This is a genomic window from Haloferax gibbonsii ATCC 33959 (assembly GCF_000336775.1).
Lineage (GTDB): Archaea > Halobacteriota > Halobacteria > Halobacteriales > Haloferacaceae > Haloferax > Haloferax gibbonsii.
The window spans coordinates 168,511-224,206 of record NZ_AOLJ01000022.1; the positions used below are offsets into that span (position 1 = coordinate 168,511).

Here is a 55,696-nt window from a genome sequence, read left to right on the forward strand (position 1 = left end):
CGGGCCGGTCGGCACCTCGAAGACGGGGACGCCGAGGCGGTCCGAAAGCTCCGCGCGGACCTCCTCGTCGTGGTCGTCGCCGAGCATCGCCGGGAAGCCGACGCGCGACTCGCCGTCCAGTTCCTCGGCGACCGTGTCGGCGAGGGCCGAGCGAACCGTGCCGCCGTCGACGTCCTCGTCGCGGTCGAGCGCCTTGGCGAACCGCGTCACCTTCGCGTCGGCGCGGAACCGCTTGGGGAACTCGACGGTGACGCCGCGGGGCGAAAACGGCACGCCGGCGGCCGTCAGGTGGTCGGCCGCGACGGGCGCGTCGAAGTCCGTGAGGCCCGCGAAGCCGACCAGAAGCATGTCGCCGGAGGTGCTGGCGAGACCGGGCGCGACCGACTCGGGGTAGCGCGCGGTCGGCTTCACCGCGCCGCCGTGAGTCATCACGAGCGCGTTCGAGTCGGTGTGGCCGCCGCGGTAGGCGTCGCCGACCGCCTCGTCGAAGATGCGGAGGCCGGCGCGGACGCCGTCCTCGCCGACGACGTGGTAGGGGTGTCCCTCCGGGAGCGCGTCGAGACCGGCGTAGGGGTCCGAGAGGGGACCGTCGCCGCCGGCGTAGCCGAGCACGTCGACGAGGCCGCTGGCCTGCCGGAGCGTGCTCTTCTTGTGGGCGAGCAGGCGCACGCGAGCGCCCGTCTCCGCGGCCGAGAGCGCGGCCGTGCAGGCGGCGATGCCGCCGCCGATGACGAGCACGTCGTCAGTTATCGCCATCGGCACCTCCGAGCGCGTCGTCGTCCGCGCGGTCGGTTCGCTCGCGGCCGCCGTCCGCGACCGCCCCGCCGGACGCGACGCCCGAGGCGTCGCCCTCCGAGGCACCGCCGTCGTCGAAGGCGGCGAAGTCGATGTCGGCGTCGGCCGCCGCGGGGTCCTCGTCGCGGTTCATCGTCGCCGCGTGGAGCATGTGCTTCAGCGCGGTCTGTGAGAGCTGCGTGCCCCACATGGCGTGGCGCTCGCCCTTCCAGCGCTCCTGGTAGAGGTCGTCGAGGGACGCGCGAATGGTCTCCTCGTCGTACTCGGGGGCGAGTTCGTTCGCCATCCGGTGACAGCAAATCGCGCCCTGACAGTTGCCCATCGAGGCGCGCGTCTGGATGCGCACGGAGTTGAGTTCCGTACCCGCGGTGTCGAGAGAGTCCTGAATCTCGGCGCGGGTGACGGCCTCGCACTCGCAGACGACCGGGTTGGGGTCGACGCTGTTGAGCACCTCGTCGGCGCGCGAGCCGAGTCGCTGGGCCGACCGGCGGCCGATGGGCGACCGCAGGCCGAAGTCGTCCATGTAGTCGCGGAGGACGGTGAAGTCCTCGCTGCCCGGTAGCGGCACGTCGGCGGTGCGGCACTCGGCCTCCACGTCGAGCTTCTCGCAGACGTGGTCCGAAATCTGCTCGGCCATCATCCGGTAGGTCGTGAGTTTGCCGCCGACGATGCTCGTCATGCCCGGCAGGTCGTCGCGGTCGTCGTGGTCGAGCAGGAAGAACTCGCGGGTGATGTCCGTCGGGTCCTCCGTGCCGGTGCCCGGCGGTTCGTACAGCGGACGGACGCCCCAGAAGGAGCGTATCGTCCGCGCCTCGGCCAGCATGGGCACGAGCTCCGACAGCGTCTCTATCATCAGGTCGACCTCCCAGCCCTCCTCGGGGTAGTCCTCCGGGTCCTCGACCTCCTCGTCGGTCGTCCCGAGGATGCACGTCGTCTCGTGCGGGACGATGATGTCGGCGTCGCCCTTCGGCCGACAGCGGTTGACGACCGTGTCGACCTGCCGGGTGTTCATGATGGTCATGACGCCCTTCGACGGACGGACTTCCACGTCGACGCCGGCGAGGTCACCGATTTGGCCGGCCCACGCGCCCGTCGCGTTGACGACGTAGTCGGCGCGGATTTCCTCGACTTCTCCGGGTTCGCCGTGGACGTAGGGCCCGGTGCCGGTCTGGTGGGTGACCTCGACGCCGACGACCTCGCCGTCCTCGACGAGCACGTCCGTGACCTCCGAGTGCGTCTCGATGCGCGCGCCGTGTTCGACGGCGCTCGCGGCGTTCGCCACGCAGAGACGGAACGGGTCGACCGCGCCGTCCGGCACCTTGATGGCGCGCTTGATGTCCTTCGCGAGGTACGGCTCTATCTCGCGCGCCTCCTCGGCTGACAGCACCTCGGCGGGGATGCCGCACTCGCGACAGCCCTCTAACTTCTTCTCGAAGTACTCGTCGGAGTCCTCGGGGCGCTGGACGAACAGCCCTCCCGTCATCTCGACGCAGTGGCCGGCGATTCGCCGCAGGACCCGGTTTTCCTCGATACACTCCTTGGCGGACGGCTGGTCCGACACCGCGTACCGGCCCCCGCTGTGGAGGAGTCCGTGCATCCGCCCCGTCGTCCCGTGTGTGAGATTCCCCTTCTCGACGAGGGTCACGTCCAGCCCGCGCATCGCGAGGTCGCGCGCGATGCCCGTGCCGGTCGACCCCCCGCCAATGACGAGGACGCTCGGCGATTTTTTCATCTGTCTTTCGTGAGATAGGACCGACGGCACTTTATTTTACCTTCACTCGTCTCGCGTCCCGTTCGTCTCACGGAACGGACCACTTCGGCGGCCGGATTGCCATCGTACTGGCCGTAGAATACCGTAGCTCGGCGTTTCTACGCCTATTCGAAACGACGGCAATAATTCAAAATTATTGTTCTTATTAGTTACGTCCGGTATGGAATCCCCGCCGGCAACGAACCTCTCAACTGGCTTTGAAGCGCCCCGGACGGCCGATTTCCGTGTTTCATGTTCTCACTTCTCAGGGATGATGTCGGTAGTGGTCGATTTTTACGCGTGCGCCGGATACCGTCTGCCACGGACTTTCCACGCCATGCGCCTCGAAGACAGAATCACCAGGCGACGCCGCCGCGGCGGGACGAGACGTCGGCTCGTCCGGGACCTGAACGCGCTCGACCCGACGGCCCACCCCGAGGAGCCGACCGGCCGCGGGCCGACGCTCGAACGCATCCTCGACCACCTCGACCCGGTGTTCGACGGCGACCTGCCGTCCGACGCCCACGTCCACGGGCCGAAGGGAGCCGGGAAGTCGGCGGTCGTCGCGACGCTCTTCGAGCACCTCTCCAGCGCGCTCCCCTCCCAGCGGTCGGTCATCCACACCGCCACGCGCACCGCCGCCACGCCGACGACCTCCTTCGCCTACGTCGACTCCCGCGACGCCTCGACCGAGTTCGCGCTCCTCCACGCGGCGCTCGACGCGCTCTGCGAGGAGCCGGTGCCGTCGCAGGGCGTCGGCGTCGAGGCGCTCCGCGAGCGACTCACAGACCGTGTCGCCCACGACGAACACGCGGTCGTCGCCGTCGACCACGTCGGCGAGCCTGAGACCTACCCCGCGGCGACGGCGGTGGAGACGCTCTCGTCGGTATCGCCACACGTCTCGGTGCTCACGGTCGGCCGCGACCCTCGAAGCGACGCGAGCGAGCGCGACGACGGGGACGGGGCGACCGACGCCACCGACGCGGCGTCCATCGCGGTGCCGGCCTACGAGCGCCACAGCCTCGTGGACATCCTCGTCGCGCGCGCCTCGGACGGCGTCACCCGCAACGCGCTCCCGCACGAGGCGACGCGCGAGGTGGCCGAGTGGGCCGACGGCGACGCCCACGACGCGCTCTCGGCGCTCTACGGGGCGGCGACGCTCGCCGCCGCCGACGGCGCGGACGCCCTCGACACCGAGTACGTCTGCGCCGGCATCGACGCCGTCCCCGACGACGGCTGTTCGCTCGGCCGCGTGTTCGCGCTCCCCGAGAGCCGCCGGCGCGTCCTCCGGGCGTTCGTCGCGCTCGACGACGAGGCGACGGCCTCCGTCTCGGCGGCGACCGAGAACATCGCCGCGTCCCCGCGGGTGTCGCTGTCGCCCGCGACCATCCGGCGCGTCCTCTACGAGCTTTCGGACCTCGGCATCGTCCGCCGCGTCTCGGACTGCGACTCCACCGACGGGCCGGGTCGGCCGGCGACGCGGCCCATCCCGAACTTCTCGACGCTGGCGTTCCGCGGACTGGACGACGCCGAACGCTGAGCCGCGGGGGGCGACCTGCGAGAACGAGACCTGCGTGACCCGCGAGAGCGACGACCCGCCCGGGCCGTCCTGCGGCGCGCTTCTCCCCGACCGCTGAATCTTTTTCCCCCGTCTCCCAACTCCGGGTATGGTTCCGCCGCTCGTACTCGACATCGACGGGACGCTCACCGACGCGCAGGGCCGCCTCGACTCGCGCGCGTTCGAGGTGCTCCCGACGTGGGACGCGCCCGTCATCCTCGCCACCGGCAAGGCGTTTCCCTACCCGGTCTCGCTGTGTCACTACCTCGGCCTCCCGCAGACCGTCATCGCGGAGAACGGCGGGGTCGTCCTCGCCGACGGCGAGGTGACGTTCACCGGCGACCGCGAGGCCGCGCAGGCCGCCGCCGACGAGTTCGTCGCGCGCGGCGGCGACCTCGGATGGGACGCCGCAGACACCGCGAACCGCTGGCGCGAGACCGAGATAATCGCCCGTCTCGACGCCGACGAGGCGCTCCTCCGGGAGGTCGCCGACGAGTTCGACCTCGAAGTCATCGACACCGGCTACGCGTACCACATCAAGACCCCGGGCGTGGAGAAGGGCGTCGGCCTCGAACGCGTCTGCGAGACGATGGGCTACGACCCGGCGGAGTTCGTCGCCGTCGGCGACAGCGTCAACGACGCCTCGACGTTCCGCGTCGCCGGTCGGTCGTTCGCCGTCGCCAACGCGGACGACGTGGCCAAGGAAGCCGCCGACACGGTGCTCGAACAGTCGTACATGGACGGCACGCTCTCGGTGCTCGAATCGCTCCGGGAAGAAGACGCGGCGTAGCGCGTAGCCGCCGACCGCGCGCAGTTCGTCGGCGTCTCAGGCCGGCTCTTCGAAGGGAGCGAAGCGGCCGTTGATGTCCCACTCGTGGATGCAGTAGGGGCTTCCGACCCGTTTTTCGCCGTCCTCTTCGGCGACGACCCACGTCGCGGCGTCGTCGTCCCAGCGTTCCACCCGACCGCAGCGCTCGCAGACGCGTCGCGTCGGTCGTCGAAGTTGGGGTTCCATACGTGTGAGACTGACTGCCGGGCAAAAAAGCCCATCGCCGTCGGCAGTTTCGCGGTCGCACGGCCGACCGTCCCGACTGTCCGACTCCTCGCCGCCGGAGCGAACCAACCGGGGCGGTTGTGTGCGAGTCGAACACGCGTCTTCCGGAACCGATGGGACTTACGGGTCGGGGCACGGAGTGGTTCGCATGGGCTTTCACACCTTCGACGCCGACAGGGCGGCGAAACTCGACGACCCCGCGCGGTTCCGATTCGTCTCCCGAGAGGAACTGCTCTCGCACCTCGGCGTCGCTCCCGACCGGGTCGTCGCCGACCTCGGCAGCGGCACCGGCTTTTTCACCGACGAGGTCGCGCCTCACGTCGGCACGCTCTACGCCGTGGACGTACAGGAGGTCATGCACGACTACTACCGCGAGAAGGGCGCGCCCGACAACGTCGAGTTCGTCACGGCCGACGTGGCGTCCCTCCCGTTCGACGACGACCACCTCGACGCCGCGTTCTCGACGATGACCTACCACGAGTTCGCCACCGACGACGCGCTCGCCGAACTCGCCCGCGTCGTCCGCCCCGGCGGCACCGTGGTCGTGGTCGATTGGTCCACATCCGGTTCGGGCGAGGACGGGCCGCCGCTCGACGAGCGCTTCGGTCTCGGCGACGCCGTCGACGCGCTCGAATCGGTCGGCTTCACCGTCGCTCACGGAGAAACGAGACGCGAGACCTTCGTCTGCGTCGCCCGGCGCTGACGCGACCGACAGGGCGGAAGCGAAAATCCCTCACAGGAATTGGAATGTGTGAGTCTGTGTGGTTGATGTAGTTTCCACTCGCACACCAATTCGGTGTTGAATATTAACATGCTAGAGTAATTTGGTGAATATCAGGACAACGCTTACCACGAAAACTGTGGTACTGGGTGTCATGGCATTGCATAACTCAGTCATCGACGACTATCACCCGACAGAGGGGTACTACGAGTGTCGTTCCTGTCGCACGCGAACGGTCAGTGCGTCTCACCTGTCGGAATGCCCCGACTGCGGCGGGTCGGTTCGTAACATCGCCGTCGCCCGCGAGTGAGATTCGCCGCCGCCCGCGCGAGTCCGTGAGCGCATCGACTCCGAACAGACAGCCGACTTCCTTCTCACCGGGTCGCCGTGGCCGCCCGCCACGACGGCCCGCTCAGGATTCGATGATGCCCGTGTACCGGTCGACGAGTAGGACGACCGCCGCGCCGACGACCGCGGCCACGGCGAACGCGGCGTAGAGCTCGGTCGACCACGACCGACCCGCGTCGACGAGCGCGTTGGTGCTCTCGACGACGGGAGCGCGGAGCGCCCCGACGATGAGACTCACGAGGAACGCCAGCGTCGCCCGGCGGTGGTGTTCGAGCGCCCAGCGGACGACGTGCGCGATGCTGAACAGGCCGACGACCGCCCCGAGCATGAACGTGATGACGACCGTTCCCGGTTCGACGATGACCGACAGCGACGCGCCGCCGGCGATGTCGATGAGGCGGTCGATGAACGTGTTGAGCGCCGCGTTCATGTACTCGTACTGGCCGAGAATCAACAGGAGAAGCGACCCCGAGACGCCGGGGAGAATCATCGCGCTGACGGCGATGCCGCCGGCGACCGCAATCGCCGGGAGCGAGTGCCCGAACGCGCCGCCGCTCCCGCCGGAGGCGACGAAGGCGAGGACGAACCCGGCGACGGCGGCCGCGATTTGTCGCGGGCCGTCGAGCGAGACCTGCGCGTACAGGACGACCGCCGACGCGGCGATGAGCCCGAAGAAGAAGCCGTAGGTGGGGACCGGTGCGTCGTTGAGCGCGATGTGTAGCACGCGCATCACGGTCACGATGGCGGTGGCGATACCCGCGCCGAGCGCGAGCAGGAAGCCGACATCGACCTCGCGCATCGCCGCGATTGCGTCGGCCCGGCGTCCCGGGACGACGACGCCGAGAGCGCGCTTGATGCGGCCGGGCGTGATGGCCGTCACCGCGCTGATGAGCCGTTCGTAGATGCCCGTGATGAGCGCGATGGTGCCGCCCGAGACGCCCGGAACGGCGTCGGCGGCACCCATACAGACGCCCTTCAGGTAGATGAGAAGCCACGAGAAACGGGATGTCGCCCCGTCTGAGTTCCTCGACATTTCGTTGTCGGATGCTCTCTCGGGAAGGATATCAGTCCACCGCTCTGTCGGTCGGCGGCGAGAAGAGAAACGCGTCGAAACGGCGGTCGGAAACCGGGCGACTGCCCGGCCCGGTTCGAAACCTTACGCGGCGACCGAAACCGCGCTGGCGTCGACTGACGCCGAGGTCGATGCCGACTCGTTCGTCTGCGAGTCGTCTGAATCGGAGTTCTCCGTCAGGTTGAACTCCTGTTCGTTCCGTTCGAGAGTGACCTGCACGGTTCCGTCTTCGGCACCGTTGACGAGGCCTTCCTCGACGGCGACGTTCTGCGCCTGGTAGCTGACGATGGTGTTGTTCCCGGCGAAGGTCGTCGGCCCGGTGAACGTGTAGTCGCCCGTCGCGCGGACGTCGACGTTCGTGTAGCCGTTGTCCGGACCGTACTCGTCGTAGCCGGTCGTGGAGTACGGGAGCGTCATCGTGAACTCACCGTCGGCGTCGGTCTGCGCCTGTTGCGTGTAGGTGAAGTTCGTGCCCGTGGTCTGGTCGCGCATCTGGACGCGGGCGGTCACCGTCGTGTTGGCCGGGGCACCGCTGCCTTCGACCGTCGCGCCGGGGACGCGCTCGAACGTCTTGACCCACGAGGGGTTGTTGGGAACGAGCGCCTGCGCTTGGATGCCGTAGGTGTTGCCCGCCTGGATGAACGAGTTCTGGTAGGACCCCGAACGGAGCGCCGAGTTGTTCGAGGACTTCACGAGGCGGTAGTGTTCGAGGGCGGCGACGCGTTCCTCGGGGAACGTGCCGATGCCGCCGATCTGCGAGGTCGGGTCGTTCGCGACGTACTCCTCGGCGGCGGTCATGTTGTCGAACACTCTGACCGCCTGCCCGTCGGACGGCGTCACCTTGAACGTGGTCTCGCCGTCGGCGGACGTTCGTTCTTCCCAGTCGACGACGATGGGCGACGCCTCACGGGCGCTGCCGTGGTACGCGTAGAGCCGGACCATCAGGCTCTCGTAGTACCGCTGGTCTTTGAGGCTCGACACGGCGGCGACTCTCGTCTGTCCCTCCTGCTCCTGCAGGCGGTACATCGTACTGTAGAAGTCGGACGTGGAGACGTTCGACTCGTCGTAGAAGACGGTCGGCGCACCGAACTTCGAGTCGGTCGAGGCCATCTGCCAGTCGACCATGACGTAGCGGGTCTCGTTACCCTCCTCGCTCATGTCGGCGAGGACGTCGGAGGCCTGCTCCTCGTTCGGCGCGAGGAGGAAGTTCGCGGCCTCGGTCGCGCCCTGCTGGAACGGGTTAGCGTTCGGGATGCGCTCGCCGAGGACCGTTATCCAGTGCCCGTAGTCCCACCACGACATGACGCCGTACGTTCCCTCGGCGTAGTCGAAGTCGTCGGTCCGTTCGTAAGTTCCGTAGTAGTCCATCTCGTTGGATGCGCCGCCGAACTGCCCCTCTTCGGGCGTGCTGTTCTGCATCCACTCGAAGCTGTCCTGCCACTGCGTCACCGTGCCCGGTCCGGTCTGGGACGACTGGAGGGCGTTGCTGCTGGTGCCGGCGTTGCCGAGCTGAATCGGCACGACGAGCACCGGGGTGAGGACGAGAAGCAGGGCGACGGCGACGACCGCGACCGTCCCGTACGACACGTCGTCGAGGCGGTCGGTGCCGGCGAGGTCGATGATACCGAGCGAGAGAATCTCGCGGAGGAGGTACGCGTTCATCACCGCGACCACGACCGCGAGGTAGTAGTTGAAGCGGACCTGCGTGAAGGCGGCCGAGGTGATGATGGCCGCCCAGACGAGGACGAACAGGTGTTCGCTCTCGTAGTCGGCCTGCAGCACCGCGCCGACGATGAGGGCGCTCGCGATGGCGAGGCTGACGAGCGAGGATTCGAGGCCGAGGAGCCCGCCGATGCCGGCCGGGATGGCCGGAATCAGGAAGATAACGCCGAAGGCGGCGAGGCTGCCGGCGACGTAGCCGATCTTCCGAGTGTCGCCGTCGCGGACGAGCGGCTTGCCGACGAGCCAGATGGCACCGACGAGGCCGGTGAAGAACGTGAAGCCGTACTCGGACATGATGCGCTCGGTCGCGGTCATGCCGCTGTTCTGCAGGACGCTCGCGGCGATGAAGGGCTGTGCCTCGCCGATGGTGCGCGTCGCCGCACCGGCGCTGAAGCCGACGGTGCGGAGGAAGTTGACGCTCACCTGGCGGAAGGCGTCGGGGAGGACGACGGCCGTGCCGATGACGGCGACGAGGCCGAGGGCGGCGACCGCGACGGGGTAGCCGCGGTCGTCGACGTCGTTAGACTCCCACCACCGGGCCAGCGCAGCGAGGAACACCGCGCCCGCGCCGATACCGAAGGCGAACACGGGGTGGAGGAGACTGAAGTTCGTCACGCTGAACGAGAAGTCGGTCAGCGGGACGAACATCAGGAGGCCGGTGACGAGCATCGAGACCGCACCGACGAACGCGACGTGTTCCGGGGACTGTCCGCCGACGTAGTCGGCGACCATCTGGAGGACCAGGTACAGGCCGAAGATACCGACCAGAAGGACGCCCGGTGGCCACGCCCACATGTAGAGCGCCATGCCCACGCCGGCGAGCGCGGACCAGATGAGGGTGGAGCGGAGGGCGTCGAAGTCACGGGCGGCGACGAGTTCCCAGACGGGCTTCTCGCGGTTCGCCACGGTGAGGGCGATCATGATGGCGACGACCGCGAAGCCCTGGAAGAACGGCTCGGCGATGTTGTGGTCGGCGAAGCCGACGAGGCCGCGCTGGAGGAACGTCCCGGGGAGCAAAGCGAGGATGACGACCCCGAAGATGCCGCCGAGGCGACCCCCGAGACGACGGCCGATGAGGAACGTCGGAATGGCCACGAGCGCCCCGAAGACGGCCGGCGCGACAAGCAGCGTCTTGGCCACGAGGTCGGCCGACGGACTGCCGAGGCCGACGACGAGGGCGGCCGTCGCGATAATCTGGTCGTAAACCGTCCCGAACTGGCCGACGCTCGTCCCGAACGGGAAGTAGGTCCACGGGTCGAACGGCATCGTCGACGGCCAGTTCTGGACGGAGTACGTCACCTCTCGGAGGTGATACCAGGCGTCGTTTCCGGAGAAGAGGACATCACCGTCCCTGATAAAGTTACTATACGACCGAAGACGGACGGCCAACATGGCGACCAGTATCACGAGGAGGGCGGGGACGTGATACCAGTCTTTGGCGAGGTCGAGGACCGACTTCGAGTCGGGGCCCTCGATGCGCTCTGTGTCTGCGCTCATCGCTTCGATGGACTGGGAAAACCCGCATAAGCCTTATGACTCGGTTTCATCGGCGAGACGGGCTCGCTCCCGTCGAGACCCGATTCAGCGTGGTTTTGCGGCCGTCAGGTCGCAGTTTCGCGGCCGATCGAGCGCCGACCCGCGCGAACGACACTCTTTATACGGGACCTTCTGATAGCACTCAGTATGGCCGACGGGGATACGGAAGACAGGAGCCACGAGGGCGCGTCGTACCGCGACGACACGGCGCGGGCGCTCGACGTGACCGCCACGCTCTCCGACGCGTCGCTCGTCGTCGCGAGCAACCGAGAGCGATGTTACTCCAGTGAGACCGCCCCGGAGTGGCTCGACGTCGTCGTCCGCACCGACAAGGGCCGCAACTACGCGCGAAACAGAGCCATCGAGGAGGCCGAAAACGAGTGGATAATCGTCGCCGACGACGACATCACCTTCCCCACTCGGCTCGCGGCACACCTCGTCGACTCGATGCACGAGTTCCAGGTCGTCGGGCTGGAGGACTTCTGGCCCATGCGGTGGACGCTCACGCGATTCATGATATTTCACCGAAGCCTGTGGGAGCGCGTCGGTGGCTTCGACGAGCACCGCGAACACGGCGGCGACACAGACTTCGCGATTCGCGCCGAGAAGGCCGGCGCGGAGGTTCACCGCCTGCCCCGTCGCATCGTCCCGCACCACGACACCGAGTCCGACTTCGACGTGGGGACCCACCTCGAATGGCTGTTCTACCTGTTCAAGCGCCACCCGAAGCAGGTCGCGGTCCCCGCGCTCAAACTGGCGCTCGCGAAGGTGAACGTCATCTCCCCGTCGAAAATCGAGTACGACGCGTCGTGGGCCGGTGACGTTTTCTCGCTCAGCGACACCGACGACGCACCGCTCGACCACTGAGTTTCAGACCTCCGAATCATGAATATCCTACTCCTCATCATGGACAGCGTCCGTGCGAGCAACACTAGCCTGCACGGCCACGAACACCGGACGACCCCGTTCTTGGAATCGCTCGCCGACGAGGCCACGGTCTACGAGACCGGTATCAGCCCCGGCTCGTGGAGCCTGCCGAGCCACACCAGCATCTTCACCGGCTACCACGTCGCCGAACACGGCGTCACCGGCGCGAAAAACAAGCTCGAACCCGGACACACCATTTTCGAGCGGCTCGCCGACGAGGAGGGCTACTCGACCGGCATCTTCTCCGAGAACACGTGGGTCACCGAGATGGACGTGGGACTGAAAGAGACCTTCCAGACCGTCGAGGGCGCGCGGAACATCCCGTACGTCGAGGGTCTCGACCCGAGCAACTTCGTGCTCACCGAGGGACAGGGCAACTACGCCGGCTACCTCAAGCGGTGTCTGTCCCACGACCACCCGGCGAAGTCGCTCGCAAATGGGGTCGTCACGAAGCTCGCGTGGGACTACCCGCAGTACCTCCCCGACTCGCTGAAGGCGACTACGCCCGCGGACGTGTACGTCGACCTCTTTCTGGACTGGGAGGAGACGCGGAACGACTCGTGGGCCGCCTGCATCAACCTCATGGACGGTCACATGCCGTACGAACCCCGCCCGGAACACGACAACTGGGGCGGGAAACGCCTCCAGAAGCTCCAACAGGACGTCGACGACCAGGTGTGGGAGTACCTCGGTGGCCACCGACCCTGGTGGGAGAAACGCGCCATGGAGGGGCTGTACGACGGAACCATCCGACAGATGGACGCCCAAATCGAACGCCTCGTCTCGACGCTCAAAGAGCGCGGCGAGTACGAGGACACGCTCATCGTCGTCACCGGCGATCACGGCGAGGGCTTCGGCGAGAAGAGTCAGGTCAAGCCCGATGTGCGACTCGCCGGCCACGGCAAGGACGTACACGAGGCGGTCCTCCACGTCCCGCTCGTCGTCAAGTTCCCCGGGCAGTCGGACTCCGAGACGGTCTCCGCGGCGGCCTCGCTCACCGAGTTCCCGCGCGTGGTCGACGCCGTCCTCGACGGCGAGTGGGACCGCGACGCGTTCGTCCCCGACGACGGGGCGGTCGTCGCCTCGACCCACGGCCTCGACGAACCCTCACAGGCGCTCGCCGAGGAGTTCTGTGGGTCCGTCATGCCCTACGGAGGCGTCTCACGGACCGTTTACGAGACGACCGACGAGGGCGTGGTGCAGTATCAGGCCTGGGAGGACGCCGCCAGCACGGTTCGCATCTTCGACGCGAAGACCGCGTGGAAGGCCGCCGATACCGACGACGGCGTCGTCTCGGAGACGTTCGGCGCGTTCGACGACCTCGGCGTCCGCGAGGAGAGCGAGGGCATCGATGCCGCCGAGGGTGCAACGAAAGAGCGCCTGAAGGACTTAGGGTACCTGTAGCGGGGCGTCTACGGTTGCGGGGCCGGTGTGACGGCGGGTCGTCGTCGTGGCCCGCCCCGTTCCGAAGCCATAGAAAGTTTTTCTTTGGTCGGTTGGGTCCGGTCCTCTATGTCGAACGCATTCGACCGGATCAAATACGGCCTCTCGCAGATCGCCGAGAACGGCCGGAGTTTGAACTGGTGGCGGGGGACGCTGATGCGGCGGGGAAACGGGGCGATTCAGACGAAACTGTATCCGGGCAGGCGCGGAATCGACGTGGTCGACGCGGATTGGGACACGCTCGTCGTCCTTGACGCGTGCCGGGCCGACCTCTTCGAGGAGTTCGTCGACCTCGACCAGTTCGACGACTACCGCGCGGAGACCAGTCGAGCGAGTGCGACTCCCGAGTGGCTCCCGGTCTCGTTCCCCGACGAGTACGGCGACATCGTCTACGTCTCGGGCAACCCGCAGGTCTCGAAGAAGGTGCCGGACAAGTGGCACAAGCTCTTCGAAGTGTGGCAGGACGCCTACGACGACGACGTGGAGGCGATTCTCCCCGGACCCATCATCGACGGCGCGATTCGAGCGCGCGAAGAGTACCCGGACAAGCGGCTCATCGTTCACCTGATGCAACCGCACGTCCCGTTCGTCGGCCGCCCGGACCTCCACTTCTGTACCTACCAGTTGTTCGAGGACCTGGACATGGACGGCGACGACCGCGCCGGAAACGTCTTCGAGGCCGCGGCCAAGGGCATCGTCGACGAAGAAGAGATGTGGCAGGCGTACGGCGAGAACCTGACCTACGCGATGGACGAGGTCCAACGGCTCATCGACGCGTTCGACGAGCGCATTGTCCTCACGTCCGACCACGGCAACGTGGTCGAAGCGAAGTCGTGGCCGCTGCCGTTCACCTACCACCAACACCTGCCGTACCACCGCCACCCCGGCCTCGTGACGGTCCCGTGGGCGGTCCTCGACGGCGAGCGGCCGACTATCACCGACGACGGCGTCGAGTCCAGCAGCCGCGCCACCTCCGCGGAGGTCACGGAGCGACTGGAGAATCTCGGCTACAAGTAGTCAGCCGGGGTTCCGATTCGAATTCGTTCGGCAGTCTCACCCGAGCACGTCGGAGACGCTCTCGATGCTCGTGAGGTCCGTCTCGAAGAACTGTCTGTTCTCTGCTACCTTCTCCTCCGACCAGTTCCACCACGCCGTGTCGAGCAGTTCCTCTCGGATGTGTTCGTCGAACCGCCACTTCTTTCGTTCGGCGGGGACGCCCGCGACAACCGCGTAGGGCTCTACGTCGCTCGTCACGACGGCCCCCGCGCCGACGATTGCGCCGTGGCCGATAGAGACTCCCGAGAGGACGGTCGCGTTCGAACCGATCCACACGTCACTTCCGACGTCGATGTCTCCTTTCGAGGTCCACGCCAACTCGTCGCCGGTGACCTGTCGGTACAGTTTCAATTGCAGCGTCGGATTCGCGGTCGTGTGGTTCTGCGACCGGAACTCCGCGCCGGGGGCAACGGCACAGTACCGTCCGATATCGACGGTCCCTCTGAGTGTGTTCCGACCGTTGAGATTCGTCCCCCGTCCGAGACCTACCGTCCCGTTGAGTACGCAGTCGGGACCGACGTGCACGTCGTCACCGAGTGAAATATCTCCTCGCATCGAACAGCCGGATTCGATGCCGACGTTCCGCCCCCGTGAGAAGTTCGTCTCCGCGGGCGACTTGTCGATGAGCGTCGTGGCGATCTCGGGGTAACCAAGCCGCGAAACCACGGATTCGACAGTCGTCTTTACGCTCCGCATTGTACGGAGTCTCCGCGTGGTACTATATTACCCTTGCCCTCCAGTTATCAACATTGATAGGAAAGGGCGATGAGCACGCGACTGCGATGACGACCGGACAGTTGATTTTTAACCTCGTGTGGGGCACTCTGAGTATGTCCAGTTCCCCTCGCTACTCCATCGCGGTCTGTAACTACAACATGGCCGAGACCATCGAGGAGTCGCTTCGGAGCATGGTTGAGCAGGTCGACGAGGAACTGTACGAGGTCGTCGTCGTCGACGGCGGTTCGACCGACGGTAGCCGCGATATCCTCCGCGAGCTGGAGGCCGAATTCGACAACTTGCGGGCGGTTCTTGACCGGTCGGACGAGTGCGACTGGCTCGGCGGGGACCGAAACATCTCCTTCGAGGAGTCCCGCGGCGAGTACGTCCTCGAATCGCTCGACACGGACGACTACTACCACGAGGGGGTCATCGAGGACTTCGTCGAGATATTCCACGCGCTGGAGGCGCAGGTCGACCGTCCCTTCTTCCTCAGCGGGCGCGGGATGAACATCGCCCCCCGCGGACTCCTGCTCGACGTGCCGTACTACGACGTGGGCGGCGCAGAGGACCGCGACCACTGGCGACGGCTGTACGCCCGCGACGCGCTCATCTGGCTGGACCACGGTCACGTCTCGGACTCGCTGGGCTACGACTTCGACCTGCGCGGCGAAATCAGCCGCGACATCCACGGGAAGATAACCGACTTCCAGTCGGGCGTCTCCTTCTGGAGCGCGATTCGGTGGACGCTCCACCACGAACACCACTACATCTTCGAGCGACCGCGGAGCCTCCCCCGCGAGGTCCTAAAGCGCCTCTACGACCTCGCGACGTTCCCGTACGCCTACCTGAAATCGCTCCCGCTCGAACGACACGAGGCCCCGGCGGAGTTCCGGCGGAAGGGCGCGCTCGAAGCGCGCATCGCAGCGACGCGGATGACGCTCCCCGAGATGGAAGCCCACTACGGCTTCGAGGTCGACTGCGACGAGTTCAGCGAGGCGGGCAGGAAGGCGTTCTGCGAGTACGCCGACACGTGACCGACGCTGGAACGTCTCGCGCCGACCGGTGGGATACTCGGTGCCTGATTATCAAACTGTATTTCTGTGGAGAAACGTTCAAAACCCCCTGAAGGGAGTGTCTCCTATGGGGCTTGGCGATTGGGCATCTAACGCACGGTGGTACTATCAGAATCTGAACCTCGGGACCGCGGCGAAAGTCAGCGCCGCGGAGCTACTGGGGGGCGCGGTTCGGCGGGCGTATTCGCACGCTCCACGACTTGGGAGACCGATATACGAGCGGGACTGGGACGCGCTGATTATTTTGGACACGTGCCGTCCCGACGCCCTCGAAGCGGTCGCATCGGAGTACGACTTCCTCCCCAACGGTCGCGTCCCGACCGCCACCTCGCTCGGGTCGAACTCCCGCGAGTTCATGCGGTACAACTTCACCGAGGAGTATCGCGAGGAGATGGACCAGACGGCGTTCGTCACGTTCAACCCGAACTCTGACGCCATGCTCGACCCCAACGACTGGTTGCTGTTGGACGAGGTGTGGCGGGACGCCTGGGAGGCCGACATCGGGAGCGTCCGGCCGCGGACGGTGACGAACCGCTCGATAGCGGCTCACCGCGAACTCGATCCAGAGCGAACGATTATCCAGTACCAACAGCCGCACACGCCGTACCCGCACTTCGAGAAGCACGACTGCGGGGCGCTCGCCATCGAGGACGACGCGAACGACCGGTCCGGGATATTCGGCGCGATTCTCGACGGAAAGATAACTCGCGAGGAGGCGTGGGAGGGCTACCTAGACAACCTACGCTGGGCGCTCGACGACCTCGAACTCCTCCTCTCGAACCTCGATGCGGAGCGGGTGATACTCACGTCGGACCACGGCGAGTGTTTCGGCGAGTGGGGACTGTACGGCCACCACAGATCGACTCCAGTCCCGGAACTCATTCGCGTTCCGTGGGTCGTCACCGAGGCGACTGACGAGGGAACTCACGAGCCGCCCGCCGCATCCACCGACCCCGACGATGTCGGTCTCGACAGCAAGCTCTCTTCGCTCGGCTACCTGTAGCGTCCCGTCGTAGCGGGACGACACCACGCTATCGCCGCTGACGACGTCTCCTCGCGGTCAATCCATATATCCGAGCTCTTCGAGTCGCTTCTGTACGTCCTCGCTCACGTCGTCGGCCTCCGGGACGCCCTCGGTCGTCTCGCGCAGCAGGTGCGGCGGAATCTCCGACCGGAACGAGGCACAGCGGTCGGGGTGGTCGGCCGCGACGTTCTCGCGCTCTTTCGGGTCGGCACGGAGGTCGTACAGTTCGTCTTCCTCGCCGTCGACCGCGATGTACTTCCAGCCGTCCTCGCGGACGCCGACGACGGGGCCGGCGTCGCTGAACGATCCGGTCGAGACGACCCGCCGGGGACCGCCCTCGAAGAGGTCGGTTCCGCGGAACGCGCTCGGCGGTTCGACGCCGTGGTTTCGCGCTACCGTGGGCGCGAGGTCGAGGAGTTCGCGCTGGTCGTCGACGACCCCGCCGTCGCCGCGGTCGGACTTCACCACGAGCGGGACGTGCGTCAGTTCGTCGTAGGGGCGGTTCCGGTGGTAGTAGTTCCCGTGGTCGGCGAACTCCTCGCCGTGGTCGGCGGTGAGGATGATATCCGTCTCGTCGTAGCGGCCGAGCGACTGCAACCCGTCGAGGAAGCGGTCGATGTGGTCGGACGTGTACCGGATATCCGAGTCGTAGAGGTCGACGATTCGCCGACGCTCCGCTTCGGTCACGTCTTCGGGGTGGATTCCCGCCTTGGACATGAGACGGCGAATCTCCGACTCGTCGGCGGGCTCGGCGTACGCCGGGTCCTCGAGGTCGATGCCGTAGGGGCGGTGTGGGTCCATGTAGTGGACCCACAGGAAGAAATCGCCGTCGACGCCGTCGAGCCACTCCAGGGCCCGGTCGGTCGTCTTCTCGGCGTTCTCGTACACCGTCTGCTCCATGATGAGCGACGCCGGGAAGACGGCCTCCTGAATCCGTTCGGCGAGGGGACGTATCCCGAGCGACTCGACCGTCGGACGGACGACGTCCATCGTCCGTCGAAACAGCCTGTGGGCCGCCGACGGCGACCCCGAGTCCTCGGAGTCCATGATGCCGAAGTCGTCGAAGTGGTCGAAGTCGGCCGGGCGGGGGACGCGGCTCGCGAAATAGGTGTTCGAATGGATGCCGGCGGTCGATACCTCGTCGGGGAGCGGAGAGGCGATGTTTGGCCCGTCGCGGGCGTGTTCGTCCCCGCGGTACCGGGAGGTGAGAAGCGACGGCACCGAGATTCCCGTGTTGGTACCGTTGGCGAAGGCGGCGGTGAACAGCGTCGAGTCGTCGTCGAGCAGGCGGTCGAGGACCGGAAGCGTGTCCCGCTGGTAGCCGTACTGGCCGACGTGGCCGGCCCGGAGCGCGTCGACGGTGATCAACACGGTGTTCATTGCTTCGGTGGTGTGGCAGGTGCGTTCAAATATCTGTTGCTCAGCGGTCGGCACACTCGAAGGTGCTATAACCTCCGGCGAAGAATCGCCGACAACCCGAAATGAGAAACGTCGTCCTCATCTGTCTCGACACCGTCCGGAAGGACTACTTCGACCGGTTCGCCGAGCGGTTGCGCGAGCGGGCCGACGCCTCTTTCGACCAGTGTCGGGCTGCGAGTGGCTGGAGCGTTCCGAGCCACGCGAGCATGATGACCGGGAAACTACCGCACCAACACGGGATTCACGTGTACAACCGGGATTTCTCAGGGCTCCGTCGGGAAGACACGTTTCTCGCTGACCTCCCGGACCACCGGGCGTTCGGGTCGAGCGCGAACGTCTACGCCAGCGACGCGTTCGGCTTCGACCTGCTTTTCGACGACTTCACCAGCGTCTCGCCCGACCGGCGGTTCCCCGACGGCATCGACGCCGAAAAGTTCGGACAGGAGTGTGAGGAGACGGGGCTCGCCCGCTACCTCGCCTTCCTGAAAGCCTCGCTCGCCAGCGACCATCCGGTCCAGAGCCTCGCCAACGGCGCGCTCGTCGAGTTCGACCGACAGTTCGCCGAGCTCCCCGTGCCGAAGCCGCTCGACGACGGGGCGAACATCGTCTCGCGCGAGGCGGTGAAGCTCGTCCGCGAACACGGCGACGCGGACCCGTTTTTCATGTTCACGAACTTCATGGACGCCCACGGTCCGCTCACCCACGTCCGCGGCTACGACTCAGACCTCCACGACGCGCCGTACTCGTGGACGACGGGCGAGTACAGCACCCACGAGGTCAACGTCTCCGGCGAACTCGAAGAGAACTGGGAGCACATCGAACACACCCGCGGGCTCTACGGCGCGGCCATCGACTACCTCGACCGCAAGGTGTGTTCGTTCATCGACCGCGTGCAGGACGAGACGGACCGAGAGACGACGTTCGTCATCACCGCCGACCACGGCGAGAACCTCGCGTTCGAGGCCGACGGCGGCCTCCTCGCCCACAAGGGCGTCCTCACGGAGGGGCTGCTCCACGTCCCGCTTCTCGTCGTCAACGCGCCCGAGGGATACGACGACAGCGAGACCGGCTACTTCTCGCACGTCGACCTCGGTCGCTTGCTCGTCGGACTCGCGCGCGGGGAGACGCCCGACGTGTTCGAAGCGCGTATCGCCGCCGAGCGAATCGGCTCCAACATGGCCGCCGACGCGTCCGAGGCGGAGCGCCGCGAGTGGGACCGCATGATCCGCGTCGTCTACGACGGGGCCGACAAGTACGAGTGGGATTCCAACGGGACTCGGCTTCGCCACCGACTCGACCCGGACCGACCGAACTGGCAGGAACTCGCGGCGGAGGACGTCGATATCGGCGACCTCGACGAGGCGTTCTTCGACGCTCCGCTCGACGAGTACAAGCGCGAGGCCGTCACCGCGAGCACCGACCACGACGTGGACCAGACGACGAAGTCGCGCCTGAGCGACCTCGGCTACATCTGAACAGCTGACGCGCCGGTCGGCGACCGTTTCCTCCCGATTTCGGGCGGTTTCGGCGGTGATTTCGGTCCCGAAGAACCTTTCTATGGCCGCCGCATCAGCCACCTGTACCGACGTATGAGAAATGTCGTCCTTATCTGTCTCGATACTGTCCGAAAGGACTTCTTCGATTCCTTCTCCTCGCGGCTCCAGGAGCGGGCGGACATCATCTACGACCAGTGCCGAACCGCCAGCACCTGGAGCGCCCCGAGCCACGCGAGCATGTTCACGGGGACGCTCCCCCACGAACACGGCGTCCACGCCTACCACCGCGACTTCTCGGGTATCGGTCGCGACGACACGTTTCTCGCCGAGCTTCCGGACCACCGCGCGCTCGGCGTGAGCGCCAACGTCTGGGCCGGGTCGTCGTTCGGGTTCGACGGCTTCTTCGACGAGTTCTCCAACATCTCTCCCGACCGACGTTTCCCCGAGGGCATCGACGTGGCCCGGTTCGGCCAGTCCTGCGAGAAGACCGGCCTCGGGAAACAACTCGAGTTCCTCAGGCGCGCGCTCGAACACGAACAGCCGGTTCAGAGCCTCCTCAACGGCGCGGCCGTCCAAGTTGACAACATGCTGGCGACCGCGCCGGTGCCGAAGCCGATGGACGACGGCGCGAAGACGCTCATCGGGCAGGCAAACCGCCTCGTCGGCGCGTCCGACGAGCCGTTTTTCCTCTTTACGAACTTCATGGACGCCCACGGTCCCCTGCGGCACATCCTCGGCTACGACGGGAGTCTCCACGACGCGCCGAACTCGTGGAGCTCCGAGCGCCTCGACTGGTCGCGAATCGTCGCCGAGGGCGACGAGACCGAGATGACGCGCTACCGCGACCTCTACGGCGCGGCCATCGACTACCTCGACCGCAAAGTGTGTTCGTTCATCGACGAGGTGCGGGCGGCGACAGACGAGGAGACGACGTTCGTCGTCACCTCCGACCACGGCGACAACCTCGCGTTCGAGGCCGACGGCGGCCTGTGGGGTCACACCGAAAGCAGCCTCAACGAAGCGCTGACGCACGTCCCACTCGTGGTCGTGAACGCGCCCGGTGAGGGCACCGACGTCGTCGACGGCTACGTTTCGCACCTTCGGCTCGGCGACCTCCTCGTCGGCCTCGCCCGTGGGGAGCGCCCCGACGTGACCGACGCGCGGATTCCCGTCGAGCGAATCGGTCACAGCGGCAAACAGCACAAGCTCGCCGAACAGGCGCGGGACACGAACCGGATGCTCCGCGCCGTCTACGACGGCGACCGCAAGTTCGTCTGGGCGGACGACGGGAGTCGAGAGACCTACCGTCTCGACGCCGACCGCCCGTGCTGGCAGGCCGAGACCGACGAACCGTTCGACGCCGAGTCGCTCGACGACTCGTTCTTCGAGATGCCCGTCGCCGACTACGCGGAGCGCGCTCGGTCCGCCGAAGACGAACTCGGCGTCGACGGCGCGACGGCGGACCGACTCCGCGAACTCGGCTATCTCTGACCCAGCCGTGACAGACCACTCCCTCGCACGCCGGTCGTTCAGCCTCCCATGAAAAAGACAGACAGCCTCTCCATCGGCCGCGAGGCGTTCCTCTCCCTGTTCTCGAAGGTCCTCACCGCCGGTACCGGCTTCGCCGGCGTCGTCATCTTCGCGAACCTCCTCGGCGACGTCGGCTGGGGAAAGTACCGGACCGTCCTCGCCGCCGCATTCGTCCTCACGCAGGTTCCGAGCGGTATCGGCGCGGCGGTCAAAAAGCGGGTGAGCGAGGTCGGCGTCGAGCCCGGCTCCTTTTTCGGGACGGCGCTCCTCGCGCACCTCGCGTTCTCGCTCGTCGTCGCCGGTGCGTACGTACTCCTCGAGCCCTACGCCGTCGACTACTTCGGAACCCGCGAACTGGCCGTCGGCGTGGTGCTCGTGGTGGTGTCGCTCGGACTGTTCAACATCGCGAACAAGCTCTACGCCGGCACGGGTCACCCGGCGGTCTCCTCGTGGGTCGACGGCATCCGGAGCCTCCTGACCATCGCGCTCCAGCTGCTCTTTTACTGGCTCGGCTTCGAGGCGTTCGGGCTCGTTCTCGGCCTGGCCATCGCGACGGTCGGAACGGCCGTCCTCGCCGCAGTCCTCTCGCGCGTTCTCCCCGCGCGCCCGACGAAACGGGTCGCAGAGCGAATCTACGACTTCGCCCGGTGGAGCGTCCCGACCTCGATGCTGTCGAATTTCTACTCCAGCGCCGACGTGCTCATCATCCAGGCGTTCGTCGGCCCGGCCTCGGTCGCGTACTACTCGGTCTCGATTCAGCTCGCCCAGCCCGGGGCGATGTTCGCGACGACCATCGGAAACGTGCTGAACGTCAAGTCGAGCGGCGTCGACTCCGTCGGCGGCGACGTGCGGTTCGACCTGATTAACTCCATCTCCTACGCGGGGCTCATCGCGATTCCGGTCTTCTTCGGCGCGGCCGCGATGCCGAAGGAGTTGGTGACGACGCTGTTCGGTAGCGATTTCGCCAACACGCCGGTGCTCGTGGTCGTCGGGATGACCCTGTTCCAGATCGGCAATGCCTACCGCCACCCCTTCGAGGCCGTCTTACAGGGCACCGACCGCCCGGAGCTCGTCTTCCGGGTGAACAGCTTCATCGTCCTCCTGCACCTTCCGGCCGCGGTCGCGCTCGGGAGCGTCTACGGGCTCGTCGGCGTCGTCGCCAGCACGGTCGCCGCGGAGGTCGTTCGACACGCCGTCTTCCAGTACGTCGCCCACCGCGAGTTCGGCGGCGTCGTGTTCACGCGTCCGATGCTCGAACAGACAGTCGCCGGCGCGGTCATGTTTGCCCTCGTCTGGTCGGTCCTCGAATACGCCGTCTCGATTACCGGGTGGGTCTCGCTGCTGCTCGTCGTCGGGTTCGGTGCCGTCGCCTACTTCGCGGCGCTCCTCGGACTGAGCAGCCACTTCCGCGAGACGGTCAGAAACACGGTCCCCGGGCTCTCGGGCGAGTAAGCGAGCGACGCCGGCGTCGGGGGCCGCCGCATCAACCCAGTCCGACCCGACCCGACCCGGTTCGGTTCTCAGTGCGCCGCGTTCCACCCGCCGCGACAGACCGTGTCGTAGACCGCGGTCGTCCGCTCAACCACGGACTCCCACGTCGGAAGCGGTTCCGCCGGCGCGTCGAGGTCGACCGCGCGCTCGATGCCCGAAACGAGGGCCGCGGGGTCGACGCCGACGCAGTCGTCGCGGTCCGCCCAGTCGACGAGCGCTCCCGCGTTGCGGACGACGCACGGGGTGCCCGCGGCGAGCGCCTCGGCGACCGTCATCCCGTAGGCCTCGAACTCCGACATCGTCACGAACGCCGCCGCGCCGGCGTACAGCCCCGGTAGGTCCTCGTCGTCGACGAAACCGAGGAAGTGAACGCGGTCTTCGACGCCGACCTCGCGGGCGAGTCGCTTCAGCTCCGACCCGTAGTCGCCGGAGCCGGCGACCGCGAGGTCGTAGTCGAGGCCGGGGAGGGCTCGAATCACGTGCTGAACGCCTTTGTACTCCGCTAACCGACCGACAGAAAGCAGGTAGTCGTGGTCCGCCCACTCGGGGTCGGGCGACGCCTCGGCGAACCGCGACACGTCGAGACCGTTCGGAATCACCGTCGCCTCGACGCCGAAGTCGGCTTCGAGCTGCCGGCGCTCCCAGTCGCTGACGGCGATGCGGGCGTCGGCGCGGCGGAGCGCCCACCCGCCCGGGACTCGGTAGACGGACAGCAGTTTGTCTCGCAGGTCGGAGGCGCTCCCGCCGTGGTAGTGCGGGGTGGCGACAAACGGCGTCTCCGCGCCGGTGCCGAGCGCCGCGAACAGGAGTGGAAGCGAGTGGTAGTTGTGTGCGTGGACGAGGTCGGCGCCGCGGGCGAGGCGGCGCACGGTCGCCAGTATCTCCGGGGCGACGTGGAACGCGCCGCCGGGGGCGACGCCGGGGTGTCGAATCACCCGGACGCCGTCTCGGTACTCCGCCGAGCGGGTGAGTCCCTCGGCGTCGGCGGTCAGGACCGTCACGTCGTGTCCCACCGCTGCGAGCCGGGTCGCGAGCTCGGCGACGTGTGCCTCGACGCCGCCGGTGTGCGGAGGATACCGCGTCGTGACGTAGAGGACGTTCATTCGAAGTACTCCCTCGACTCGCGGTCGAGTTCCCACGTGCCGTCGCCCTCGTCGCGGAGGAGTTCGACCGCGGCGACGAGCAGCGACACCTGCGAGTCGAAGACGGCGTACAGCGGCTGGAGCGGACCGAGGCGTTCGGACTGCCCCGCCCACGCGAAGGCGGCGACGGCACCCGGCACGGCGAGGCCGAGCGGCCCCGCGAGGAGGACGCCGGCGGCGGTCGCCAGCGCGACGGTCGCCGCGAGCAGCCACGGCGAGACGACCATGAACCACCAGTTGAACGGGAGGACGACGGTCCCGTAGAACCCGTAGCGGCCGAGCATGTCTCGGTTCTGGACGAGGAGTTTGAGCAGGCCCATCGCCCGGCGGTCCTTGCGCTGTCGGCGCTTCGAGAACTCGGAGACGCCGGACTCGGTGAACGCCATCGCGGGGTCCATCACGACGCGCTTGCCGGCCCGGCGGATGCGGAGCGCGAGTTCGGTGTCGTCGGCGAGGGAGTCGTCGGAGATCGGGACGAAGTCCTCGGCGCGGAACGCGAAGCAGGGGCCGTGGAAGATGAACGTCGAGTCGAGGTGGGATTCGAGGCCCTGAATCTTCGTGAGGATGCCGCGGTAGTCCGATTCGACCTCGCTGTCGCCGAGGACTTCGGACTGTTGGCCCGTCACCGCGCCGATAGTCGGGTCCGAGAGGTTCGCCGCCGCCTGCCGGAGCACGTCCGGGGCGAGCTTCGAGTCGGCGTCGGTTCGGAAGAGCAGTTCGTTGCTCGCCGCCGCGAACGCCTCGTTGAGGGCGGGTGCGACCCCCCGACGCTCGTCGTCGTGGAGGAGCGTCAGTTCGGGGGCGTCGCGTCCGGCGAAGAAGTCGCGGACGACAGCGGGTGTGTCGTCGTCGCTCGCGTCGGCGACGACCACCTCGACCTTCTCCATCGGGTAGTCGAGCGCGAGGATGTCTTCGAGCTTCGCCTCGATGATGCTCGCCTCGTTGTAGGTCGGGAGGACGATGCTCACGGTCGGCTCGTCAGGGGACTTCCGGGCGGGCGACCCCGAAGTGTCGACGACCCGGAGCAACGCGAGGTAGACGAGGTAGGGGACCCCCGTCAGAGAGAGGAGTCCGAACGTCGCGGCGAGGAGGCGACGGAGGCGTGCGCGCATGAAATGTGGTTTTCCCACCAAGAATAAAAGTGCTGTAGGTTGCTCTCGCCCCGCGGATTCGCGGGGACACATCCAGAAGTCCTTTTATACTGTCCGCTGGATGTCCCGCTGATGGACTACGCGGACGTTTGCGTCCTCGTCCCGACCTACAACGAGGCGGAGACTATCGCCGAGGTCGTCGCCAGCTACCGAGACGAGGGGTTCCACAACGTCCTCGTCATCGACGGCGACTCCACGGACGGGACGCGGGAACTCGCCGAGGAGGCCGGCGCGCACGTCGTCGTACAGCGCGGGAGCGGGAAGGGACAGGCGGTCAGGGAGGCGGTCGAAGAGCACGTCGAAGCGACGTACGTCCTGATGCTCGACGGCGACGGCACCTACGAGGCGGGCGACGCGGCGAAGATGCTCGACCCGCTCACCGAGGGGTACGACCACGTCATCGGCGACCGCTTCGCCGACATGCGACCCGGCGCGATGACGCGGCTCAACAAGGTCGGAAACCGCATCATCAACCGAGCGTTCGCGTTCATCCACGGCCAGGACTTCCGCGACATCCTCAGCGGCTACCGGGCGTTCACCCGCGAGTCGTTCCTCGATATGACGCTCACCTCCGACGGCTTCGGCATCGAGACGGAGATGGCCGTCGAGTGCGCGAAACGCGGCATCGAGACGACGGTCGTCCCCACGACCTACTACCCGCGGCCGAACGGCTCGGACACGAACCTCAACCCGGTCCGCGACGGCGGTATCATCTTCCTCGAACTGTACCGCCGCGCCAAGACCAACAACCCGCTTTTCTACTTCGGCAGCGTCGGGCTCACGTCGACCGCGACGGGGGTCGGCCTCGCCGGCTACGTCGCCTACGAGTGGTTCATCCGCTCTATCTCCCACGAGGTCATCGCCGTCGTCTCCGCGGCGGGCATCCTCTTCGGCGTGCAACTACTGATGTTCGGCGTGCTCTCGGACCTCATCCTCTCGTTACACCGCGAGCAGATGAAACGAATCGAAGAACTGGAGTGAGCGTCGGCGTCGGCTCGCGCCGGGGCGTCGGAACCGGGTGAATCGACCGAGACCGCCTTCAGAACGGGACGAGCGAACGGAGCCGCCCCATCAGACTCTTCGACGCCTTGGCGCGGAACTCCTCGAACACGGGGTGGAGCGTCTCCAAGAGGTCGCGGCGGGAGTCGAACCGGTCTTTCGGCGCGGCGGCGAGGGCGTCGCTTATCGCGACCGTGTTGCCCGCGGCGTCTATCGGCACGGCGACGTCGTCGAGCGCCCGCGCAATCGCTCTCGCGTCTGCCGGGTAGTCGATGTCTGCGGCGTCGACGTCGGCGGCGAGCGCGGCAATACCGAATTCGATTGAGTCCGGCTCTGACGTATCGTTTTGGGGCGGTCTCGCGGCCATCGAACGTGTATAGGATGTCCCGCATGGAAAAACCCCCGACCTTCGGTGATACTGCCAGTGAGCGCCGAAAAACCGCGACGGACGTTTGGTTCGCGACCCACCGTTGGGGTTAACCCCGCCCGGCGCGACGTTCGAGCCATGACGGAGTACACGACGGTCTCCATCCCGAAGGAGTTGGCCGCTCGCGTCGACGACACGCTCGAAGGAACCACGTTCTCGAGCACGAGCGACCTCGTCCGGTTCCTCCTGCGCAGCATCGTCATCCAACACGAGCGCTCCGGCGGCGACCTCTCTGAGTCGGAGTTTCAGGAGATAGCGGAACAGCTGACCGACCTCGGCTATCTGCGGTAGTCTGCCGAGGCGAGCGGCCGCCACCCGCGAGGTGGCAGCGCCGGCCGGCCGAACGGGGTCGGCTCAGTCGAGTTCTTCCTGCGGCGGTTCGGCGTCGTGCACGACGAGTTTCAACTTCCGCCCGGCGCGGTCGAAGGCGGCCAGCGTCCGCCGCTCCCACGGGGGAACGGCGAGGAGCACCACGGCCGCGAGGTCGTCGCGCTCCGTGAGTTCGAACGGTCCCTGCGGGTGGGTGAGAAAGCGGGCGCGGCCGCGGCCGGCCGGCGTCCCGAGGTCCATCCCGAAGACGGCGCTCACGGACTGGCCGGCCTCGGCCATGTAGAAGTGGGTGAGCACCGGCGTCTCCGGGTCGAGGCCGAGGTCGTCGTCGTCGAATTCGCCGGCGGCCGTCGGCGCGAGAACGAGGTTCACCGACGTCGGCTCGGCCTCCTCGGCCATATCGAGCAGCACGTCGACGAGCCCTCGCGTGACGTGGACTCGCTGTCGCTCCGACTCGTCGACCGCTCCATCGGTCGCGCGGTCAGGCTCAGTCTCGGTGCCGGGCGTGCTCTCGTTGCCGACGGCGGTTGTGTCGTCTGACATCAGTTCGAGAGCATCGAGGTGAACGCCTGGAAGTAGGCGCTCGGGAGGTTTCGTCGGGCGTTGCCGAGTGCGGTCCGGAGTTTGTCGCCCGCGTTCACGGGCACGCCCGCGCCGTGGCCGACGAGCAGTCGCTCGGGGTCGTACCGGGAGAGCACGCGCCGCGGCGGGAACGGCCGGAGCATCGGATGGACGCCGAGGTGCTCGCCGCGGGCGCAGAAGTAGCCGACCGTGCCGAGCGTCTCGGGGACGACGAGCAGGTCGTACCCGTCGTGATAGAAGCCGACCTCCTGCCACGGCGGGACGGAGCGGTCGACGAGACGGAACGCCTCGAAGCCGGAGTCGGCGAGGTCGGCCCCGAAGCGTTCGACGGTCGCGTCGAGTTCGTCGGCGACGCCGGTCATCCACGAGGCGACGTAGACCGGCACTTCGTGGCGGTTGGCGATGGCCGCCGAGTCGCGTTTGTGTCGGTCGAGTCCGACCACGACGCCGGCCACGTCGCCGAACTCGGCGAACAGGTCGTCGACGCCGGGGGCATCGACGGGTTCGAACAGCCACACGTCGCCGTCGACTTCGACGGCGTGACTGGCCCGCTGCATCGTCTCGTCGGGGTACGCGAGCCATCCGACGCCGTGGTCCCATCGGTCGATTTCGCGGAGGTCGGAAGTGCCGCGACCTTTCATCGGCATGCCAGTATCGTGGGGCGCGCGGCGCATAAGGACTCTCCCCGCGGCCGATGCGCCCGGTTCTGGTCGGTTCGTTCCGTTCGTCGGGACCGCGGAGACCGCGAAGCGGGCCGCCCGATCAGAGGTCGTCCGTGTTGATGTCCACGCCCGGCGGAGAGACGACGAGGAACTTCCGGAAGTGCATCAGCTGGCCGCCCATATCCTTGATGTCGCGTGCGAAGCCCGACGCGAGCTTGTTGAGGTCGCCCTCGATGGCGAGAAAGAGGACGTTTCCGCGGGCGACGGACTGGACCCACTCGTCGGGCGGGGTCGACCCGTCGAGGACGCCGAGGACCACGTCACCCTCGGCGTCGTCCTCGTCGAGGTGTTCTTCGGCCGTCTGCAAGTTGAGATTGAAATCGCCCATACCCGCTCGGTTGTCGAGCGACGAGAAAAGGGTTCGGTCGAGCCGCGAACGGCTCTGACGGCACAAACGCGCCCATTGGTATCACGTTTCACACGACAGTCGCAGTTTGCTCCACGTTTGTCCAGTCGAGAGCGCGCGCACCGGGTGCTAAATTTTGTTTCTAAATTCTATTTAGTTATATTATCGCTCAGGAGCCGTCGAACGCCGAGCGGACATATCAAGTCAACATATGTCATGATATCGTATAAGGACGTTTAGGTACAGCGATTAGCCCCGAGAGTAGTTGTCACGCAACACCCGCTGAACGTTCGTGATACTGTCGGGGAGAAACGTTTAAATAGGAGTTCGGGCACGTCACTGACACGATGTCTCACAACGACACGGAGGATTCGTCGGGTTCCCCGGCGGGTCGAGTTCTTCCAGGGCACATTAGCCCAACAATCTGAAATCGAAGACGTACGAATCTTCGACACGACACTCCGCGACGGCGAACAGTCACCGCGAACCTCGTTCAGTTACGAGGAAAAGCGCGACATCGCCGAAACCCTCGACGACATGGGTACCCACGTCATCGAGGCCGGGTTCCCGGTGAACTCGGAGGCGGAGTTCGAAGCAGTCGCAGATATCGCTGCTTCGACGGACGCGACGACGTGCGGGTTGGCCCGCGTCGTCGACAAGGATATCGAAGCCGCGCTGGATTCCGGCGTGGACATGGTGCACACGTTCGTGAGCACCAGCGACGTCCAGTTGGCCGACTCGATGCACGCTTCCCGCGAGGAAGCCGTCGAGCGGGCCGTCCGCAGTGTCGAACACGTCCGCGACGCGGGCGTTGAAGTAATGTTCTCGCCGATGGACGCCACCCGGACGGACGAGGACTTCCTCATCGAAGTCGTCGAGGCCGTCTCCGAGGCGGGCGTCGATTGGATCAACCTGCCGGACACCTGCGGCGTGGCGACGCCGACTCGCTTCGCCCGCATGGTGGCGACGGTCAGAGAGCACACCGACGCGAGAATCGACGTGCACGCGCACGACGACTTCGGACTGGCGTCGGCGAACGCGATGGCCGGCTTCGAAGCCGGCGCCGCACAGGCGCAGGTGTCGGTCAACGGCATCGGCGAGCGCGCCGGAAACGCCGCCTACGAGGAGGTCGTCATGGCCGCCGAATCCCTCTACGGCGTCGACACCGGCATCGACACGACGAAGATAACCGAGCTGGCTCGCGTCGTCGAGGCGGCGTCCGACATCCCGGTCCCGGCGAACAAGCCGGTCGTCGGCCGCAACGCCTTCTCCCACGAGAGCGGCATCCACGCCGCCGGCGTCATCGAGAACGCCGACACCTTCGAACCGGGCGTCATGACCCCGGAGATGGTCGGCGCGACCCGCGAGTTCGTACTCGGCAAGCACACGGGGACGCACTCGGTACGCAAGCGCCTCGCAGATATCGGGTTCGAGCCCTCGGACGCCGAGGTCCGGGAGGTCACCCGCCGCGTCAAAGACCACGGCGCGGAGAAAGAACGCGTCGACGACGCGACGCTCGAGGTGTTCGCCCGCGACGTGGGTATCACCCACGAGGACGACACGGAGGAGGAGGTCCGCGCCTGATGGCGCCGGGCTGTGGCCCTACGGGGCGACCGCCCTGCTCGCGTCCGACCTCCCGCGCGGCGTGCAATCGTTGCCCGCCGCGAAAGCATTATTACGGCCGGGACGGACGTGTGGCATACGATGACCTCGCACGACGAACACGCGGTTCGCGCGACCCCGGAAGCCGGGGCCAGCGCCGCCGCCGTCGGTGCGATTCGGTCGCTCATTATTGTAGGGGCATAGCCCCCTACCACACCATCTCTCCGACCCGCGTATTCGCACCGTTTTCAGACACGTCCGCAGTCCCCACAATGGCGCACCAGCACCACACGCAGTCACCAGACAGCCCGTATCGACGACCGACCACACACCACGGAGCCCACACATGAGCGAACGAACCGCAGCCACGACCGACCCCGACGCGACCGACGGGGCAGACGATTCGACCGAGACGCCGACCGAGATTACCTCGGGTTCGACGTCAGTCGTCCGCGCCCTCGAAAACGCCGGCGTCGAGACCGCCTTCGGCGTGCAGGGCGGGGCGATAATGCCCATCTACGACGCGTTGTACCACTCTGACATCCGTCACGTGACGATGGCCCACGAGCAGGGCGCGGCGCACGCGGCCGACGCGTACGGCGTCGTTCGCGGCGACCCCGGCGTCTGCCTCGCCACGTCCGGTCCGGGCGCGACGAACCTCGTGACCGGCATCGCCGACGCGAACATGGACTCCGACGCGGTGCTCGCGCTCACGGGGCAGGTCCCGTCCGACATGGTCGGCTCCGACGCGTTCCAGGAGACCGACACCACGGGCGTCACCGCGCCCATCACGAAGCACAACTACTTCGCCTCGTCGCCCGACACCGTCGGCGACACCGTCGGCGAAGCGTTCGCGCTCGCCGCGGAGGGCCGACCCGGCCCGACGCTCGTCGACCTCCCGAAGGACGTCTCGCTCAACGAGACCGACCGCGAGCCCGGTCCGGCGCAGGCACCCGAGACGTGCCGCGCCCGAACCGACCCGGCCGACTCGCAGGTCGAGGCCGCCGCGCGCGCAATCGAGCGCGCGGAGAAGCCCCTCTTGCTGTTCGGTGGCGGCGTCGTCAAGGCCGACGCGACCGAGGTCGCTCGGCGGTTCGCGACCGAACACCGGATTCCGGTCGTCACCACGATGCCCGGAATCGGCGCGATGCCGGAGGACCACGAACTCTGCCTCTCGTGGGCGGGGATGCACGGCACCGGCTACGCCAACATGGCCATCACGCACACCGACTGCCTCATCGCGGTCGGCACGCGGTTCGACGACCGCCTGACCGGCGGTATCGACACGTTCGCGCCCGAGGCCGAAATCGTCCACATCGACATCGACCCGGCGGAAATCTCGAAGAACGTCCACGCGGACTACCCGGTCGTCGGCGACGCCGGTCGCGCCATCGAGCGCGTCGACGCCGAACTGGGCGAGAGCCCCGACGCGCGCGAGTGGGTCGAACAGTGTCTCACCTGGAAGGAGGAGTACCCGATGGACTACGCGGCCCCGGACAACGAGCCGCTGAAGCCGCAGTTCGTGGTCGAGGCGCTCGACGAGGCCACCCCCGACGAGACCATCGTCACGAGCGGCGTCGGTCAACACCAGATGTGGGCCGCCCAGTACTGGACGTTCACCGAGCCGCGGCGGTGGGTTTCGTCCCACGGCCTCGGCACGATGGGCTACGGCCTGCCCGCCGCAATCGGCGCGCGGGTCGCGGCCGCCGACGACGAGACGGTCGTCTGCGTCGACGGCGACGCCTCGTTCCTGATGACGATTCAGGAGCTGTCGGTCGCCGTCCGCGAGAACCTCGACATCACCGTCGCCATCCTGAACAACGAGTACATCGGGATGGTTCGCCAGTGGCAGGACGCCTTCTTCGAGGGCCGACGCATGGCCGCCGGCTACGACTGGTGTCCCCAGTTCGACAAGCTCGCCGAGGCGTTCGGCGCGCGCGGCTGGACCGTCGACTCCTACGAGGAGGTCCCCGGCGCCATCGAGGAAGCGCTCGCGTACGACGGCCCCTCGGTCATCGACTTCCACGTCGACCCGGCGGAGAACGTCTACCCGATGGTCTCCTCGGGCGGCGCGAACGGCAAATTCGCACTCTCGGAGGACCAGTTATGAGCGACAATCGGACAGGACTGCAAGGCCCCGCGCCCGACGAGCGGCCACACCCCGACGGCCGACGCAACGCGCAGGGCATCCGCATCGACCCCGAAGCGGAATCGGAACACGAACCGCGGCGAACGGTCTTTTCGGCCATCGTCGAGGACGAACCCGGCGTGCTCTCGCGCGTCGCCGGCCTCGCCGCCCGCCGCCAGTTCAACATCGAGAGCCTCACCGTGGGCCCGACGACCGTCGACGGCCACTCCCGAATCACGATGGTCGTCGAGGAGCCCGAACCGGGCATCGACCAGATAGAAAAACAGCTCGCGAAGCTCAAACCCGTCATCTCAGTCGGCGAACTGGACGACGACGCCGTCCGCGCGGAACTCGTCCTCCTGAAGGTCCGCGGAGAGGACCCCGACAAGGTCCACGCCATCACGGAGATGTACGACGGCCGCACCCTCGACGCCGGCCCCGAGACCATCACGGTCCAACTCTCCGGCGACGAGCGCAAGATAGACGACGCCGTGGACGCGTTCCGGCGGTTCGGCATCATCGAAATCGCCCGGACCGGCCAGACCGCGCTCGCCCACGGCTCGAAGAAGACCGTCCCCGGAGAGGAACCCGGAACCTCCGGCGAACCCACCAAACCAAACACGAACACGAAATGACAGAACTCACCACGGAAGTTTACTACGACGACGACGCCGACCGCTCCCAAATCGACGACAAGACCGTAGCCGTCATCGGCTACGGCAGCCAGGGCCACGCCCACGCGCAGAACCTCGCCGACAGCGGGGTCGACGTGGTCGTCGGCCTCCGCGCCAACTCCTCGTCCCGCGCCGCCGCGGAAGCCGACGGCCTCCGCGTCAAAGAGCCCGCCGAGGCGGCCGCCGAGGGCGACATCGTCTCGATTCTCGTCCCCGACACCGTCCAGCCGGCGGTGTTCGAGCAGATTCGAGGCTCCCTCGAGGCCGGCGACACGCTCCAGTTCGCCCACGGCTTCAACATCCACTACAACCAGATTCGGCCCCCGGAGAACGTCGACGTGACGATGGTCGCGCCGAAGTCGCCGGGCCACCTCGTCCGCCGTAACTACGAGGCGAACGAGGGGACGCCGGGTCTCATCGCCGTCTACCAGGACGTAACGGGCGACGCCAAGGAGGAGGCGCTGGCCTACGCCCACGGCCTCGGCTGCACCCGCGCGGGCGTCATCGAGACGACGTTCCAGGAGGAGACCGAGACCGACCTGTTCGGCGAGCAGGCCGTCCTCTGCGGCGGCGTCACCTCGCTGGTCAAGCAGGGCTACGAGACGCTCGTCGACGCGGGCTACTCCCCCGAGATGGCCTACTTCGAGTGCCTGAACGAACTGAAGCTCATCGTCGACCTGATGTACGAAGGCGGGCTCGGCGAGATGTGGGACTCGGTCTCTGACACGGCCGAGTTCGGCGGCCTGACCCGCGGCGACCGCGTCGTCGACGAGCACGCCCGCGAGAACATGGAAGAGATTCTGGAGGAGGTCCAAGACGGCACCTTCGCCCGCGAGTGGATTCTGGAGAATCAGGCGGGCCGGCCGTCGTACTCCCAGCTGAAGGACGCAGAGGAGAACCACCACATCGAACAGGTCGGCGCGCCGCTGCGCGACCTGTTCGCGTGGGCCGACGACGAAGAAGAAGCGGACGCGGAGAAAGCCGAAGCACCGGCGGACGACTGAACACGACACCAATGACACGCGACGACACGACCGACCGAATGCGAGACATCAGCCACACGAACCCCTATACGGGCGAGACGTTCACCACGGTCTACGAGCGCGGCCCGGCCGTCACCGACGGCGGACAGAGCGACGCGACGACCGCGGCGGCGGACACGGACGCGACCGAGACCGAGACGATGGGCGACGTGGACCACACGCCCCGCAACGGCGAGGGCGCGAACCAGGTCTGGGAACGCGGCCACGACGACCGCGTCGTACCGGGTGACGGACATGAGTGAGGGAACGCTGTACGACAAGGTCTGGGAGGAACACACGGTCTCGGAGCTACCGACCGGCCAGACGCAGCTGTTCTGCGGCCTGCACCTCATCCACGAGGTGACGAGCCCGCAGGCGTTCGGCATGCTGCAGGAGCGCGACCTCGAAGTCGCCTACCCGAACCGGACGCACGCGACGGTCGACCACATCGTCCCCACGTCGGACCAGTCGCGGCCGTTCCGCGACGACGCCGCGGAGGAGATGATGGCCGAGCTCGAACAGAACGTCCGCGACGCGGGCATCAACTTCTCGGACCCGACCTCGGGCGAACAGGGTATCGTCCACGTCATCGGGCCCGAGAAGGGACTCACCCAACCCGGCATGACTATCGTCTGCGGCGACAGCCACACCTCGACCCACGGGGCGTTCGGCGCGCTCGCGTTCGGTATCGGCACGAGCCAGATTCGCGACGTGCTGGCGACCCAGACGGTCGCGATGGAGAAAAAGAAGGTCCGGAAGATAGAGGTCACGGGCGAACTCGGCCCCGGCGTCGAGGCCAAGGACGTCATCCTCGAAATCATCCGTCGCCTCGGGACCGAAGGCGGCGTCGGCTACGTCTACGAGTACGCCGGCGAGGCCATCGAGAACCTCGACATGGAGGGTCGGATGAGCATCTGTAACATGTCCATCGAGGGCGGCGCTCGCGCGGGCTACGTCAACCCCGACGAGACCACCTACGACTGGCTGAAAGAGACCGAGTACTTCCAGGAGAACCCCGAGCGGTTCGACGAACTCAAGCCGTACTGGGAGTCCATCCGCTCCGACGAGGACGCCGAGTACGACGACGTCGTCACCATCGACGGCTCCGAACTCGAACCCGTCGTCACGTGGGGGACCACGCCCGGACAGGGCGTCGGCATCACCCAGCCCATTCCGGCCCCCGAGGACCTGCCCGAGGAGAAGCAGGACACCGCCCGGATGGCGCAGGAACACATGGGCGTCACGCCCGGCGAGACGATGGAGGGCTACGAAATCGACGTGGCGTTCCTCGGCTCGTGTACCAACGCCCGAATGCCCGACCTCCGCCGCGCGGCGGGAGTCGTCGAGGGGCGACAGGTCGCCGACGGCGTCCGCGCGATGGTCGTCCCCGGCAGTCAGCGCGTCAAGGCCGCCGCGGAGGCGGAGGGCCTCGACGAGATATTCAAGGAAGCCGGCTTCGAGTGGCGCGAGGCGGGCTGTTCGATGTGTCTCGGCATGAACGAGGACCAGTTGGAGGGCGACGAGGCCTCCGCGTCCTCGTCGAACCGCAACTTCATCGGTCGGCAGGGGTCGAAAGACGGCCGCACCGTCCTGATGAACCCGCGAATGGTCGCCGCCGCGGCCGTCACCGGGCACGTGACTGACGTGCGCGAACTGAAGGAGGTGAGCGTCGCATGACCGACGAGATTCCCGAAATCGACTCGGCGTCCGGCTCCGGCGTTCCCATCCGCGGCAACGACATCGACACGGACCAGATAATTCCGGCGCGGTTCATGAAGGTCGTCACGTTCGACGGCCTCGGCGAGTTCGCGTTCTTCGACCAGCGCTACGACGAGAACGACGAACCCAAAGACCACCCGATGAACGAGCCGCAGTTCCAGGACGCCGCCATCATGGTCGTCAACGCCAACTTCGGCTGTGGCTCTTCCCGGGAGCACGCCCCGCAGGCGCTCATGCGCTGGGGCATCGACGCCATCATCGGCGAGTCGTTCGCCGAGATTTTCGCGGGCAACTGCCTCGCGCTCGGTATCCCGACGGTCACCGCCGACCACGACACCATCACCGAACTGCAGGACTGGGTCGACGAGCACCCGGACGCAGACATCGACGTGGACGTGGAAAACGAGACGGTCACCTACGGCGAGAAGACCGTGGACGTGACCGTCGACGACGCACAACGGAAGGCGCTCACCGAGGGCGTCTGGGACACGACGGCGCTCATGAAGTCGAACGCCGACGCGGTCGCCGAGAAAGCCGCTTCCCTGCCCTACGTCGATGACTGAGGAAATCGTCGTCATCCCCGGCGACGGCATCGGCGCGGAGGTCATCCCGGCGGCTGTTGACGTGCTGAAGGCCGTCGGCGACTTCGAGTTCGTCGAGGCCGACGCGGGCGACCACGTGAAGGAAGCCACGGGCGAGGCGCTCCCGCAGGAGACCTACGACCTCGCGGCCGAGGCCGACGCGACGCTGTTCGGCGCGGCCGGCGAGACCGCGGCGGACGTCATCCTCCCGCTTCGGACCGCGGTGGACTCGTTCGTCAACGTCCGCCCGGCGAAGGCCTACCCCGGCGTCGACGCGCTCCGCCCGGAGACGGACCTCGTCTTCCTCCGGGAGAACACCGAGGGCGTCTACGCCGGTCACGAAGACCGCCTCTCCGAGGACCTCTCGACGCTCACGCGCGTCGTCACCACCTCGGCGTCCGAGCGACTCGCCGAGTACGCCTGCGACTACGTCGGCGGCGAGGGCGGCAGTTTCCAGGTCGCCCACAAGGCGAACGTGATGCGCGAGACGGACGGTCGCTTCCGCGACGCCGTCGTCTCCGTCGCCGACGACCGCGGCGTCGAGACCGAGGAAGTCCTGATGGACGCCTTCGCGACGCGCGTCTGTCTCGACCCCACGCAGTTCGACACCATCGTCTGTCCGAACCTCGCGGGCGACGTGCTGTCCGACCTCGCCGCCGGCCTCGTCGGCGGTCTCGGACTGCTCCCCTCGGCGAACATCGGCCCGGACGCCGCGCTGTTCGAACCGGTCCACGGCTCCGCGCCCGACATCGCCGGCGAGGGTATCGCCAACCCGGCCGCGACGATTCTGTCCGCGGCGATGCTGCTCGACTACCTCGACTACGAGGAGGAAGCCGACCGCGTCCGGTCGGCCGTCGAAGGCGTCCTCGCCGACGGGCCGCGCACGCCCGACCTCGGCGGCGACGCCTCCACGGAGGACGTGACCGCCGCGATTCTCGACCGACTCTGAGCGTCGGCGACCCACCGAATCGGCGGTTCGACGTTCGTTTCGAGCGTTCTCGTTTTCGTTTTTGATCGTTTTCTCACCGGCGAGCACACCGTGTTCGTTCTTGTGTGAGATTTGGCTGTTTCGAACATATACGGGCGGAATCCAACATAAACAATTAACACTACTCCCCGACCTATCTTCCACCTAACGAGGAATCGCTACCGATGTTACCAGCAGAGCGCAAACGCCGCATCGTCGAACTCGTCTCCGACTCGGACGGCCGGTCGGTCGAGTCGCTGTCCGACCACCTCGGCTATTCGAAGGCGACGATACGACGTGACCTGCGCGAACTCGAAGACCGTGGGCTCATCGAGCGGTCGCACGGCGGAGCCGTCCCCGTGACCTCCGTCGGGCGCGAGCAGACCTACGGCCAGAAGGAAGTACAGAATCTCGAAGGGAAACGCGCGATCGCGGACCGCGCGGTCGAAGAACTGGCCGAGGGTCAGGTCGTGTTCTTCGACGCGGGGACGACCACGATGGAGGTGGCCCGGAAGGTCCCCAAGGACGGGACGACACTCGGCGTCACTAACTCACCGCGGCTCGCTATCGAACTGAACGAGGAGGACAACGAGGTCAAACTCACCGGCGGGACGCTCCGGCGGCGGACGAAGGCGCTCGTGGGGCCGACCGCGGAGTCGTTCATGGAGCGGACGAACTTCGACCTGCTGTTCCTCGGCACGAACGGGCTGGACGTGGACTCCGGCCTCACGACCCCGAACGAGGACGAGGCGCGGATGAAGGAGCTGATGGTCGAGAAGGCCGCGAAAGTCGTTCTCGTCGCGGACCTCTCGAAGCTCGGCCGACGGAGCTTCGTCCAGTTCGCATCGCTCGAAGACATCGACCTGTTTATCACCGACGGAACGCTCGACGCCGACTCTCGCGAGGAGATAGAGAACGCGGGCGTCACCGTCGTCGACGGAGTTGCACGATGATTCTCACAGTCACCCCGAACCCAGCAGTAGACCACACGATTCACTTCGACGAACCGCTTCAGCCCGGCGTCGTCCACCGGACCGACGACGCGGTGTTCACCGCGGGCGGCAAGGGCATCAACGTCGCCAAGTACGTCTCGGCGCTCGACGCCGACGCGACCGCCTCGGGCTTTCTCGGCGGCCACTTCGGGAAGTTCGTCCGCGACCGACTCGACGCCGACGGCATCGCCTCGGACTTCGTCACCGTCGACGCGGACACGCGCCTGAACACGACCGTGCTCGCGGAAGACGGCGAGTACAAACTCAATCACAACGGCCCGCAGATTCGTGCAGCCGACGTGGACGAACTCGTCGAAACCGCGCAGGCGAACGAGCCCGACACGCTCCTCGTCGGCGGCAGTCTCCCGCCGGGGATGTCCCTCGCCGACGTCGATAGACTCGCCCGCGCGGGCGACTGGCAGATTGCGGTGGACATGGGCGGCGAGTACCTCGCCGAACTGGACGCCGACTACTACGTCTGCAAACCCAATCGTTCCGAACTCGCGACGGCGACGGGTCGAACGGTCGAGACCGAAGCCGACGCCATCGCGGCCGCCGAGGAGCTTCACGCGCGCGGGTTCGAGTACGTACTGGCCTCGCTCGGCGCGGACGGCGCGCTCCTCGTCACCGACAGCGAGGTCCTCTCTGCGCCCGCGCTCGACGTTGAGGTCGTCGATACGGTCGGCGCGGGCGACGCCGTCATGTCCGGCTTCCTCGCCGCGCGCGAACACGGGCTTTCGGACGCCGACGCCCTCCGAATGGGCGTTCTGACCGCGTCCCGCGTCGTCGGCGTCGCGGGCACCCGCGTCCCGCACCTCGAAGACGTGCTGACGAACGAGACGCACGTCGAGGTGACGACGGTTCGGAGCCGGTGATTCTCAGATGAACGTTTGTTAACGACTGAAACGCTCAGTAACGTTCATATTCGAAAGGGTTTTTGAGCACATTTGCGTATGTTCTTTCGTAGGGGTGGCAACACTATGGCAAACGACGCAGAAGACGCGGTTCGGTCCTACCTCACTTCGGTGAAGGAGGACCTCATGACTGGGGTATCGTTCATGATTCCGTTCGTGACTATCGGCGGAATCTTCCTGGCGCTGGGCTACGCCGTAGCCTCGCTTTCGAACAACGTACAAGACGTATTCAACAGCACGGGGACCGCCGGCTGGTTCCTCGCGCAGATCGGCGTCGCTGGGCTGACGCTGATGGTTCCGGTGCTCGGCGCGTACATCGCGTACGCAATCGCCGACCGTCCGGGCCTCGCACCGGGCTTCATCCTGTCGTACATCATCCAGCAGGGCAACGTCCTGCAGGCGGCCGGTGACGTCATCGGTCTCCAGGGTGGCTCCGCCGGCGCGGGCTACCTCGGCGCTATCGTCGCCGGGTTCCTCGCCGGCATCGTCGCGCGCTGGTTCAAGCAGCGCGACGTGCCCGAGTTCATCGCACCGATGATGCCCGTGCTCCTCATCCCGGTCGCGACGACCGCGGTACTCACGCCCATCATGCTGTTCGTGCTGGGCGTCCCGATTTCCATCGCGAACGCGGGACTCACGAACTTCCTGAGCAACATGCAGGGCGGCGGACAGGCGATTCTCCTCGGGGGCATCCTCGGGGCGATGATGGCGGCCGACATGGGCGGCCCCATCAACAAGGTCGCCTACGTGTTCTCCGTCGGCCTCATCTCCGAGGGCGTCACCGCGCCGATGGCCGCGGTCATGATCGCGGGTATGGTCCCGCCGATCGGCCTCGCGCTGTCGAACTTCATCGCGCCGCAGAAGTACGCGGCCGAGATGTACGAGAACGCCAAGAGCGGCGTGCTCCTCGGCTTCTCCTTTATCACTGAGGGCGCGATTCCGTACGCGGCGGCCGACCCGGCCCGCGTCATCCCGAGCGTCGTCGCCGGCAGCGCCGTCGCCGGCGCGGCCTCGATGGCGCTCGGCGTGAACATGCCGGCTCCGCACGGCGGCATCTTCGTGGTTCCGCTGTCGAACCAGCCGTTCATGTTTATCGCGTGCATCCTGCTGGGCTCCATCGTCACCGCGGTCATCGCGACGGCCATCAAGCCGAACTTCGACGCCAAGGTGGCCGCCCAGAGCTCCGACGACTGACCACACCGAACTAATCTTTCCAGACCCGAACGAAGTACAATACAATGGACGTCACTGACATCAGCACCATCACACCGCTCGAACTGATATCGCTCGAAGAGCCGCCGGCGACGAAGGAGGGAGCCATCGAGTTCCTCCTCGACCTCGCGGTCGACGCCGGCCGCGTCGACGACCGAGACGCCGCGCTCGACGCCCTCCTCGAACGCGAGGAAGAGGCGACGACCGGCGTGGGCTTCGGCATCGGCATCCCGCACGCGAAGACCGACGCCGTCTCGAAGCCGACGGTCGCCTTCGCGCGCTCGACCGAGGGCATCGACTTCGACGCCATGGACGACAAGCCGGCGAAGCTCCTCTTTATGATTCTCGTCCCCGCGGCGGGCGGCGAGGACCACCTGCAGATTCTGAGCGCCCTCTCGCGGTCGCTCATGCACGAGGACGTGCGCGAGAAGCTCCTCGAAGCCGAGAGCAAGCAGACCGTCCAGGACGTGCTCGCCGAGGTGGTCGAGTGATGGAGCGGACCGTCACGGTCGTCCCCGAAGACGGGCTCCACGCCCGCCCGGCCTCGCAGTTCGTCGAGACCGCGAACTCCTTCGACGCCGACGTACAGCTCGGCCGCGCCGACGAGGACGACCTCGTCCCCGCCGCCAGCATGCTCGCGGTCACCGGTCTCGGCGTCGGACACGGCGAGTCGGTCCGACTCGTCGCCGAGGGTGACGACGCGGAAGCGGCACTCGACGCCCTAGAGGACATCCTTTCGACGCCCGAAGCCAAACAGTAAGCCATGACCGAACGAACCCTCTCCGGCATCGGCGTGACACCGCTTTCGGGCGTCGGCACCGTCGTCTGGTACCGACCGGACGCCGACCTCCCGGAGCCGCCGGCCCCGGAAGACGTGGACGGAGACGCCGAACTGGCGCGCTTCGAGGACGCCCGCGCGGCCGCCGAAGACGAACTCGAAGCCGAGCGCGAGCGGACCGCCGAGCGCGTCGGCGAGGAGGAGGCCGCGGTGTTCGACGCGCACGTCCAGTTCCTCAACGACCCGCAGATAACCGACGGCGTCACCGACGCCATCGAGGGCGGACTCCCGGCCGAACACGCCGTTCAGGAGACGTTCTCCGAGTTCGTCGAGCAGTTCGAGAACATGGGCGGTCGCATGGGCGAGCGCGCCGACGACCTCCGCGACGTGCGCGACCGGCTCGTGCGCGTCCTCTCGGACGGCGAGCGGGTCGACCTCTCGTCGCTGCCGGAGGGGAGCGTCGTCGTCGCCGAGCGCCTCACGCCGAGCGACACCGCACAGCTCGACCCCGAGCGCGTCGCCGGCTTCGTCACGGTGACGGGCGGCCGCACCTCCCACGCGGCCATCTTCGCGCGCTCGCTCGCCCTGCCGGCCATCGTCGGCGTGGGCGAGGAACTCCAGTCCGTCGAGGACGGCACCGAAGTCGTCGTCGACGGCGAGTCGGGCGACCTCGTGGTCGACCCGACCGACGAGCGCAAGGAGGCCGCCGCGGCCGCCGCCGAGGTGGACATCCGACACGAGTCGGTCGAGACCGCCGACGGCGTCGACATCGAGGTCGCGGCCAACATCGGCACGCTGGCGGACCTCGGGCCGGCCGTCGACCGCGGGGCCGACGGCGTCGGCCTGTTCCGCACCGAGTTCCTCTTCCTCGACCGCGAGTCGCCGCCGGACGAAGACGAGCAGTACGAGGCGTACGTCGAGGCGCTCGAATCGTTCGACGGCGGCCGCGTCGTCGTCCGGACGCTCGACATCGGCGGCGACAAGCCGGTCCCGTACCTCGACCTGCCGGACGAGGAGAACCCGTTCCTCGGCGAGCGCGGCATCCGGCGGTCGCTCGGCCCGGACGCGGACCTCTTCGAGACGCAGGTGCGCGCGCTCCTGCGCGCGGCGGCCAGCGCCGACGGGGCGAACCTGTCGGTGATGCTCCCGCTCGTCTCGACGGTCGAGGAGCTTCGCGCCGGCCGAGAGCGGTTCGAGTCGGTCGCGGCCGACCTCGACTCCGAGGGCGTCGAAAACGAACTGCCCGAGTTCGGCATCATGGTCGAGACGCCCGCCGCGGCGTTCATGGCCGACCGGTTCGCGCCGCACGTCGACTTCTTCAGCATCGGGACGAACGACCTCGCGCAGTACGTGATGGCCGCAGAGCGCGGCAACGAGCGCGTTTCTGACCTCGGTGACTACCGTCAGCCGGCGGTCCTCCGCGCCATCGACGCCACCGTCTCGGCGACCGAGGGCGAGGACTGCTGGGTCGGCATGTGCGGCGAGATGGCCGGCGACCCGGACCTCACCGAACTGCTCGTCGGGCTCGGCCTCGACGAACTGAGCATGAGCGCCGTGACGGTGCCGCAGGTCAAGGCGGCCGTCGCGGAGACCGACACCGCGGACGCCCGCGAACTCGCGGAGCGCGTCCTGCAGGCCGACACCAAGGCTGAAGTCGCGGAAATCCTTACACTAGACCAATGAAACTCGTCGCAGTCACATCCTGTCCGACCGGAATCGCACACAGCCAGATGGCGGCCGAGAACCTCCTGCAGGCCGGCGAGCGCCTCGGCCACGACATCGACGTCGAGGTCCAGGGCGCGATGGGCACGCAGGACGAACTGTCCTCGGACGCCATCGCCGAGGCCGACGCGGTCATCATCACCTCGGACACGTCGGTCAGCCGCGACCGCTTCGACGGCAAACTCGTCGTCAAGGGGACGGTCAAAGACGGCGTCAACAACGCCGAGGCCGTCGTGAAGAAGGCGGTCGAACTCGCCGAGGCCGGCAAGACCGGTTCGGTCACGTTCGGAAGCGGCGACGACGGCGAGGACGCCGACGCCGACGCCGGCACCGACGGCTCGTCCGGCGACGCCGCGGAATCGGACGAACCCGTTCGCCGCGGCGGCGACCCCGAAAAGGGGCTGTTCGCCCGGCTGAAGAAGCTGTTCTCGTAACGCCGCCGACGGTTTTCCGTTTTTCGCTCGCCCGCCAGCGGCGGCGCTTCGTCCGCCGACGAAAATTAACTCGAACGCGAACAAACGAAAACGTGCAGAATCGAAACTCGCTTCCCATACATTATTAGTCTCGCAGTCGTTGACGAAACCGAGGTGAACGCATAATGCCGTTCTACGGCGGGGAGGAACTCGCCACAGTGTACGACGAGGCGCTCGACGAAGGATTCGGCCTCATCGCGAGTAACATCGCGGAGCCGAACATTATGATGGGTCTCATGGAGGGGGCCGACCGGATGGACTCGGACCTCCTGTTGCAGATGAGCGGTGGTGCCTGCCGGTTCGCCGGTGACGGCGACGCCGTCGCGGGCCTGAAAGCCATGGGGAACTACATCGAGACCATCGCCGAGCGGTACGACATCGGCGTCTTCCTCAACATGGACCACCAGACGGACCTCGAGTTCATCGAGCAGCAGATCGAACTCGACATCCCGTCGTCAATCATGATCGACGCCTCCCACGAGCCGTTCGACGAGAACGTCGCGACGAGCCGCGAGGTCGTCGAGATGGTCGAGGCCGCGGACTCCGACGTCCTCATCGAGGCCGAACTCGGCCAGATAAAGGGCGTCGAGGACGAAATCGAGGCCGAAGAGGCGTTCTACACGGACCCCGAACAGGCCGTCGAGTTCGTCGACAAGACGGGCGCGGACCTGCTCGCCATCTCCGTCGGCACGCAGCACGGGGTCGCCAAGGGCAAGGACCTCGAACTCCGCCCGGATCTCGCCCAGGACATCCGACAGGCCCTGCGCGACCACGGCCTCGACACGCCGCTCGTCCTCCACGGCTCTTCGGGCGTCCAGCCCGACCAACTGCAGGAGATGCTCAAACACGGCATCTGCAAGGTCAACAAGGACACCCGCTACCAGTACGAGTACACGCGCACCGCCTACGACCTCTACAGCGAGGACCCCAACGCCATCGTCCCGCCGGAGGGCGTCGAGGACGCCCGTGACACGTTCTTCAACGAGACCGAGTGGTCGCCGAACAAGGACGTGTTCGACCCCCGCGTCGTCGGTCGCGACATCCGCGAGCGCATCGCCGACGTGCACGCCGGTCTGACCGAGGTCTCCGGCAGCGCCGGCCAGTCCCTGTTCAAGTAACCCGCGCGGGCGGTGATTCGTTCACCGTCGAGCGTTCGCCGCGTCCGCACGGCGGACCGGAACCCGGTTGTCGTCTCCACCCGGCACTCCGCCGGCTCTTCGTTTCGATACGCTTCTCGCCCAGCGGCGGCGCTCTCGGGGGTCGACGGCAGTCGAGTTCGATGCCCCACGTCGCTTAAGGTGTCACGCGGCGTGGACGTACGTATGCCGCAGATTCACCTCGACGACGAGACGGTCGCCCGACTCGACGCGCTCCGCGAGGACGACGAGGAGTACGACGACCTCATCAACGAACTGATGAACATCTACGAGGCGAGCGAGCGAACGCTGTTCCACGCCGGCGACGAGTACTGAGTCGTCGCCGCCGACGCTCGGCCGTCCGTCCGACCGGTTCGCGGTGGCTCGCGGTGGTCCGTTACGAACCGAGCCACCGCGCGAGCGCTCCCGCGAGGAGCACCAGTGCGCCGGCGATAAACGTGCCGGGAATCGGAAGCACGAACAGGAGTCCACCGAACGCGAATATCAGCGTTGACGGTCTCATCTAGCAGCGACGTCGCGCCCGCGCCTGTTACGAATTGTGGCCCTCGAACGGAATGTCGACACCGGAGCCGGGTGAGCGCTCCCGCCGCGGCCGGTCGCCCGGCCCGCTATTCGAGGTAGCTGACGCGGACCTGATTCCACTTGCCCTTCTTTTCGAGGTGGTCTTGGAGCGCGTCCGCGTACTCTTGTGTGAGCCGTTCCGCGTCCTCGAGTTTCTCCTGTTCGCCCTTCTTGCCGCCGCCGCCCATGCCGAGCGCGCCCTTGATGGAGTCGACGATGCCGCCGCCGCCGGACGACGAGTCGCCTCCGCCGCCGCCACCCATCGCGCCCATCTGGCTGCGGATGTTGTCGAGTTCGGGGATTATCTGCGGGACTTTCTCCGTGTCGGCGACGATGCGCGCCTCCTCGGGGTCGTCCGCGTTCTCGATTTCGAACTCCGTCGCCGTCATGATGAGCCCCCATTCCTGACTGTTGAACCGGGAGTTCATCACCTGGTCGTTGAACTCGCGGTCCACCGTCATCCGGTCGCCGACGATGCTGTCGGTCCAATGTGCCATGTGCACACGTCGTCGGCCGGTCGGTATCAGAGTTGCGGGGCCGGCCGGCCCCGGAGGCGACCGACCGCGGAGGCGACCGCGCCCCAGTCAGCCGACGGGGCGACGGGACGGATTGCCTCCCACGCGGGTTTAATGCGGTTGGGTGACGACCCCGAATCATGGAGCGGTACGACCTCCTGTACAGACTGTACGGGAACTTCGACGCGGACGCGGTCCGGGACGCACAGGACTTCGTCGACCTCTTGCCGCCGCTCGGCTCGCCGGTGGCGCTGTCGCACTGGCAGGCGGTCGACGACGAACTCACGGCGAAGAAAGACCGCATCCGCCGGGCGCTCTCCGACGGCGACCGCTACGCCGAACTCGCCGCGCGCGCGACGCGGGACCAGGCGTTCACCGCCCTCGACCTCTACACGAAGTACGGTCGGGCGGTGAACGCGCTCGTCCTCGACGTGGACGAGACGCTGCGCTCTGCGGGGCAGACCGACAACGAGATTCCACGCGAGGTGCTGCACCTCCTCACCCAGTTCCACGAGGAGGGCGTCCCCATCGTCATCTGCACCGGCCAGACATTGGAGAACGTCAAGGGCTTCGCCATTCAGGGATTGGGCAACGAACTCGTCCACTCGGGGAACGTGAGCATCGTCTACGAGGCGGGCACCGGCGTCTTCACGCCCGGACACGGCTCGGACACGAAGCGCCTCCTCTACGAGACGCTCGACGACCCGGTGCAGTCGGTCTTCGAGTCGGTTCGCGGGCGCGTCATCAGCGACCTCCCCGACGCGCTCCGCGGGGGCGTTCACCTGCAGGGCAACGAGTTCAACGTCACGCTCAAGCCGAACTTCGAGACCGGCAGCGACGACGCCGAGGAAGTCATCGACGGCGCGCTCGTCTACTTGCTCGACCTCCTCGGCGAGGCGCTCACCGACGACCCCGCCGGTCCCGACTGGGCGCGGGCGTACTTCGCGGAGCGCGACCCGGAGATAGCGGGCGTGCTCGACGACCGCGACGCGCTTCCCGCCTCGGATGTGGCGGAGATTCCCGAGGACGCGAGGCGGACGCTGGAGCGAGTGACGGTCGCGTACTACCACGCCGACGCCGCGGAACTCTCCGCGGTCGACCTGAACAAGGCGGCGGGCGTCCGCGCCGCGCTCGACGTGCTCGGGGTGGACGACCCGTTCGTCCTCGTGATGGGCGACTCGAAGTCCGACCTCGACGTGATGAGTTGGGCCGCCGAAAACGAGTGCGGGCTCGCGGCCGCCCCCGAGCACTCCTCTCCGGGTGTGCTCGAACACGTCCGCGAGACCGACGAACTGGTGTTTCCCCGCGGGGACGCCGCCTCGGTGCTCCGGACGGCCTACGCGCTCAACCTCTTGGTCGACTGAGGGTGGCGCGCCGCACGGTGTCTCAGCTCACACCGTGCACATTCCGATGTCGTCACCCGAGTCGTCGTCGGTCGAATCGTCCGAGGATGAGCCGCTGTCGTCGGTGTTCGACCCGTCGTCGTTCGAGTTGTCGTCGGCGTTGTCATCGTTCGAACTGTCGTCGGACGAACTGTCGTCGGTGTTGTCATCGCTCGAACTGTCGTCACTCGAGTCGTCGTCGTTCGAGTCGTCGGACGAACTCTCGTCGTTCGAGTCGTCGCTGTCGTTCGATTTCGAACTGCTGCGTTTCTTCGAGGACTTCTTCGTCGTCGAGTCGGTGTCGTCGTCGGCAGCGTCGGTTTCGACCGTCTCGAACGCGCCGGTCGCGTTCTCGGAGTCGTCCGCGGACGAGCCGCCGTCGGCATCGTCGGCGTCACCCGAGTCGTCGCCGACGACGGGCTCTTCTTGGATTTCGACGTCCTCGTCCGGCGCGTCGCCGTCGGGGTCGGTCACGTCGGCGCCGATACTTCTGTCGGCGTCGTCGGCGGGAGCGGGCGTCTCGGGCGTATTCACGCCGCCGGAGAGGAGGGCGAACACGACGATGACGAGGACGACGGCACCGACGCCGAGTTGGCCGAGGTTCATCGCGCGGCCTCCCGGGAGTCGAAGTCGGGACCCTGTGTCGGTACATCGGTGGCAGTCAGAGACATGGTTCGTCCCGTTATTTGCGTCCCGAGGCTTTCGTTACGAATCGTCTACCCCGGACGCCGCGGTAGTTCGGGATTCCGTCGGTCTGAGAGCGCGCCCCGCGACGGGGGCCCGACGCGAAGTCGTCGCGGGACGCGAAAATTCGCGTTCCTAACCCGTGTTAATACGCGAATACCGCGCCGGTCTGAGTGTCTATTTTCGGTTGACTCTCACCGTGAACTGAATGTCTGGAAATCCTGTGGTTATCGCCCGACTACGGAGCGTTTGACGGACGGTGTCTGGCCCGACCCCTCCCGCCGGTCCGACTTCGCAGTTATCTCCTCGGAACGCGTACATTCACCGAATGACTACCTCCATCGACAGAATCGTCTCGCGGGTCTCGCGGTGGCCCGGCGTCGAGACCGCGCCGCACCGCTTCGGGGGAACGGAGTTCCTCGTCGCCGGCCGGGAGATCGGCCACGTCCACGACGCCGGCGTCGTCGACCTCGCGCTCACGAAACGCGTCCGCGACGTGCTCCTCACCGACGGCCTCGCGGACCCGCACCACGTGCTCCCCGACTCGGCGTGGGTGACCTACCGCGTCCGGAGCGCCGCCGACGTGCCGGGCGCGATGCGCCTGCTCAGGCTCGCGTACCTCTGGCGACTGCTCGCGCTCCGCCGCCGCGGCGTCGACCTCGACCCGGCGATTGACCCCGACACCGACCTCCGGCGACTCGGCCTCCCCGCCGACCTCGACGCGCTCGTCCGAGAGACGTTCCGCGACACGCTCGACCGGCGCGCGCCGGTCTGACCTGTTCCCGCGAGTCCCGAGCGGGGACATGTCTCGGTCGGAAAAACTTTACTAACGTCCGAGTAAACCACTCTACATGGGTAAGAACTACGCGGAGTTGCACGATCCGAACGCGGAGTACACGATGCGAGAGCTGTCGGCGGAGACGATGGGCGTGACGGCCAAGCGCGGCGGCGGCCGCGACGTCGAAATCACCGACGTGCAGACGACGATGGTCGACGGCAACTTCCCGTGGACGCTCGTCCGCATCTACACCGACGCGGGCGTCGTCGGCACCGGCGAGGCCTACTGGGGCGCGGGCGTGCCCGAACTCATCGAGCGCATGAAGCCGTTCGTCATCGGCGAGAACCCCCTCGACATCGACCGCCTGTACGAGCACCTCGTCCAGAAGATGTCCGGTGAGGGCTCCGTCGAGGGCGTCACGGTCACCGCCATCGCGGGCATCGAAATCGCGCTGCACGACCTCGCGGGCAAGATTCTCGACATCCCCGCCTATCAGCTTCTCGGCGGGAAGTACCGCGACAAGGTCCGCGTCTACTGCGACTGCCACACCGAAGAGGAGGCCGACCCCGAAGCGTGCGCCGACGAGGCAGAGCGCGTCGTCGACGAGCTCGGCTACGACGCGCTGAAGTTCGACCTCGACGTGCCCTCCGGCTTCGAGAAGGACCGCGCGAACCGCCACCTGCGACCCGGCGAGATTCGGCACAAGGCCGAAATCGTCGAGAAGGTGACGGAGCGCGTCAAGGACAAGGCCGACGTGGCGTTCGACTGCCACTGGACGTTCTCGGGCGGCAGCGCCAAGCGCCTCGCCGCCGCGCTCGAAGACTACGACGTGTGGTGGCTCGAAGACCCCGTGCCGCCGGAGAACCTCGACGTGCAGGAGGAGGTCACGAAGTCCACGCTCACGCCCATCACGGTCGGCGAGAACCGCTACCGCGTGACGGAGCTGCGCCGGCTCATCGAGAAGCAGGCCGTGGACATCGTCGCGCCCGACATGCCGAAGGTCGGCGGCATGCGCGAGACGCAGAAAATCGCGGACGTGGCGAACCAGTACTACGTGCCGGTCGCGATGCACAACGTCTCGTCGCCGGTGGCGACGATGGCCTCCGCGCACGTCGGCACGGCGATTCCGAACTCGCTGGCGGTCGAGTACCACTCCTACGAGCTGGGTTGGTGGGGCGACCTCGTCGAGGAGACGGTCATCGAGGACGGCTACATCGAGATTCCGGAGAAGCCGGGCCTCGGCGTGACGCTGGACATGGACACCGTCGAAGAACACATGGTCGACGGCGAGACGCTGTTCGACGAGGCGTAAGCCGAAGTCGAATCAGTCGAGCTTCGCTCGACGCGATTCGACGAGGAGTGAAACAACTCGTCGAGCCAGCAGCACGGAGTGCTGCGCTGTTCGACGAGGCGTAAGCCGAAGTCGAATCGGCGAATCTCTGATTCGCCTCATTCGACGAATCGAACCCGAACTCACAGACTGGCTTCCGATTTTTCCGAGGCTCAACGCGGAGCCGTCGGCTCGTCTCCTCGTTCCTCGTCGACCAGCCGAACGCCACCGGAGGGTCGACAGGCGAACACGTGAGCGTCGGGGCCGACGCGCTCGGGGGCGGCGTCTCGAATCGCGCGCGCCGCCCGGTCGAGGGCGTCGTCGTCGACCAGCGCGACCGCGCTCCCGCCGAAGCCGCCGCCGGTCATCCGCGCGCCGTAGACGCCCGGCGTCTCGGCGGCGAGTTCGACCGCCGCGTCGAGCTCCGGACAGCTCACCTCGTAGTCGTCGCGCAGGCTCTCGTGGGCCGCGAGCATCGCGTCGCCGACGCGGTCGAGGTCGCCGGCGGCGAGCGCGTCGCGGGCGCGACGGACGCGCTCGTTTTCCGTCACGACGTGTCGAACCCGGCGGCGGTGTATCGGCTCCAGCGCGTCGGCGTGGGCGTCGAGGAGGTCGCGGTCCACGTCCCGGAGGGAGTCGAGGTCGCGGCCGGCGCGCTCCCGGAGGCGGTCGAGCGCCGCCGCGCACTCGCGGACGCGGTCGTTGTAGCCCGACTCGGTCAGTTCGTGGGAGACGCCGGTGTCGATGACGAGGACGCCGACGTCGTCGCCGACGGGCACCGACTCGAACTCGTGGGTTCGGCAGTCGAGAAAGAGCGCCGAGTCGGCCTCGCACAGCGCCGCGGAGAACTGGTCGAGGATGCCGCACTCGACGCCGACGCCCTCGACCTCGGCCCGCCAGCACGCCAGCGCGAGGTCGGCGGTCGGGAGGTCGCGCCCGGAGACCGCGAGAAGCACGCGGCCGACTGCGAGTTCGAGCGCGGCCGACGAGGAGAGGCCCGCGCCCGTGGGCACGTCGGAGGCGATGGCGAGGTCCGCGCCGCCGACGGGGCCGTCCTCGCGGAGGACGCGCGCGACCGCGGCGACGTAGGCGGCCCACCCATCGGGGTCGTCGGCGGGGGCGAGTTCGGCCGTCTCGTCGAAGTCGGCGGCGCGGACGCGGAGCCGGTCGTCGTCTCGCGGGCGGGCCGCGACCGCGACGTGGCGGTCGACGGCCATCGGGAGACAGAGGCCGTCGTTGTAGTCGGTGTGGCCGCCGACGAGGTTCACGCGACCGGGGGCGACGGCGACCGTCAGATTCGCAGGCTCCGTCGGCTCCGGGGTCGAAGTCGAATCGAAGGCGTCGCCGCCGGCTCTGAGCGCCGCGAGAGCGGTCTTCGCGCGCTCGACCGGCGTTCCGGCGTCGTCGGTCACCGCGTCGTCAGCATCGTCGTCGTCGGTCATACGTGGCCGTCTCCGTGCGGTTCCCCGGCGCTCGTCGCGCCTTCGTCGGCCGCGACGGCCTCGCCGCCGAGTCGGGCGGCTATCTGCCGACCCAGTTCGCGCGGGTTCGACTCGGTCACGCGGAGGTCGTCGCCGACGGCGACCCGGCCGGGCGAAAGCACGTCCGCGCAGATGCCGCCGCGGGACTCGCGGAGGGCGTCGCCCACGTCGTCGCCGACGAGGTCCGCGAGGTGCGCGCAGGGCGGTCTGCGCTTCGTCCCGCGGAGTTCGGCCCCGCCGAGTTCGAACGTCGCGTCGAGGAGGGCGTCGAGGTCGACGCCGCGGACGACGACGTTCCGGCGGTGTTCGCCGGCCGAGAGGTCGAGGTCGTACTCGCGCTCCGCGTCGTCCAGCACCGCGGCGTCGACGAGCGTCACCTGACAGCCGTCGGTCGCCGAGTAGAAGCCGTCGCCGTCGAAGTAGCGGTCGCTCTCGATACCGCCCTCGGCGACCGCGACGGTCTCGTGGGAGACCATCGGCTCGCCCTTCGACGGCGCGGTGTACAGCGCCTCGACGCGTCCGCGAACCTCGGAAGTCATACCTCCGGCTACCACTCCGGGACACGAATAGGTTGGGTCGGCGGGGCGCGGCGGTGCAGTCCGGGGTCCGAAGCGCCGAGCCGAGCCGACTCAGCAGAGCGGCTTCGGGTCGACGCCGAGTTCGGCGAGGCCGTCGGCGTAGTCGTCGTACGCCAGTTGGACGACGTACTCGGCGACCATCCGGGCGCGCTCCCAGTCGTCGTCGCTCTCGCAGCGCTCGGCCAAGAGGTCGAGACCGGTCGCGAGCGTCTCTTCGGTCTCGGCTTTCAACTCGCGGAAGAGGTCGGCGCGGGGCTCGTCGGCCTCGTTGACGAAGAAGCCGATGACCTGCGTGTGGGTCCGAACCGAGACGAGGCCGCGGCCGACCATCCCGGCGGCGGCCCGCTCGACCGTGTCTTCGCGCCCGCGGAGGTACGCGTGCATCACGCCCGGTTCGTCCGGGAGGTCGACCTCCTCGTCGAGCGCGTCGAGGACGCGGTCGAGGTGCTCGGCCTCTTGGGCCGCGGTGGCCTCGAAGGCGGCTCTCGCGTCGTCGTCGGGCTCGTCGTCGGCCCACGCCTCGAACGTCCCGCGGGCCGCGTGCTCGGAGTACGCGGCGGCGCGGAGCACCGCCGGTTCGGAGAGGTCCGCATCGGTCAGCGCTAACAGGAGCTTCGACGAGCCGAGTCGGTCGAGTTGCGTCCGTTTCGCCGCCTCGACTGACTCGCGGAACGAATCGGCGTCCATACCGTTCATCGGTCCGCCAGTCACCTGAACATTCGGACCGGTCCACGAATGTGGGATTCTCACGGCAATCAGTTCCGGTATCATTCGTGATACTCCGCGGTGAGGCTTGAAATACTGGAACCTATTGGGAACGGGTATGACGAACTCCTCGGCACCAGTCGACGCCAACGCGCGAGCGCGTGTCGACGGGGATGCGCTACTCTCAGAACTGGACATCGATGCGGCGGAAATCGACCGCCGGAAGTCGTTCGTTCGCCTCTCGGCGGCGGACGAGCGACGATTGAGCGACCTTCAACCGCTCTTCGACGAGTTCGCGAACGAGTTCGCCGCGGAGTTCTACGACCACCTCGGCGAGCACGCGGCGGCGACGACGTTCTTCGGTCGCTCGACGAAGAACACGGAGATGCTGCAGGCCGACCAGGCGGCGTACCTCCGCGAACTCGGCCGCGGGGAGTACGGCGAGGACTACTTCGCGAAGCGGGCGCGAATCGGGAAGTTACACGACATGATAGACCTCGGGCCGAAGTTCTACCTCGGCGCGTACTCGGTCTACTACGAGGGTATTCTCGGTGCCGTCGCGGACGAGGTGAAAGCCGAGTTCACCGGCGGCGGGCGGACGGTCGGCGACGAGTCCGGCGCAGACGGCGACGGTGCGGGCGACGCTGAGGACGGTGGCGGTCTGATTTCCGGGCTCCTCGGCGGCGCGGCCGGCGTCTCAGGCGGGCTCCGCGGCGGCGACGACCGGGTCGAAGACGCCGTCGACGAGGTCGTCGCGCGCATCCTCCCCGTGTTGAAGCTCCTGTCTCTCGACCAGCAGGTGGCGATGGAGACGTACATCCACTCGTACAGTCAGGCCGCGCGGGAGGCGGCCGAGCGCCGACGCGCCCTCGCAAACGAGGTCGAAGCCGACGTGAGCGAGCCGGTCGAGTCGCTCCTGCGGACCTCCGAGGAGGTCACGGAGCGAACCGACGACATCGAGACCACGGCGCGGGCGCAGGCCGACGACATGGCGACGGTCGCCGCCGAGGTGTCGGACATGAGCGCGACCGTCGAGGAGATTGCGGCGACCGCGGAGGAGGTCGAGCGGACCAGCGCCGACGCCGCCACGCGCGCCGCCGAGGGCGAGGACGCGGCCGACGAGGCCATCGACGTGATGCGCGACGTGAGCGAGGCCGCCGAGACGGCCTCCGAGGACGTCCAGCAACTCCACGACCAAATCGCGGAGATAGACGAGGTGCTCGACGCCATCAACGACATCGCCGAACAGACGAACCTGCTCGCGCTCAACGCCTCCATCGAGGCCGCCCGCGCCGGCGACGCGGGCGAGGGATTCGCCGTCGTCGCCAGCGAAGTCAAGAACCTCGCGGAGGAGTCGCAGGCCCGCGCCGCCGAGGTCGAGGGCACGGTGGGCAACATCCAGTCCGAGGCGAGGGAGACCATCGAGAGCCTCTCGCAGACGACCGGCCGACTCTACGACGGCATCGACCGCGGCGAGGACGTGATGCGCAGTCTCTCTGACATCTCGGCGGCGGTCGAGCAGGCGACCGTCGGCGTCGGCGAGGTCGCCTCGGCGACCGACGACCAGGCCGAGAGCGCCGAGCAAATCGCCGGTATGGTTGACGACGCGACGGAGCGCGCGACCGCGGTGTCGGACCAAATCGGCGAAATCGCCGACGCCAACCGCTCGCAGACCGAACAGGTGCTCTCGATTCGCGACGCGGCCGCGCGACTCGGCGGCGGCGAGACGGGCGGCGCCGGCGGGGCGGGCACGCCTCTCGAACCGAGCTCCGACACTCCGACAACCGGCGGTGTCGACGGTCCGCCGGCCGGCGTCCTCGACGAGTCCGGCTTCGACGAACCGCCATCGAGACGCCTGAGCAACGACGGCGGAACGTCGGAGTAGCGCGGGTCACTGTTCTCTCTTCGGTCCGCGTAGCGTTCTTCCGCCCGGCGCGCGTATCGTGTGCGTATGACTCCCGAGGAACTGTCGGCCCGACTCGCCCGCGGCGACCCGACGGCGATTCTCGACGTGCGCGACCGCGACGAGTTCGAGGCGTGGCGCGTCGACGGCCCGGCCGTGACCGCGACCCAGATTCCGGCGATTCGCTTCACGCAGGCCGAGATTCGCGGGACGGTCTCCGAACTCGCGGCGGGGTTCGAAGACGCCCCTTCGCCCGTAGTCGTCGTCTGCGCGGAGGGCCGGTCGAGCGCGCACGTCGCCGAGTTGCTCTCCGAGGCCGGTGTCCCCGCGGAGAATCTCGAAACGGGAATGGACGGCTGGGCGCGCGTCTATCGCGCCCGCGAACTCCCCGTCGGAACCGCGGACGCGACGGTTCTCCAGTACGACCGCCCCTCCAGCGGCTGTCTCGCCTATCTCGTCGTCGCCGGCGACGAGGCGGTCGTCGTCGACCCGCTTCGGGCGTTCGCGGGGCGGTACGTCGAAGACGCCCGCGAGCGCGGCGCTGAGGTCGTCGCCGCCGTCGACACCCACGTCCACGCCGACCACGTCAGCGGCGTCAGCGCCGTCGCCGAGCGAACCGGCGCGACCGTCGTCCTCCCGGCGGGCGCGACAGACCGCGGCCTCGACTTCGACGCGCGACTCGTCGCGGACGGCGAGACCATCAGCGTCGGCGACGCGGAACTCGTCGCCGTCCACGCGCCGGGACACACGACCGAGATGACCGCGTTCCGCCTCGGCGACCTGCTCTTTGCGGGCGACAGCCTCTTCCTAGAGAGCGTCGCGCGCCCGGACCTCGAAGACGGCGACGAGGGCGCGCCCGACGCCGCGAGGCGACTCCACGCGACGCTCACGGAGCGGTACGGCGAGTTCACGGACGACACGCGGGTCGCGCCCGCACACTACGGCCCGCGGACAGTCCCGGACGAAAGCGGCGCGTACGTCGCGGAACTCGGGGCGCTCCGGGACCGACTCGGGGCGCTCTCGATGGACGAGGCGGCGTTCGTCTCGTTCGTCTGTTCGGACATGCCGCCGCGGCCGGCAAACTACGAGCGAATCATCGAGACGAACCTCGGTCGGGACTCGCTGTCGGACGAGGAGGCGTTCGAAGTCGAGTTGGGGCCGAACAACTGCGCGGCGACGAGCGAGGCGTGAGGCGCGGTCCGCGGGCCGAGCGAGTGCGTCGGTCCGACGCGTCGGGCCGACGCATCGGCTCGGTGACTCGGTGCGAAACGGAGAAACGCGGGCCGGCGCGCCGGCCCCGGAGAGTACCCGTCGTCAGTCGTCGTCGGCGGCGGTGCCGGCGGCCGCGGCGTCGCCTTCGATGCTCGGCGGGTAGACGCCGCGGTCGAGTTTGAGGTCGCTCTG

General features: G+C 67.5%; 56 protein-coding genes (2 of these 56 running past the window's edge). 36 read left to right on the plus strand and 20 right to left on the minus strand.

Annotated elements, in window-relative coordinates; translation table 11 throughout:
• Positions 1 to 756: the 5' portion of a glycerol-3-phosphate dehydrogenase subunit GlpB gene (glpB, locus tag C454_RS14710; protein WP_004976929.1), read on the minus strand. 513 nt of this gene lie to the left of the window's left edge; only the first 756 of its 1,269 coding nucleotides appear in the window; the start codon lies at positions 754 to 756; its stop codon lies beyond the left edge, outside the window.
• Positions 743 to 2,527: an anaerobic glycerol-3-phosphate dehydrogenase subunit GlpA gene (gene glpA, locus C454_RS14715; RefSeq protein ID WP_004976931.1), complete on the minus strand. Its 1,785-nt coding sequence runs from the start codon at positions 2,525 to 2,527 to the stop codon at positions 743 to 745. The genes glpB and glpA overlap by 14 nt, the downstream gene beginning before the upstream one ends.
• A gap of 355 nt (positions 2,528 to 2,882) precedes the next feature.
• On the opposite strand from glpA, the gene C454_RS14720 reads away from it, so the two are divergent.
• Together C454_RS14720 and C454_RS14725 are read left to right on the plus strand one after the other, a co-directional pair.
• Entirely contained in the window at positions 2,883 to 4,085 is a 1,203-nt protein-coding gene (locus C454_RS14720) for a Cdc6/Cdc18 family protein (protein WP_004976933.1), read from the plus strand.
• A gap of 127 nt (positions 4,086 to 4,212) precedes the next feature.
• Positions 4,213 to 4,893 carry a phosphoglycolate phosphatase gene (locus C454_RS14725; RefSeq protein WP_004976934.1) on the plus strand — a complete coding sequence of 227 codons (681 nt, stop codon included), beginning with the start codon at positions 4,213 to 4,215 and terminating at the stop codon, positions 4,891 to 4,893.
• 36 nt (positions 4,894 to 4,929) lie between these two features.
• Here C454_RS14725 and C454_RS14730 read toward each other — a convergent pair whose 3' ends face one another.
• Positions 4,930 to 5,118: an HEWD family protein gene (locus C454_RS14730; RefSeq protein WP_049905201.1), complete on the minus strand. Its 189-nt coding sequence runs from the start codon at positions 5,116 to 5,118 to the stop codon at positions 4,930 to 4,932.
• Positions 5,119 to 5,305: 187 nt separating this feature from the next.
• Between C454_RS14730 and C454_RS14735 the strand changes: the two genes are divergently transcribed.
• Both C454_RS14735 and C454_RS20410 read left to right on the plus strand, forming a co-directional pair.
• Complete coding sequence (locus C454_RS14735) at positions 5,306 to 5,860, plus strand: class I SAM-dependent methyltransferase (RefSeq protein WP_004976936.1); 555 nt, start codon at positions 5,306 to 5,308, stop codon at positions 5,858 to 5,860.
• A gap of 172 nt (positions 5,861 to 6,032) precedes the next feature.
• Complete coding sequence (locus C454_RS20410) at positions 6,033 to 6,188, plus strand: rubrerythrin-like domain-containing protein (protein WP_115804853.1); 156 nt, start codon at positions 6,033 to 6,035, stop codon at positions 6,186 to 6,188.
• Positions 6,189 to 6,290: 102 nt separating this feature from the next.
• Here the strand turns inward: C454_RS20410 and C454_RS14740 are convergent, their stop codons facing one another.
• Together C454_RS14740 and C454_RS14745 are read right to left on the minus strand one after the other, a co-directional pair.
• Positions 6,291 to 7,259 (minus strand): DUF368 domain-containing protein, encoded by a 969-nt coding sequence (locus tag C454_RS14740; protein WP_004976937.1) that lies wholly within the window; start codon positions 7,257 to 7,259, stop codon positions 6,291 to 6,293.
• 123 nt (positions 7,260 to 7,382) lie between these two features.
• On the minus strand, positions 7,383 to 10,517 hold the full coding sequence (locus C454_RS14745) for an oligosaccharyl transferase, archaeosortase A system-associated (RefSeq protein WP_004976939.1): 3,135 nt from the start codon (positions 10,515 to 10,517) through the stop codon (positions 7,383 to 7,385).
• A gap of 186 nt (positions 10,518 to 10,703) precedes the next feature.
• Here C454_RS14745 and C454_RS14750 point away from each other — a divergent pair, with 186 nt between their 5' ends.
• From C454_RS14750 to C454_RS14760, 3 genes are all read left to right on the plus strand, one after another.
• Positions 10,704 to 11,423 carry a glycosyltransferase family 2 protein gene (locus C454_RS14750; protein WP_004976940.1) on the plus strand — a complete coding sequence of 240 codons (720 nt, stop codon included), beginning with the start codon at positions 10,704 to 10,706 and terminating at the stop codon, positions 11,421 to 11,423.
• Between the two features lie 18 nt (positions 11,424 to 11,441).
• Positions 11,442 to 12,887, plus strand: coding sequence for a sulfatase (locus C454_RS14755; protein WP_004976942.1), 1,446 nt, complete (start codon positions 11,442 to 11,444; stop codon positions 12,885 to 12,887).
• 108 nt (positions 12,888 to 12,995) lie between these two features.
• Positions 12,996 to 13,943, plus strand: a complete 948-nt coding sequence (locus C454_RS14760) for an alkaline phosphatase family protein (protein WP_004976944.1) — start codon at positions 12,996 to 12,998, stop codon at positions 13,941 to 13,943.
• Positions 13,944 to 13,979: 36 nt separating this feature from the next.
• On the opposite strand, the gene C454_RS14765 is transcribed toward C454_RS14760, so the two are convergent.
• Positions 13,980 to 14,678: a CatB-related O-acetyltransferase gene (locus C454_RS14765; RefSeq protein WP_049905203.1), complete on the minus strand. Its 699-nt coding sequence runs from the start codon at positions 14,676 to 14,678 to the stop codon at positions 13,980 to 13,982.
• A 134-nt stretch (positions 14,679 to 14,812) separates the two neighbouring features.
• Between C454_RS14765 and C454_RS14770 the strand changes: the two genes are divergently transcribed.
• Together C454_RS14770 and C454_RS14775 are read left to right on the plus strand one after the other, a co-directional pair.
• A complete protein-coding gene (locus C454_RS14770; RefSeq protein ID WP_081605239.1) occupies positions 14,813 to 15,736 on the plus strand; it encodes a glycosyltransferase family 2 protein in 924 nt (307 codons plus the stop codon).
• A 106-nt stretch (positions 15,737 to 15,842) separates the two neighbouring features.
• Positions 15,843 to 16,778 carry an alkaline phosphatase family protein gene (locus C454_RS14775; protein WP_231608303.1) on the plus strand — a complete coding sequence of 312 codons (936 nt, stop codon included), beginning with the start codon at positions 15,843 to 15,845 and terminating at the stop codon, positions 16,776 to 16,778.
• Positions 16,779 to 16,835: 57 nt separating this feature from the next.
• On the opposite strand, the gene C454_RS14780 is transcribed toward C454_RS14775, so the two are convergent.
• Entirely contained in the window at positions 16,836 to 18,179 is a 1,344-nt protein-coding gene (locus C454_RS14780; RefSeq protein ID WP_004976953.1) for a sulfatase-like hydrolase/transferase, read from the minus strand.
• Positions 18,180 to 18,280: 101 nt separating this feature from the next.
• On the opposite strand from C454_RS14780, the gene C454_RS14785 reads away from it, so the two are divergent.
• From C454_RS14785 to C454_RS14795, 3 genes are all read left to right on the plus strand, one after another.
• Complete coding sequence (locus C454_RS14785; protein WP_004976955.1) at positions 18,281 to 19,693, plus strand: sulfatase-like hydrolase/transferase; 1,413 nt, start codon at positions 18,281 to 18,283, stop codon at positions 19,691 to 19,693.
• Between the two features lie 114 nt (positions 19,694 to 19,807).
• On the plus strand, positions 19,808 to 21,205 hold the full coding sequence (locus C454_RS14790; protein ID WP_004976958.1) for a sulfatase-like hydrolase/transferase: 1,398 nt from the start codon (positions 19,808 to 19,810) through the stop codon (positions 21,203 to 21,205).
• Positions 21,206 to 21,253: 48 nt separating this feature from the next.
• Positions 21,254 to 22,696, plus strand: coding sequence for a lipopolysaccharide biosynthesis protein (locus tag C454_RS14795; protein ID WP_004976960.1), 1,443 nt, complete (start codon positions 21,254 to 21,256; stop codon positions 22,694 to 22,696).
• Between the two features lie 68 nt (positions 22,697 to 22,764).
• Here C454_RS14795 and C454_RS14800 read toward each other — a convergent pair whose 3' ends face one another.
• Positions 22,765 to 23,838 (minus strand): glycosyltransferase family 4 protein, encoded by a 1,074-nt coding sequence (locus C454_RS14800; protein ID WP_004976962.1) that lies wholly within the window; start codon positions 23,836 to 23,838, stop codon positions 22,765 to 22,767.
• A complete protein-coding gene (locus C454_RS14805; protein ID WP_004976965.1) occupies positions 23,835 to 24,989 on the minus strand; it encodes a glycosyltransferase in 1,155 nt (384 codons plus the stop codon). The genes C454_RS14800 and C454_RS14805 overlap by 4 nt, the downstream gene beginning before the upstream one ends.
• A 111-nt stretch (positions 24,990 to 25,100) precedes the next feature.
• Here C454_RS14805 and aglJ point away from each other — a divergent pair, with 111 nt between their 5' ends.
• Entirely contained in the window at positions 25,101 to 26,009 is a 909-nt protein-coding gene (aglJ, locus tag C454_RS14810; protein ID WP_004976969.1) for an S-layer glycoprotein N-glycosyltransferase AglJ, read from the plus strand.
• A 58-nt stretch (positions 26,010 to 26,067) separates the two neighbouring features.
• On the opposite strand, the gene C454_RS14815 is transcribed toward aglJ, so the two are convergent.
• Positions 26,068 to 26,394 carry a hypothetical protein gene (locus tag C454_RS14815; protein ID WP_004976971.1) on the minus strand — a complete coding sequence of 109 codons (327 nt, stop codon included), beginning with the start codon at positions 26,392 to 26,394 and terminating at the stop codon, positions 26,068 to 26,070.
• A gap of 138 nt (positions 26,395 to 26,532) precedes the next feature.
• Here C454_RS14815 and C454_RS14820 point away from each other — a divergent pair, with 138 nt between their 5' ends.
• A complete protein-coding gene (locus C454_RS14820) occupies positions 26,533 to 26,745 on the plus strand; it encodes a ribbon-helix-helix domain-containing protein (protein ID WP_004976972.1) in 213 nt (70 codons plus the stop codon).
• Between the two features lie 63 nt (positions 26,746 to 26,808).
• Here C454_RS14820 and C454_RS14825 read toward each other — a convergent pair whose 3' ends face one another.
• From C454_RS14825 to C454_RS14835, 3 genes are all read right to left on the minus strand, one after another.
• Positions 26,809 to 27,327, minus strand: coding sequence for a hypothetical protein (locus tag C454_RS14825; protein WP_004976973.1), 519 nt, complete (start codon positions 27,325 to 27,327; stop codon positions 26,809 to 26,811).
• Positions 27,327 to 28,013 (minus strand): hypothetical protein, encoded by a 687-nt coding sequence (locus tag C454_RS14830; protein ID WP_004976974.1) that lies wholly within the window; start codon positions 28,011 to 28,013, stop codon positions 27,327 to 27,329. The genes C454_RS14825 and C454_RS14830 overlap by 1 nt, the downstream gene beginning before the upstream one ends.
• 115 nt (positions 28,014 to 28,128) lie before the next feature.
• Positions 28,129 to 28,416: a DUF5779 family protein gene (locus C454_RS14835; RefSeq protein ID WP_004976976.1), complete on the minus strand. Its 288-nt coding sequence runs from the start codon at positions 28,414 to 28,416 to the stop codon at positions 28,129 to 28,131.
• 357 nt (positions 28,417 to 28,773) lie between these two features.
• Here C454_RS14835 and C454_RS14840 point away from each other — a divergent pair, with 357 nt between their 5' ends.
• The 17 genes from C454_RS14840 (at position 28,774) to C454_RS20820 (ending at position 44,690) form a co-directional block, all read left to right on the plus strand.
• Positions 28,774 to 30,018 carry a LeuA family protein gene (locus tag C454_RS14840; RefSeq protein WP_231608308.1) on the plus strand — a complete coding sequence of 415 codons (1,245 nt, stop codon included), beginning with the start codon at positions 28,774 to 28,776 and terminating at the stop codon, positions 30,016 to 30,018.
• A 364-nt stretch (positions 30,019 to 30,382) separates the two neighbouring features.
• The gene (gene ilvB, locus C454_RS14845; protein WP_004976978.1) at positions 30,383 to 32,146 is read left to right on the plus strand and encodes a biosynthetic-type acetolactate synthase large subunit; all 1,764 of its coding nucleotides are present in this window, start codon (positions 30,383 to 30,385) and stop codon (positions 32,144 to 32,146) included.
• Positions 32,143 to 32,799 carry an acetolactate synthase small subunit gene (gene ilvN / locus C454_RS14850; protein ID WP_004976979.1) on the plus strand — a complete coding sequence of 219 codons (657 nt, stop codon included), beginning with the start codon at positions 32,143 to 32,145 and terminating at the stop codon, positions 32,797 to 32,799. The genes ilvB and ilvN overlap by 4 nt, the downstream gene beginning before the upstream one ends.
• Entirely contained in the window at positions 32,796 to 33,842 is a 1,047-nt protein-coding gene (gene ilvC, locus C454_RS14855) for a ketol-acid reductoisomerase (protein WP_004976982.1), read from the plus strand. The genes ilvN and ilvC overlap by 4 nt, the downstream gene beginning before the upstream one ends.
• An 11-nt stretch (positions 33,843 to 33,853) precedes the next feature.
• Positions 33,854 to 34,123 (plus strand): hypothetical protein, encoded by a 270-nt coding sequence (locus C454_RS14860; protein ID WP_004976985.1) that lies wholly within the window; start codon positions 33,854 to 33,856, stop codon positions 34,121 to 34,123.
• Complete coding sequence (gene leuC, locus C454_RS14865; RefSeq protein ID WP_004976987.1) at positions 34,116 to 35,537, plus strand: 3-isopropylmalate dehydratase large subunit; 1,422 nt, start codon at positions 34,116 to 34,118, stop codon at positions 35,535 to 35,537. The genes C454_RS14860 and leuC overlap by 8 nt, the downstream gene beginning before the upstream one ends.
• Positions 35,534 to 36,142 carry a 3-isopropylmalate dehydratase small subunit gene (gene leuD / locus C454_RS14870; protein ID WP_004976990.1) on the plus strand — a complete coding sequence of 203 codons (609 nt, stop codon included), beginning with the start codon at positions 35,534 to 35,536 and terminating at the stop codon, positions 36,140 to 36,142. The genes leuC and leuD overlap by 4 nt, the downstream gene beginning before the upstream one ends.
• Positions 36,135 to 37,109, plus strand: a complete 975-nt coding sequence (gene leuB, locus C454_RS14875) for a 3-isopropylmalate dehydrogenase (protein ID WP_004976994.1) — start codon at positions 36,135 to 36,137, stop codon at positions 37,107 to 37,109. The genes leuD and leuB overlap by 8 nt, the downstream gene beginning before the upstream one ends.
• 203 nt (positions 37,110 to 37,312) lie before the next feature.
• Positions 37,313 to 38,080, plus strand: coding sequence for an HTH-type transcriptional regulator GlpR (gene glpR, locus C454_RS14880; protein WP_004976998.1), 768 nt, complete (start codon positions 37,313 to 37,315; stop codon positions 38,078 to 38,080).
• Positions 38,077 to 38,994, plus strand: a complete 918-nt coding sequence (pfkB, locus tag C454_RS14885; protein WP_004977000.1) for a 1-phosphofructokinase — start codon at positions 38,077 to 38,079, stop codon at positions 38,992 to 38,994. The genes glpR and pfkB overlap by 4 nt, the downstream gene beginning before the upstream one ends.
• Before the next feature lie 105 nt (positions 38,995 to 39,099).
• Positions 39,100 to 40,227 (plus strand): fructose PTS transporter subunit IIC, encoded by a 1,128-nt coding sequence (ptfC, locus tag C454_RS14890; protein WP_004977002.1) that lies wholly within the window; start codon positions 39,100 to 39,102, stop codon positions 40,225 to 40,227.
• A 44-nt stretch (positions 40,228 to 40,271) separates the two neighbouring features.
• Positions 40,272 to 40,736 carry a fructose PTS transporter subunit IIA gene (ptfA, locus tag C454_RS14895; RefSeq protein WP_004970773.1) on the plus strand — a complete coding sequence of 155 codons (465 nt, stop codon included), beginning with the start codon at positions 40,272 to 40,274 and terminating at the stop codon, positions 40,734 to 40,736.
• Positions 40,736 to 41,005 (plus strand): phosphocarrier protein HPr, encoded by a 270-nt coding sequence (ptsH1, locus tag C454_RS14900; RefSeq protein ID WP_004977004.1) that lies wholly within the window; start codon positions 40,736 to 40,738, stop codon positions 41,003 to 41,005. The genes ptfA and ptsH1 overlap by 1 nt, the downstream gene beginning before the upstream one ends.
• A 3-nt stretch (positions 41,006 to 41,008) precedes the next feature.
• Positions 41,009 to 42,706 (plus strand): phosphoenolpyruvate--protein phosphotransferase, encoded by a 1,698-nt coding sequence (ptsP, locus tag C454_RS14905; RefSeq protein ID WP_004977008.1) that lies wholly within the window; start codon positions 41,009 to 41,011, stop codon positions 42,704 to 42,706.
• Positions 42,703 to 43,179 carry a fructose PTS transporter subunit IIB gene (gene ptfB, locus C454_RS14910; protein WP_049905204.1) on the plus strand — a complete coding sequence of 159 codons (477 nt, stop codon included), beginning with the start codon at positions 42,703 to 42,705 and terminating at the stop codon, positions 43,177 to 43,179. The genes ptsP and ptfB overlap by 4 nt, the downstream gene beginning before the upstream one ends.
• 164 nt (positions 43,180 to 43,343) lie before the next feature.
• Entirely contained in the window at positions 43,344 to 44,336 is a 993-nt protein-coding gene (gene fba / locus C454_RS14915) for a class II fructose-bisphosphate aldolase (protein ID WP_004977010.1), read from the plus strand.
• Between the two features lie 204 nt (positions 44,337 to 44,540).
• The gene (locus C454_RS20820) at positions 44,541 to 44,690 is read left to right on the plus strand and encodes a DUF7557 family protein (RefSeq protein WP_004043442.1); all 150 of its coding nucleotides are present in this window, start codon (positions 44,541 to 44,543) and stop codon (positions 44,688 to 44,690) included.
• A 61-nt stretch (positions 44,691 to 44,751) separates the two neighbouring features.
• Here C454_RS20820 and C454_RS21130 read toward each other — a convergent pair whose 3' ends face one another.
• Both C454_RS21130 and C454_RS14920 read right to left on the minus strand, forming a co-directional pair.
• Entirely contained in the window at positions 44,752 to 44,877 is a 126-nt protein-coding gene (locus tag C454_RS21130) for a hypothetical protein (RefSeq protein ID WP_255409903.1), read from the minus strand.
• Positions 44,878 to 44,983: 106 nt separating this feature from the next.
• The gene (locus C454_RS14920) at positions 44,984 to 45,433 is read right to left on the minus strand and encodes a DUF5799 family protein (protein WP_004977011.1); all 450 of its coding nucleotides are present in this window, start codon (positions 45,431 to 45,433) and stop codon (positions 44,984 to 44,986) included.
• Between the two features lie 158 nt (positions 45,434 to 45,591).
• Between C454_RS14920 and C454_RS14925 the strand changes: the two genes are divergently transcribed.
• Positions 45,592 to 46,815 carry an HAD family hydrolase gene (locus C454_RS14925; protein ID WP_004977014.1) on the plus strand — a complete coding sequence of 408 codons (1,224 nt, stop codon included), beginning with the start codon at positions 45,592 to 45,594 and terminating at the stop codon, positions 46,813 to 46,815.
• A gap of 27 nt (positions 46,816 to 46,842) precedes the next feature.
• Here the strand turns inward: C454_RS14925 and C454_RS14930 are convergent, their stop codons facing one another.
• The gene (locus C454_RS14930) at positions 46,843 to 47,439 is read right to left on the minus strand and encodes a hypothetical protein (protein ID WP_004977016.1); all 597 of its coding nucleotides are present in this window, start codon (positions 47,437 to 47,439) and stop codon (positions 46,843 to 46,845) included.
• 406 nt (positions 47,440 to 47,845) lie between these two features.
• On the opposite strand from C454_RS14930, the gene C454_RS14935 reads away from it, so the two are divergent.
• Entirely contained in the window at positions 47,846 to 48,292 is a 447-nt protein-coding gene (locus C454_RS14935) for a luciferase domain-containing protein (protein ID WP_004977017.1), read from the plus strand.
• Positions 48,293 to 48,368: 76 nt separating this feature from the next.
• Positions 48,369 to 49,607, plus strand: a complete 1,239-nt coding sequence (locus tag C454_RS14940; protein WP_004977018.1) for a mandelate racemase/muconate lactonizing enzyme family protein — start codon at positions 48,369 to 48,371, stop codon at positions 49,605 to 49,607.
• Between the two features lie 191 nt (positions 49,608 to 49,798).
• On the opposite strand, the gene galK is transcribed toward C454_RS14940, so the two are convergent.
• The 3 genes from galK to C454_RS14955 form a co-directional block, all read right to left on the minus strand.
• Positions 49,799 to 51,067, minus strand: a complete 1,269-nt coding sequence (gene galK / locus C454_RS14945; protein WP_004977019.1) for a galactokinase — start codon at positions 51,065 to 51,067, stop codon at positions 49,799 to 49,801.
• Positions 51,064 to 51,645: an MOSC domain-containing protein gene (locus C454_RS14950; protein WP_004977020.1), complete on the minus strand. Its 582-nt coding sequence runs from the start codon at positions 51,643 to 51,645 to the stop codon at positions 51,064 to 51,066. The genes galK and C454_RS14950 overlap by 4 nt, the downstream gene beginning before the upstream one ends.
• A 90-nt stretch (positions 51,646 to 51,735) precedes the next feature.
• A complete protein-coding gene (locus C454_RS14955) occupies positions 51,736 to 52,371 on the minus strand; it encodes a hypothetical protein (RefSeq protein WP_004977021.1) in 636 nt (211 codons plus the stop codon).
• A 136-nt stretch (positions 52,372 to 52,507) separates the two neighbouring features.
• Between C454_RS14955 and C454_RS14960 the strand changes: the two genes are divergently transcribed.
• Positions 52,508 to 54,274: a globin-coupled sensor protein gene (locus tag C454_RS14960; RefSeq protein ID WP_004977022.1), complete on the plus strand. Its 1,767-nt coding sequence runs from the start codon at positions 52,508 to 52,510 to the stop codon at positions 54,272 to 54,274.
• A gap of 66 nt (positions 54,275 to 54,340) precedes the next feature.
• The gene (locus C454_RS14965) at positions 54,341 to 55,483 is read left to right on the plus strand and encodes an MBL fold metallo-hydrolase (protein WP_004977023.1); all 1,143 of its coding nucleotides are present in this window, start codon (positions 54,341 to 54,343) and stop codon (positions 55,481 to 55,483) included.
• Between the two features lie 123 nt (positions 55,484 to 55,606).
• Here C454_RS14965 and C454_RS14970 read toward each other — a convergent pair whose 3' ends face one another.
• Positions 55,607 to 55,696, minus strand: the 3' end of a protein-coding gene (locus tag C454_RS14970; protein WP_004969999.1) for a 2Fe-2S iron-sulfur cluster-binding protein. The gene runs 237 nt beyond the window's last position; the window shows 90 of its 327 coding nt (coding positions 238–327); its start codon lies beyond the right edge, outside the window — the gene reads right to left on this strand; the stop codon is at positions 55,607 to 55,609.

Bases quoted from the DNA above. Each gene is read 5' to 3' on its own strand.
- glpA (WP_004976931.1), bottom strand. From the start codon at position 2,527: ATGAAAAAATCGCCGAGCGTCCTCGTCATTGGCGGGGGGTCGACCGGC.
- C454_RS14720 (WP_004976933.1), top strand. From the start codon at position 2,883: ATGCGCCTCGAAGACAGAATCACCAGGCGACGCCGCCGCGGCGGGACG.
- C454_RS14725 (WP_004976934.1), top strand. From the start codon at position 4,213: ATGGTTCCGCCGCTCGTACTCGACATCGACGGGACGCTCACCGACGCG.
- C454_RS14730 (WP_049905201.1), bottom strand. From the start codon at position 5,118: ATGGAACCCCAACTTCGACGACCGACGCGACGCGTCTGCGAGCGCTGC.
- C454_RS14735 (WP_004976936.1), top strand. From the start codon at position 5,306: ATGGGCTTTCACACCTTCGACGCCGACAGGGCGGCGAAACTCGACGAC.
- C454_RS20410 (WP_115804853.1), top strand. From the start codon at position 6,033: ATGGCATTGCATAACTCAGTCATCGACGACTATCACCCGACAGAGGGG.
- C454_RS14740 (WP_004976937.1), bottom strand. From the start codon at position 7,259: ATGTCGAGGAACTCAGACGGGGCGACATCCCGTTTCTCGTGGCTTCTC.
- C454_RS14745 (WP_004976939.1), bottom strand. From the start codon at position 10,517: ATGAGCGCAGACACAGAGCGCATCGAGGGCCCCGACTCGAAGTCGGTC.
- C454_RS14750 (WP_004976940.1), top strand. From the start codon at position 10,704: ATGGCCGACGGGGATACGGAAGACAGGAGCCACGAGGGCGCGTCGTAC.
- C454_RS14755 (WP_004976942.1), top strand. From the start codon at position 11,442: ATGAATATCCTACTCCTCATCATGGACAGCGTCCGTGCGAGCAACACT.
- C454_RS14760 (WP_004976944.1), top strand. From the start codon at position 12,996: ATGTCGAACGCATTCGACCGGATCAAATACGGCCTCTCGCAGATCGCC.
- C454_RS14765 (WP_049905203.1), bottom strand. From the start codon at position 14,678: ATGCGGAGCGTAAAGACGACTGTCGAATCCGTGGTTTCGCGGCTTGGT.
- C454_RS14770 (WP_081605239.1), top strand. From the start codon at position 14,813: ATGTCCAGTTCCCCTCGCTACTCCATCGCGGTCTGTAACTACAACATG.
- C454_RS14775 (WP_231608303.1), top strand. From the start codon at position 15,843: ATGGGGCTTGGCGATTGGGCATCTAACGCACGGTGGTACTATCAGAAT.
- C454_RS14780 (WP_004976953.1), bottom strand. From the start codon at position 18,179: ATGAACACCGTGTTGATCACCGTCGACGCGCTCCGGGCCGGCCACGTC.
- C454_RS14785 (WP_004976955.1), top strand. From the start codon at position 18,281: ATGAGAAACGTCGTCCTCATCTGTCTCGACACCGTCCGGAAGGACTAC.
- C454_RS14790 (WP_004976958.1), top strand. From the start codon at position 19,808: ATGAGAAATGTCGTCCTTATCTGTCTCGATACTGTCCGAAAGGACTTC.
- C454_RS14795 (WP_004976960.1), top strand. From the start codon at position 21,254: ATGAAAAAGACAGACAGCCTCTCCATCGGCCGCGAGGCGTTCCTCTCC.
- C454_RS14800 (WP_004976962.1), bottom strand. From the start codon at position 23,838: ATGAACGTCCTCTACGTCACGACGCGGTATCCTCCGCACACCGGCGGC.
- C454_RS14805 (WP_004976965.1), bottom strand. From the start codon at position 24,989: ATGCGCGCACGCCTCCGTCGCCTCCTCGCCGCGACGTTCGGACTCCTC.
- aglJ (WP_004976969.1), top strand. From the start codon at position 25,101: ATGGACTACGCGGACGTTTGCGTCCTCGTCCCGACCTACAACGAGGCG.
- C454_RS14815 (WP_004976971.1), bottom strand. From the start codon at position 26,394: ATGGCCGCGAGACCGCCCCAAAACGATACGTCAGAGCCGGACTCAATC.
- C454_RS14820 (WP_004976972.1), top strand. From the start codon at position 26,533: ATGACGGAGTACACGACGGTCTCCATCCCGAAGGAGTTGGCCGCTCGC.
- C454_RS14825 (WP_004976973.1), bottom strand. From the start codon at position 27,327: ATGTCAGACGACACAACCGCCGTCGGCAACGAGAGCACGCCCGGCACC.
- C454_RS14830 (WP_004976974.1), bottom strand. From the start codon at position 28,013: ATGCCGATGAAAGGTCGCGGCACTTCCGACCTCCGCGAAATCGACCGA.
- C454_RS14835 (WP_004976976.1), bottom strand. From the start codon at position 28,416: ATGGGCGATTTCAATCTCAACTTGCAGACGGCCGAAGAACACCTCGAC.
- ilvB (WP_004976978.1), top strand. From the start codon at position 30,383: ATGAGCGAACGAACCGCAGCCACGACCGACCCCGACGCGACCGACGGG.
- ilvN (WP_004976979.1), top strand. From the start codon at position 32,143: ATGAGCGACAATCGGACAGGACTGCAAGGCCCCGCGCCCGACGAGCGG.
- ilvC (WP_004976982.1), top strand. From the start codon at position 32,796: ATGACAGAACTCACCACGGAAGTTTACTACGACGACGACGCCGACCGC.
- C454_RS14860 (WP_004976985.1), top strand. From the start codon at position 33,854: ATGACACGCGACGACACGACCGACCGAATGCGAGACATCAGCCACACG.
- leuC (WP_004976987.1), top strand. From the start codon at position 34,116: ATGAGTGAGGGAACGCTGTACGACAAGGTCTGGGAGGAACACACGGTC.
- leuD (WP_004976990.1), top strand. From the start codon at position 35,534: ATGACCGACGAGATTCCCGAAATCGACTCGGCGTCCGGCTCCGGCGTT.
- leuB (WP_004976994.1), top strand. From the start codon at position 36,135: ATGACTGAGGAAATCGTCGTCATCCCCGGCGACGGCATCGGCGCGGAG.
- glpR (WP_004976998.1), top strand. From the start codon at position 37,313: ATGTTACCAGCAGAGCGCAAACGCCGCATCGTCGAACTCGTCTCCGAC.
- pfkB (WP_004977000.1), top strand. From the start codon at position 38,077: ATGATTCTCACAGTCACCCCGAACCCAGCAGTAGACCACACGATTCAC.
- ptfC (WP_004977002.1), top strand. From the start codon at position 39,100: ATGGCAAACGACGCAGAAGACGCGGTTCGGTCCTACCTCACTTCGGTG.
- ptfA (WP_004970773.1), top strand. From the start codon at position 40,272: ATGGACGTCACTGACATCAGCACCATCACACCGCTCGAACTGATATCG.
- ptsH1 (WP_004977004.1), top strand. From the start codon at position 40,736: ATGGAGCGGACCGTCACGGTCGTCCCCGAAGACGGGCTCCACGCCCGC.
- ptsP (WP_004977008.1), top strand. From the start codon at position 41,009: ATGACCGAACGAACCCTCTCCGGCATCGGCGTGACACCGCTTTCGGGC.
- ptfB (WP_049905204.1), top strand. From the start codon at position 42,703: ATGAAACTCGTCGCAGTCACATCCTGTCCGACCGGAATCGCACACAGC.
- fba (WP_004977010.1), top strand. From the start codon at position 43,344: ATGCCGTTCTACGGCGGGGAGGAACTCGCCACAGTGTACGACGAGGCG.
- C454_RS20820 (WP_004043442.1), top strand. From the start codon at position 44,541: ATGCCGCAGATTCACCTCGACGACGAGACGGTCGCCCGACTCGACGCG.
- C454_RS21130 (WP_255409903.1), bottom strand. From the start codon at position 44,877: ATGAGACCGTCAACGCTGATATTCGCGTTCGGTGGACTCCTGTTCGTG.
- C454_RS14920 (WP_004977011.1), bottom strand. From the start codon at position 45,433: ATGGCACATTGGACCGACAGCATCGTCGGCGACCGGATGACGGTGGAC.
- C454_RS14925 (WP_004977014.1), top strand. From the start codon at position 45,592: ATGGAGCGGTACGACCTCCTGTACAGACTGTACGGGAACTTCGACGCG.
- C454_RS14930 (WP_004977016.1), bottom strand. From the start codon at position 47,439: ATGAACCTCGGCCAACTCGGCGTCGGTGCCGTCGTCCTCGTCATCGTC.
- C454_RS14935 (WP_004977017.1), top strand. From the start codon at position 47,846: ATGACTACCTCCATCGACAGAATCGTCTCGCGGGTCTCGCGGTGGCCC.
- C454_RS14940 (WP_004977018.1), top strand. From the start codon at position 48,369: ATGGGTAAGAACTACGCGGAGTTGCACGATCCGAACGCGGAGTACACG.
- galK (WP_004977019.1), bottom strand. From the start codon at position 51,067: ATGACCGACGACGACGATGCTGACGACGCGGTGACCGACGACGCCGGA.
- C454_RS14950 (WP_004977020.1), bottom strand. From the start codon at position 51,645: ATGACTTCCGAGGTTCGCGGACGCGTCGAGGCGCTGTACACCGCGCCG.
- C454_RS14955 (WP_004977021.1), bottom strand. From the start codon at position 52,371: ATGGACGCCGATTCGTTCCGCGAGTCAGTCGAGGCGGCGAAACGGACG.
- C454_RS14960 (WP_004977022.1), top strand. From the start codon at position 52,508: ATGACGAACTCCTCGGCACCAGTCGACGCCAACGCGCGAGCGCGTGTC.
- C454_RS14965 (WP_004977023.1), top strand. From the start codon at position 54,341: ATGACTCCCGAGGAACTGTCGGCCCGACTCGCCCGCGGCGACCCGACG.